Annotated in this window: 43 protein-coding genes, 1 tRNA gene and 1 pseudogene; 3 read left to right on the top strand and 42 right to left on the bottom strand. The window is 45.7% G+C overall.

The window, feature by feature from the left end; translation table 11 throughout:
* Positions 1-126: 126 nt before the first annotated feature.
* Together NCY57_RS11380 and NCY57_RS11375 are read right to left on the bottom strand one after the other, a co-directional pair.
* Positions 127-1,137, bottom strand: coding sequence for a uroporphyrinogen decarboxylase family protein (locus NCY57_RS11380; protein WP_250789681.1), 1,011 nt, complete (start codon positions 1,135-1,137; stop codon positions 127-129).
* 54 nt (positions 1,138-1,191) lie between these two features.
* Positions 1,192-2,592: an MFS transporter gene (locus NCY57_RS11375; RefSeq protein WP_173741061.1), complete on the bottom strand. Its 1,401-nt coding sequence runs from the start codon at positions 2,590-2,592 to the stop codon at positions 1,192-1,194.
* A gap of 261 nt (positions 2,593-2,853) precedes the next feature.
* Here NCY57_RS11375 and NCY57_RS11370 point away from each other — a divergent pair, with 261 nt between their 5' ends.
* Positions 2,854-4,434: a PucR family transcriptional regulator gene (locus NCY57_RS11370; RefSeq protein ID WP_092068990.1), complete on the top strand. Its 1,581-nt coding sequence runs from the start codon at positions 2,854-2,856 to the stop codon at positions 4,432-4,434.
* A 21-nt stretch (positions 4,435-4,455) separates the two neighbouring features.
* Here NCY57_RS11370 and NCY57_RS11365 read toward each other — a convergent pair whose 3' ends face one another.
* The 8 genes and pseudogenes from NCY57_RS11365 to NCY57_RS11330 all read right to left on the bottom strand — a co-directional run.
* Positions 4,456-5,238 (bottom strand): arylamine N-acetyltransferase family protein, encoded by a 783-nt coding sequence (locus tag NCY57_RS11365; RefSeq protein WP_250789680.1) that lies wholly within the window; start codon positions 5,236-5,238, stop codon positions 4,456-4,458.
* Positions 5,239-5,253: 15 nt separating this feature from the next.
* Entirely contained in the window at positions 5,254-5,793 is a 540-nt protein-coding gene (locus tag NCY57_RS11360) for a DUF2284 domain-containing protein (protein WP_110102179.1), read from the bottom strand.
* Between the two features lie 16 nt (positions 5,794-5,809).
* The gene (locus tag NCY57_RS11355; protein WP_250789679.1) at positions 5,810-7,510 is read right to left on the bottom strand and encodes an ASKHA domain-containing protein; all 1,701 of its coding nucleotides are present in this window, start codon (positions 7,508-7,510) and stop codon (positions 5,810-5,812) included.
* A gap of 91 nt (positions 7,511-7,601) precedes the next feature.
* Positions 7,602-8,234 (bottom strand): corrinoid protein, encoded by a 633-nt coding sequence (locus NCY57_RS11350; RefSeq protein WP_015524728.1) that lies wholly within the window; start codon positions 8,232-8,234, stop codon positions 7,602-7,604.
* 54 nt (positions 8,235-8,288) lie between these two features.
* Complete coding sequence (locus NCY57_RS11345) at positions 8,289-9,104, bottom strand: methyltetrahydrofolate cobalamin methyltransferase (protein ID WP_021650848.1); 816 nt, start codon at positions 9,102-9,104, stop codon at positions 8,289-8,291.
* 326 nt (positions 9,105-9,430) lie between these two features.
* Positions 9,431-10,363: a homoserine O-acetyltransferase MetA gene (gene metA / locus NCY57_RS11340; RefSeq protein WP_173739991.1), complete on the bottom strand. Its 933-nt coding sequence runs from the start codon at positions 10,361-10,363 to the stop codon at positions 9,431-9,433.
* 91 nt (positions 10,364-10,454) lie between these two features.
* Positions 10,455-12,416: an NAD-dependent DNA ligase LigA gene (ligA, locus tag NCY57_RS11335; protein ID WP_173739990.1), complete on the bottom strand. Its 1,962-nt coding sequence runs from the start codon at positions 12,414-12,416 to the stop codon at positions 10,455-10,457.
* Positions 12,417-12,501: 85 nt separating this feature from the next.
* Positions 12,502-13,152 (bottom strand): annotated as a pseudogene (locus NCY57_RS11330) (pseudouridine synthase); the annotation flags it as partial.
* A gap of 112 nt (positions 13,153-13,264) precedes the next feature.
* Between NCY57_RS11330 and NCY57_RS11325 the strand changes: the two are divergent.
* Positions 13,265-13,801 (top strand): N-acetylmuramoyl-L-alanine amidase family protein, encoded by a 537-nt coding sequence (locus tag NCY57_RS11325; protein ID WP_173739989.1) that lies wholly within the window; start codon positions 13,265-13,267, stop codon positions 13,799-13,801.
* Between the two features lie 65 nt (positions 13,802-13,866).
* Here NCY57_RS11325 and NCY57_RS11320 read toward each other — a convergent pair whose 3' ends face one another.
* The 11 genes from NCY57_RS11320 to NCY57_RS11270 form a co-directional block, all read right to left on the bottom strand.
* On the bottom strand, positions 13,867-14,787 hold the full coding sequence (locus tag NCY57_RS11320) for an SH3 domain-containing protein (protein WP_243113460.1): 921 nt from the start codon (positions 14,785-14,787) through the stop codon (positions 13,867-13,869).
* A gap of 57 nt (positions 14,788-14,844) precedes the next feature.
* Positions 14,845-14,916: transfer RNA gene (locus NCY57_RS11315), tRNA-Arg, on the bottom strand.
* A gap of 177 nt (positions 14,917-15,093) precedes the next feature.
* Positions 15,094-15,867 (bottom strand): hypothetical protein, encoded by a 774-nt coding sequence (locus tag NCY57_RS11310; RefSeq protein ID WP_118064115.1) that lies wholly within the window; start codon positions 15,865-15,867, stop codon positions 15,094-15,096.
* A gap of 9 nt (positions 15,868-15,876) precedes the next feature.
* A complete protein-coding gene (locus tag NCY57_RS11305) occupies positions 15,877-16,908 on the bottom strand; it encodes a DUF6077 domain-containing protein (RefSeq protein ID WP_021978179.1) in 1,032 nt (343 codons plus the stop codon).
* The gene (locus NCY57_RS11300; protein WP_173739988.1) at positions 16,905-19,199 is read right to left on the bottom strand and encodes a xanthine dehydrogenase family protein molybdopterin-binding subunit; all 2,295 of its coding nucleotides are present in this window, start codon (positions 19,197-19,199) and stop codon (positions 16,905-16,907) included. Before NCY57_RS11300 ends, NCY57_RS11305 begins: the two co-directional genes overlap by 4 nt.
* A complete protein-coding gene (locus tag NCY57_RS11295) occupies positions 19,196-19,666 on the bottom strand; it encodes a (2Fe-2S)-binding protein (RefSeq protein ID WP_015524717.1) in 471 nt (156 codons plus the stop codon). Before NCY57_RS11295 ends, NCY57_RS11300 begins: the two co-directional genes overlap by 4 nt.
* Positions 19,663-20,475, bottom strand: a complete 813-nt coding sequence (locus NCY57_RS11290; RefSeq protein ID WP_022426069.1) for an FAD binding domain-containing protein — start codon at positions 20,473-20,475, stop codon at positions 19,663-19,665. The genes NCY57_RS11295 and NCY57_RS11290 overlap by 4 nt, the downstream gene beginning before the upstream one ends.
* A 122-nt stretch (positions 20,476-20,597) precedes the next feature.
* Positions 20,598-22,274, bottom strand: coding sequence for an alpha-glucosidase (locus NCY57_RS11285; RefSeq protein WP_173739987.1), 1,677 nt, complete (start codon positions 22,272-22,274; stop codon positions 20,598-20,600).
* A gap of 11 nt (positions 22,275-22,285) precedes the next feature.
* On the bottom strand, positions 22,286-22,921 hold the full coding sequence (locus NCY57_RS11280; RefSeq protein WP_173739986.1) for a GNAT family N-acetyltransferase: 636 nt from the start codon (positions 22,919-22,921) through the stop codon (positions 22,286-22,288).
* Between the two features lie 20 nt (positions 22,922-22,941).
* Entirely contained in the window at positions 22,942-24,987 is a 2,046-nt protein-coding gene (locus tag NCY57_RS11275) for a M28 family peptidase (RefSeq protein ID WP_244092823.1), read from the bottom strand.
* Positions 24,988-25,150: 163 nt separating this feature from the next.
* Positions 25,151-25,483: an ABC transporter permease gene (locus NCY57_RS11270; protein ID WP_147603047.1), complete on the bottom strand. Its 333-nt coding sequence runs from the start codon at positions 25,481-25,483 to the stop codon at positions 25,151-25,153.
* Positions 25,484-25,792: 309 nt separating this feature from the next.
* On the opposite strand from NCY57_RS11270, the gene NCY57_RS11265 reads away from it, so the two are divergent.
* The gene (locus NCY57_RS11265; RefSeq protein ID WP_021650917.1) at positions 25,793-26,380 is read left to right on the top strand and encodes a cytidylate kinase-like family protein; all 588 of its coding nucleotides are present in this window, start codon (positions 25,793-25,795) and stop codon (positions 26,378-26,380) included.
* 600 nt (positions 26,381-26,980) lie between these two features.
* Here the strand turns inward: NCY57_RS11265 and NCY57_RS11260 are convergent.
* From NCY57_RS11260 to NCY57_RS11160, 21 genes are all read right to left on the bottom strand, one after another.
* Positions 26,981-28,087: a DUF362 domain-containing protein gene (locus NCY57_RS11260; RefSeq protein WP_173739985.1), complete on the bottom strand. Its 1,107-nt coding sequence runs from the start codon at positions 28,085-28,087 to the stop codon at positions 26,981-26,983.
* 202 nt (positions 28,088-28,289) lie between these two features.
* Positions 28,290-29,138: an alpha/beta hydrolase gene (locus tag NCY57_RS11255; RefSeq protein WP_015524709.1), complete on the bottom strand. Its 849-nt coding sequence runs from the start codon at positions 29,136-29,138 to the stop codon at positions 28,290-28,292.
* Positions 29,139-29,154: 16 nt separating this feature from the next.
* Positions 29,155-29,757 carry a bifunctional phosphoserine phosphatase/homoserine phosphotransferase ThrH gene (gene thrH / locus NCY57_RS11250; RefSeq protein ID WP_015524708.1) on the bottom strand — a complete coding sequence of 201 codons (603 nt, stop codon included), beginning with the start codon at positions 29,755-29,757 and terminating at the stop codon, positions 29,155-29,157.
* A gap of 135 nt (positions 29,758-29,892) precedes the next feature.
* Positions 29,893-31,284, bottom strand: coding sequence for an alanine/glycine:cation symporter family protein (locus NCY57_RS11245; protein WP_022427211.1), 1,392 nt, complete (start codon positions 31,282-31,284; stop codon positions 29,893-29,895).
* A gap of 248 nt (positions 31,285-31,532) precedes the next feature.
* Positions 31,533-32,927 (bottom strand): magnesium transporter, encoded by a 1,395-nt coding sequence (gene mgtE, locus NCY57_RS11240; RefSeq protein ID WP_173739984.1) that lies wholly within the window; start codon positions 32,925-32,927, stop codon positions 31,533-31,535.
* A gap of 713 nt (positions 32,928-33,640) precedes the next feature.
* On the bottom strand, positions 33,641-34,204 hold the full coding sequence (locus tag NCY57_RS11235) for a Fe-S-containing hydro-lyase (protein ID WP_022426051.1): 564 nt from the start codon (positions 34,202-34,204) through the stop codon (positions 33,641-33,643).
* 1 nt (position 34,205) lies between these two features.
* Complete coding sequence (locus NCY57_RS11230) at positions 34,206-35,048, bottom strand: fumarate hydratase (RefSeq protein ID WP_059085578.1); 843 nt, start codon at positions 35,046-35,048, stop codon at positions 34,206-34,208.
* Positions 35,049-35,098: 50 nt separating this feature from the next.
* The gene (locus tag NCY57_RS11225; RefSeq protein WP_022426050.1) at positions 35,099-36,709 is read right to left on the bottom strand and encodes an FAD-dependent oxidoreductase; all 1,611 of its coding nucleotides are present in this window, start codon (positions 36,707-36,709) and stop codon (positions 35,099-35,101) included.
* A gap of 13 nt (positions 36,710-36,722) precedes the next feature.
* The gene (locus NCY57_RS11220) at positions 36,723-37,436 is read right to left on the bottom strand and encodes a 2Fe-2S iron-sulfur cluster-binding protein (RefSeq protein ID WP_330383239.1); all 714 of its coding nucleotides are present in this window, start codon (positions 37,434-37,436) and stop codon (positions 36,723-36,725) included.
* Between the two features lie 233 nt (positions 37,437-37,669).
* Complete coding sequence (locus tag NCY57_RS11215) at positions 37,670-38,524, bottom strand: FAD/NAD(P)-binding protein (RefSeq protein ID WP_015524689.1); 855 nt, start codon at positions 38,522-38,524, stop codon at positions 37,670-37,672.
* Entirely contained in the window at positions 38,517-39,554 is a 1,038-nt protein-coding gene (locus NCY57_RS11210) for a 4Fe-4S dicluster domain-containing protein (protein WP_173739983.1), read from the bottom strand. The genes NCY57_RS11215 and NCY57_RS11210 overlap by 8 nt, the downstream gene beginning before the upstream one ends.
* A 3-nt stretch (positions 39,555-39,557) precedes the next feature.
* A complete protein-coding gene (locus NCY57_RS11205; protein WP_250789678.1) occupies positions 39,558-40,532 on the bottom strand; it encodes a 4Fe-4S dicluster domain-containing protein in 975 nt (324 codons plus the stop codon).
* Complete coding sequence (locus NCY57_RS11200) at positions 40,520-40,963, bottom strand: hydrogenase iron-sulfur subunit (RefSeq protein WP_015524686.1); 444 nt, start codon at positions 40,961-40,963, stop codon at positions 40,520-40,522. Before NCY57_RS11200 ends, NCY57_RS11205 begins: the two co-directional genes overlap by 13 nt.
* Positions 40,954-42,942 (bottom strand): CoB--CoM heterodisulfide reductase iron-sulfur subunit A family protein, encoded by a 1,989-nt coding sequence (locus NCY57_RS11195; RefSeq protein WP_059085575.1) that lies wholly within the window; start codon positions 42,940-42,942, stop codon positions 40,954-40,956. The genes NCY57_RS11200 and NCY57_RS11195 overlap by 10 nt, the downstream gene beginning before the upstream one ends.
* A gap of 4 nt (positions 42,943-42,946) precedes the next feature.
* Positions 42,947-43,336 carry a 4Fe-4S dicluster domain-containing protein gene (locus NCY57_RS11190; RefSeq protein WP_015524685.1) on the bottom strand — a complete coding sequence of 130 codons (390 nt, stop codon included), beginning with the start codon at positions 43,334-43,336 and terminating at the stop codon, positions 42,947-42,949.
* The gene (locus NCY57_RS11185; RefSeq protein WP_015524684.1) at positions 43,333-44,127 is read right to left on the bottom strand and encodes a CoB--CoM heterodisulfide reductase iron-sulfur subunit B family protein; all 795 of its coding nucleotides are present in this window, start codon (positions 44,125-44,127) and stop codon (positions 43,333-43,335) included. Before NCY57_RS11185 ends, NCY57_RS11190 begins: the two co-directional genes overlap by 4 nt.
* 375 nt (positions 44,128-44,502) lie before the next feature.
* Complete coding sequence (locus NCY57_RS11180) at positions 44,503-45,942, bottom strand: L,D-transpeptidase family protein (RefSeq protein WP_015524682.1); 1,440 nt, start codon at positions 45,940-45,942, stop codon at positions 44,503-44,505.
* A gap of 215 nt (positions 45,943-46,157) precedes the next feature.
* Positions 46,158-47,402: a 3-isopropylmalate dehydratase large subunit gene (locus NCY57_RS11175; protein ID WP_015524681.1), complete on the bottom strand. Its 1,245-nt coding sequence runs from the start codon at positions 47,400-47,402 to the stop codon at positions 46,158-46,160.
* A 22-nt stretch (positions 47,403-47,424) separates the two neighbouring features.
* Entirely contained in the window at positions 47,425-47,916 is a 492-nt protein-coding gene (locus NCY57_RS11170; protein ID WP_015524680.1) for a LeuD/DmdB family oxidoreductase small subunit, read from the bottom strand.
* A gap of 135 nt (positions 47,917-48,051) precedes the next feature.
* On the bottom strand, positions 48,052-49,302 hold the full coding sequence (locus tag NCY57_RS11165; RefSeq protein ID WP_015524679.1) for a 3-isopropylmalate dehydratase large subunit: 1,251 nt from the start codon (positions 49,300-49,302) through the stop codon (positions 48,052-48,054).
* A 3-nt stretch (positions 49,303-49,305) separates the two neighbouring features.
* On the bottom strand, positions 49,306-49,788 hold the full coding sequence (locus NCY57_RS11160) for a LeuD/DmdB family oxidoreductase small subunit (protein WP_022426042.1): 483 nt from the start codon (positions 49,786-49,788) through the stop codon (positions 49,306-49,308).
* Positions 49,789-49,915: the final 127 nt, after the last annotated feature.

The following is a 49,915-nucleotide window of genomic DNA, read 5'->3' as shown; positions in this document are numbered from 1 at the left end:
GCTCAATCTTTTCATTCTGTGTATAATTCATTTGGAACCTCCAGTGCTTGATTGTTTTGTTTACATCCGCCAAGATGCAACTCAATCATACCTTGAGGTTCTTTTTTATTCAATTGGCGCTTTTAATTAATTACAGGAATGCTCCTTATTATATTTTTCAATCTCGTCATCAATAATTGAATCTACATGAGGGAACAGACAACCGGGACCTCCATAGGTAATACATGGAATGAAATGTCCGTTTGGTGCATACTCCTCACATGCTCTTCTGACTTCCTTACGGATCTCTTCTTCTGTGGAATCCACACGGTCTACAATAGAAGCATCGATTCCGCCCATAAGTGTCATTCTTCCGTTCAGCTGTTTCTGGAGCTTCGGAATATCATTCTGCGGAAGTGTTCCCTGCCAGATGTCAATCCCAAGATCAACCATATCCTCTATGATCGGTTCCATGAAGGAATCTGCGTGATGCATGATGATCACTCCATGGTCTTTCATATATTTATAGGATCTTTCATACTGTGGTTTGATAAATTCTCTCCATGTGTCCGGACTGATGAACAGGGACTGCTTGGAACCCCAGTCATCGTGGGAAAGGATGATATCCGGGTGGAGATTATCAACGATCAGCTTTGTAAGCTGGAAACGGTACTCCCCAATGGCATTGCAGAGATCCATCATATCCTCCGGCTCAAGAAGGAAGTTCACCAGCATATCCTCAAATCCCATCAGGAAGTGAAGCCTCTCAAAAACACCTGTAGGCATAAATGCCATGAAAAGGCTTCCTGAATCCTTTATCTCCTGTGCCTTCTGTTTAAATGGTTCCCATAAAGCCGGATCCGAGCACTGACCGACAATATCTGGAATCACCAGCTGCTCTTTCCATTCTGTGATATCATCAATGACCTTATTGTCCTCTGTTACATGTGGCATTGCAGCCAGCTGTTCCTGGGGCCAGAGGATCTCAGTTCCGAAAAGATCCTTCATAGGCTCCATACCACGGTGACGGTTTCCACGCACATAATTATTTGCCGGGTTCGGCGGGTAAAAGGTCGCACCCTCATACTGTCTCAGAAGTCGTTCCGGCCTGCCGTCCTTTTTTATCGTTTCAAGTAAAATCTCCGATGCTTTCAACATAATGCTTCCTCCTTTATTATCCTGTGATCTTTCGAAATACCCGATCACTTATCTTTATGATCTTGCGTCAATCTCAGCCTGATACTGAAGAACCTTTTCCTTTGTGATCTTAAATCCAAACACCAGAAGCAGAAGACCTGCCAGACAGAAAATAGCCGGAACAAGTGCAAAGGAAATCGTCATTCCCTGACGGGCCGTTCCCTCAAGAACAACTCCGGATTTCCAGCCTACCGCCACAAGACAGGCGCTGAGGATCGTTCCTCTTAAGAATACGGCAATCTTCAGCGGAAGATTCTGTAATCCCATGATCCATCCGGATGCATCTTTTCCGCTCTTCCATGTTGCATACACTACAGTGTCCGCATAAAGTGCAGGTGAAGCTGCAAAAGCCATGCCATAGAAGAACTGGGCAAGTGTCATAAGAGCGATCACTGTCATTGCATTTCCATAGAAAATATATACAAGGAACAGTGATACTGCCATTCCTGCATAAGCAATGATCATAGTTGTACGGGACGATATTGCTTTTGCAATGTATCTCATGGAAAAAGCTCCGATGATGGCACCGATGGCAACACAGAGAAGATAAGTGGTCATCAGTCCCGGATTTCCCATTGCATCCCTGAAATAGTAAATAGCAGATGCTGCTGTTACAAATTTCACACACCATTTTGCAAGGTCTGCCAGCATCAGGACCATAAGAGGCGGATTCTGAAACAGGGAAGCAAACATCTCTCTGATCGTGATCTTTGTTTTGTCATTTTTCTTTCCTGCTGTTTCTGTTTCAATCTCTTCATAGCCTTCCGTCATCTTGAAATGGGCAAAATAGGTTACGACCATCAGAATACCCAGGCAGAAAGCTGCTGCTGCAAATTTATTTTTCTCACCGACATATCCGGCAAGAAGTGTTGCAAATGGAAGACCCATATAGGAAAACAACAGACCGCCTATGTTATTCCAGGTTGCCCTGGAGGATGCAAGCGTTGCTTTGTCTTCCGGTGTTTTGCCAACAATACTGATCAGGGTTGCGTTGGCAACATAGCTGAAATTCCATGCCACATGAGATGCGATGGATGCGGCAATGATCACCACTGCCGAAACCCATTCATTATCGCTGACACGTATGAACATGAATGCGTACAGAAACGGCACCATCCACGGAACCATGATCAGCCAGGAACGATAACGCCCCCATTTCTTTGCTTTTGTGCCATTGATGATTCCTCCGTAAAGCCAGGACAGACATGCATCAACAATGGTAAATACGGAATTGATCACACCAGCTACACCAGCTGCAAAACCAGCCAGATCCGTCAGAAATGTCATAAAGTAAAATGTCTCGATATTACTCATAAGAACAAATCCGGCATCACCAACACCAAAGAAATATTTCAGGGCATTTGTAAGACCCTTTTTCTGTTTCGGATCTTGTTTCGGTATTTCATTTTTACTCATTTTCTTTCCCCCTTCGCTGTTTTTTGTGGGGCCGGCCATTTCCACAACTTCACGTTACCTTTGATGGTTATAGTATAGTTGTTTTTTTCTTGTTCGTAAATCCGCACACTTCTTCATTCTTTCTCCAATGCTTCATACTTTTTGTACAGTTATTATTGTAAATATGCACAAATAATTTCCCCTCCGTTTTCTTTTTATTTTCCGTCTAATATGTTATAATTTCCTATAAATACAAGGCTTTTATGAATTGGAGGAAATATTTTGAACAAAAGAGAGCATTTCGTGAATAGCCTGCATACAGGCTTCCATCTTAATCTCCAGATCATTGCTGACGATTTTGCGGAGAAAAAAGAGGATGTTTCCATCCTCTGCCGTGAAGACCCCCTGACGCTGGATGGTCTTCGCATATATCAGGCAGGAGCCCTGCTAAAGCCATGCTACCTTTATCTTGTCTTCGGCAATTCTCTTTCCGAAAGCTTCCTGCGATACCAGAACATCGCATTTGTAGTGGTGGGCTCCGGTGATCTTTCCTGCTTTTCCGAAAGCTGCAGGATCCTTCACATTAAGGGAACCCTTTCTTTTTCTGAGGTCTTCAACCAAATACAGCAGACCTTTGACAGATATTCTGACTGGGACAGTAAACTCCAGCTTGCACTTGGAAGTATCGATCCGCTGAATGAGATGCTGGAAGCCAGTCTGGATATATTTCATAATCCGGTTTTTGCCCACGACACCAACTTTTATATCCTTTCTTCTCCCCGGCACGTAACCGGTATGTCCGAATGGGTCCATGACCAGCGTACAGGTAGACTCATCGCACCTTTAAGCCTGATTCAGGATTTCAAGCTTGATGCCGAATACCAGCGCACACTTATCACCCACGGCGCCAATATTTATTCCGAAGAGCTCCGCGGTTACCGTATCCTCTACATGAATCTCTGGGTCAGCGGCAATTATCAGGGCAGGCTTTGTGTAGATGAGCTCCAGACGGAGATACAGCCCGGACATTTTTCTGCTCTTGAGTATCTTGGCTCCTTTATCGAGCTATGCATCCGTCGGCACAATCTGTTCCAAATCTCAATGGGAAATGACTCCCGGCAGTTCTTCACGGAGTATCTTTCCGGAAAGCTCACAGAACTACAGGCAGTTACCGATCAGATCCAGTATCTGAACTGGAATCGCCATGACCGGTATCTTGTACTTCGTCTGGAAACCCAGCAGCAGGATGACCGTATGCACTCTTCCATCGCCACACTGGGACACATTGAAGCCCAGATCCCGGAAGGTCTGGCTTTTACCTATCAGCAGGGAATCGTTGTGATCGTTAATCTGTCCTTTAAGCACTCTGTATCTTCCGATGTTATCAGTTCACTTGCGATCATCCTGCGCGAAGGGCTTTTTAAAATGGGAGTAAGCTCTGAATTTCGTGATTTTCTCCTGATCCCTCAGGGATATATTCAGGCTGTTTCCGCCTTGCGCCTGGGCAAAAAAAGTCAGAGCATGGCCTGGTGCTATCATTTTGATGCTTATCTTCTGGAATATATGCTTTCCCAGATCAGCCATCAGATCAGTCCCGAGCTTCTGGTCTCTTCACGGCTGGATGCACTGCAGAATTATGACCGAAAAAACAATACTGAGCTGTATCACACACTCAAGGTCTATCTGGAGCATGAACGCAATTCTCTTCAGACAGCCCGTGAGCTTTTTATACATAGAAGTTCCCTGACCTACCGTCTGGAGCGCATCCAGAAACTCACAAAGGTTGATCTGGATAATCCGAAAGACCGGCTTCTTCTGCAGCTCTGCTTTCTTCTGCAGGAAAAGGACCAGACTGTCACCTGACAACCTGGTCCTTTTTTCTGCTTATATCTGTAAAAACTCCAATCCGAAATAATGTTCCATCCATAGCCTGATGGTTTCTTCCGAATCGCTTATTTTCGTTTCAATGGATCCATCTTCCTTCTGGATTGTAAGAACATCCCCGGTCAGCGCAACACTTCCTTCCGGTCTGCAGATGCTCACCACTCTTTTTCTGGTAATTAATACATCTGGAGATTTTGCACAATAGAAATTCAGCAGTTCAAAATCTGCTTCTACTGTAGGAGTCTGTGAAAATCTGAGTATTGGCAGATATTTTTCTTCTTTCCTTCGTTCAACAAGTATCTCTCCGTTTGTATTTCCCGGCTTCATGTTAACACGGTACCATCCGTTTTTTTCTCTGTGGATACCATCCTTCATAAGAACCGGCTTCTTGGGACCGGGACCTCCGTATCCTACATCACAGTAATAGCTTTCTTCCTCAAAAATAACAAGGGTTGCCCGGTGCAGGACCGGCGGAAGCTCTTCCCGGTTCCACAATATCCTTACCGCCACAGGGATCACACGGAAATCCAAAGCTTTCAGAAGCTCATAAAACAATTTATTCAGCTCAAAGCAATATCCACCTCGTTTTCTGACAATGATCTTCTCATAAATATCTTCCCACTTCAGAGAAGGAATCCTTCCCTCGTCAAAAACTTCCAGATTTTCAAAGGGAATACTGCAAAGATGAAGGTCCATTATCTTTTCCAGACATTTTTTATCTGTTCTTAATTCACCCTCATATCCGATCCTGTTCAGATATGCCTCCCGTTCTCTGTCATTCATTTTTTCACTCCTGTTCTATTCAAGAAGATAACAGCTGGTATAGGCGATCGTACAGGGACCATAATAGTATTCCAGACCATTTGCCTGGCATACCTGTGTTACCAGCATTCCATAGGCTTCCATCGAAGAAAATGCCTGTTCGGGGAAACGGCATGGAGCATCCGGATATGTACACGTTTTACATTTTGTACAGCACCCGGCCCCTATGGGGAGCATGCCCGGCCATCTTTCTCTGAGCATTTTTTCAAATTCATAAAAATTCTGTTTATGAACCGCTTCGGTCTCCATCATCGTCTCTCCGTCCAAAGGATCCTCCAGTTTCCCCACTGTCTGGACAATAATGCCTTCCCTGTACTTTTCTATCTTTTTTCTGCATACTTCAAGATCTCCGCATCCGGGAGGACAGCTCCAGCGTTTTGCATACATATGGCAGGTATTATTTTTGCACATTTCCCTTACCTCCGGCATAAGCTGGATCGAATCGCTCTTCAGAAGTGCTACATAAGAAAATCCTGCCTTTTTTCCCATCTCTTCCAGTTCTTTTATATTAAGCATATCCATTCTCCTCGCATTACGGAAAGCATAAGCCATCCACAAAACAGTCCTGGAACTCCGGCGAAGCTGCCAGCTCCACAAAATCCATATTTTTGACAGTTCGATCCATTTCTTTTCTTTCCTCTTCATTCAGGAGTGCGATCCTGGCACCTTCGCCTGCCGCATTTCCCACCGGCTGTATCCTGGGCAGCAGTCCGGCCGGGAACATCCCGATCGCTGCCGCACTTTCCGGATTCATGTAATTACCGAATGCACCGGCAAGATAGACCCGTTTAATATCCTTTTCTGTGATCTCCAGTCTTTTCATAAGAAGAAAGATTCCCGCTGCGATAGCCGCTTTTGCCAGCTGTACCTCTCCGATATCCTTCTGTGTCAGATAAACGCCCCTGTCATTTCCCGACTTTTCCGGAGGTACCAGCACAAACACTCCCGCCTTTTCCTGGCCGCTTTCCAGATGACCACTTTCATCAATAAAGCCAGCCAGGTACAGCTGTGCCACAAGATCGATCAGACCTGAACCGCATAAGCCTGCCGGAGCCTTATTTCCTATAGTCGTGTATTCCCATTTTCCATCTTTGTATACTACATGATCCACTGCTCCTGCTCCTCCACGCATCCCGCACTCGATCTTTGCACCTTCAAATGCCGGACCGGCAGCTGTTGAACAACAGGCTAATCTCGTTTTATTTCCAAGGACCATCTCCCCGTTCGTTCCAATATCGATCATAAGGCTGATCTCGTTCTGCTGATCCTGTCTGAGCGTCAAAATGCAGCCACAGGTATCTGCCCCTACATACCCGGCTATATCAGGCAGCATAAGCAGCTGCCCCTTTCTGTGGATATGGAGCCCATATTGCTCTGCATTCAGTGTAAGCCCCTGACTGATCGCCGGATTATATGGTGCATGGACCAGCGATGCCGGAGAAATCCCAAGAAAAAGATGATGCATGCAGGTATTTCCTACCACGGATACCTGACAGATATCTAATGTGCTTCTTCCTGCTTCCTCTGCCAGTTCCTGGAGCATTTCATCAACCGCATTCCGTATGCAGCCGGTCAGCTGCTCTACGCCATGCTCCAGAGCATGATCCGCCCGCATGATCACATCTGCGCCATACTGAGTCTGTGGGTTCATTCTACTCTTGAGAGCCAGCTGCTTCCCGGTCAATGCATCCATAAGATAGCCAACCACCGTCGTTGTACCTATATCAAAAGCCGCAAAACAGATTTTTTTCTCTTCTCTGCTGATATCCAGGATCTCATTTCCTGCACAGATCACATACCATTCTTCTGCTTCTTTTCTGCAGCCATAAAGCTTCGATGCAATTTCAGTATCAGGCAGAACAGGTTTTTCCACATCCAGCTGTTCTGTCAGCCGCTCCCATTCAGAGCGGTTGTCTCCTGTCTCCGGTTTCTTAAGAATCACTTTTTTCTGTTTCAGATCAGGCCTGAACGCAACCGGTCTCTGCATTCCTTCTGTAAGGATCTCCTCTTCCTGGCATCCGGACAATGTATCTACTTCAAGGTCACTGTGGATTTCCGTCTGACATGCAAGCACCATGTGATCTTCTATTTTAACACGACATTTCCCGCACTTTCCCCGGCCTCCGCAGGGTGCATCAGGAACCAGCTTTGCTTTTCTTTCCGCCTCAAGGATCCTGGTACCCGGTTCCACCAGGATCTCCTTTTCCTCCCTGATAAATTTTATTCGGTACATTTTCATCCCTCCGATGGTCACTGTAAAGCAAAAGCCGCTCTGCCGTCTATGCCATGCACAGACAATACAGAGCGGCCCGTTTTATTTTCCCTTATGCTGCCAAAGCTTTTGCAAGAACTGCTGCGCTTGCTGCATCTTCTGAATATCCATCTGCGCCGATCTCATCTGCAAATTCCTTCGTGATCGGTGCTCCTCCAACCATGATCTTAACATTGCTTCTGAAATCTTCCGCATTAAGTGCTGCAACTGTATCCTTCAGAGCCGGCATTGTAGTTGTGAGCAGCGCTGAAAGTGCAATTACCTTAACATCCGGATTTTCTTTGTAACATTCAATAACCTTCGATGCAGGTACATCAACACCGAGATCAATAACTTCAAAGCCGGCACTTTCGATCATCATTGCAACAAGATTCTTTCCGATATCATGAAGATCTCCTGCTACAGTAGCGATGATAAGTTTTCCCATACTTCCTGTAGCACCGGATGCAAGATGTGGTTTCAGAACCTCAACACCCTTTTTCATTGCACGGGCTGCTACCAGCATTTCAGGAACAAAGATTTCTCCGTTCTTAAATCTTTCACCTACAACAGCCATTGCATCGATCATGCTGTTAAGAATCTCTGTTGCCTCACAGCCTTCATCAAGAGCTGACTGTACAGCTGCACCTACAAGTTTTGCTTTTCCTTTTTCTACCAATTCTGCTACTTCTGTGATTTTTGACATAATCAAACACCTCCGCTTTTTATTTTTTATCCGCATTCCGCATATGCGTTTTATTTATTTTTTTACAGGTCCGATCAGACCTTCTCTGTATGCTCCGATGTATTCCATACAGTAATCATCCAGACCAAGCAATGCCTCTGTTGCATATACAAGGCCAAGCATATCTCTGTTTGTAGGATCCATGATCGCGCTGTCAAGGCCGGCATTCATTGCAAGTACCACAAATCCGAAATTGATAAGCTTACGTACCGGCAGATTGAAGGAAATGTTGCTGATCGCCGCTGTAATGTGGATCATCGGATACTGTTTACGGACACTTGAAATTACTTCCACGTTCATCGCAATACCATCTTCAGATGTACAGAGCATCTCAACCAATGGATCAATATGGATACGATCCGGTGAAATTCCGTACTCTTTCGCTTTTGCCATGATCTTGTCAAATACCTTCAGCCTGTCTTCCGCACTTTTGGGGATACCTGTATCATCGCTTAGAAGTGCGATAACCTGCCACCCTTTATTTTCAGGCTGTGCCATAAGAGGAAAAATCTTATCGATCTTATCCCCTTCACCGGATACAGAGTTAAAAATACCCGGTTTTCTGCAGAATTTGTAAGCTTCTGTAAGGACATCTGCGCTGGGACTATCTACGGAAATCGGAAGATCTGTCACTTCCTGAATACAGTCGATCATCCATTTCAAGGTTTCTACTTCTTCTGCTTCCGGAACAGATGCGCAACAATCGATATAGCTTGCTCCTGAGTTTGCCTGAGCAAGTGCTCGCTGCTTGATGAATTCTGCATCTCTGTTTGCGATCGCCTCCGCCACAGAGGGGATGGATCCATTGATTTTTTCACCTATGATTATCATATTATTTATCCTCCCGTTAACATATTCTGGCCTGCATCAAGAATTGTTACTGTTCATTTCATTCTCAGTAACACGCTTCGCAGAATATTACCAATGAACAGTAACCAAGAATTCTTATTTCAGTTCCATGTCTTTCATATAATGATTGTATCAAAATAAATGCAAAAAACCAGCCGCATTTCATACCATAAACATTGCATTTATTCCTACATTTTGTAGGAATGTTTTTCAGGAAAGACCTTCGTAAGCAGCAATCTAAAATAAGCCCATAAATCATAGCTTTGTCTACGATTTATGAGCTTATGCTAACACTTATTTCATATTCCTTAAATTTCCCTGAAATCCGGTGTCCCGTACAGGTCATACGGAGTACTCTGGTATACGTAATAATTCAACCAGTTCGTATACAGGTTGTTGGCATGGGCCCTCCAGGTGAGGAGTGGTTTGTTGTTTGGATCGTCATCTTTGTAATAGTTCTTCGGGATTTCAATAGGCAGACCCTTGGCAAGGTCTCTCTTATATTCGCCATCCAAAGTCACGCGGTCGTATTCCGGATGTCCCATAACAAAGATTTTACGTCCTCCCTCTGCCATTGCAAGGAACAGACCAGCCTCTTCGCTTTCCGCCAGGACCGTAAGGTCTTTGCATGCATGGATATCTGCAATAGGAACTTCTGTGTGTCTGGAATGCGGCGCAAGAAATACATCATCAAAGCCCCGGACCAGCGGAATCTTACGGTTCAGTACCCTGTGCTGGAAAAGTCCGAACATTTTCTTATCCAGAGGTTTTTTCTTCAGGCCATAAAAATGATAAAGACTGGCCTGCGCTGCCCAACAGAGAAAGATCGTGGAAGTCACATGCTTCTCAGTCCAATCCATGATCTCAGTCAGCTCATTCCAGTAATCCACTTCCTCAAAAGGCATCTGCTCCACCGGTGCTCCTGTGATGATCATTCCATCAAATTTACGTTTCTTTATATCGGTGAATGTTTCATAAAACTTGTTCAGATGGCTGAGAGATGTATTCTTGGCTTCATGGCTCTCCACAGCCATAAATGTCACATCCACCTGCAGCGGTGTATTGGAAAGAGAACGCAGAAGCTGCAGCTCTGTTTCTTCTTTCAGCGGCATCAGATTCAGGATCAGAATATGGATCGGACGGATATCCTGGTGCATGGCACGTTTTTCGTCCATTACAAATATATTTTCTCTCTCCAGGATCTCCTTTACCGGAAGATCCCCCTGTGTTTTGATCGGCATTGTTTGCCCTCCTTATATATAAAGCGTCTCTTATAAAGGAGCCGCTCGGCTTTTTTCTTCAGATAAAAAGTATCTCCAGTCTGTACGGCCTTTACTGCACTCCGGCAAGTTTCCGAAAATCTTCTTCTGAAAGGATCGGAATCCCCAGTTCTCTTGCCTTTTTGTTTTTGGATGAATTGGACTGGATGTCGTTATTGATCAGATAATTGGTCTTTTTGGTAACTGAACCGGTAACCTTGCCTCCCAGGGATTCGATCAGCTCTTTGGCCTCACTTCGATTTCCAAAGTGCACCAGACTTCCTGTGATCACAAAATTCATTCCTTCAAAGATCTGTTCCTGTTTGGGACTGTCCTCCTGAATATGAAGAAAGCTCATCAGATGATCCAGGCGGTGATCATTATCCTCATCCCTAAAATAAGCTACCAGATTTCCGGCAATGACCGGCCCGATGGTATCAATATCACTGACCTCTTCCAGACTGGCATGACGTATCCTGTCCAGATCATTGTCAAAATGGCGGCAGATCACTTTTGCATTAGCCAGACCGATATTTGCGATCCCAAGACTGTAGATCACTCTTGGAAGTGTAGTCTCTTTCGCCCGTTCCAGACTTTCCATAAGATTATCATAGGATTTCTGCCCAAAGCCTTCCATTTCCACGATCTCATCTTTATACCGGCTGATCTCAAAAATATCGCCAAAGTCATGGATAAATCCCCTGGCAATAAATTTCTCCAGTGTTGCCTCGGAAAGTCCGTCGATATTCATGGCATCCCTGCTTGTAAAAAGCCCAAAGGATTTGATTTTCTTGGCCGGGCACCCCGGATTGACGCAGAAAAGACATTCCACATCGTTTTCTTTCTTCACTACCGTTTCCTGTCCGCAGGCCGGGCAGGTATGCGGGATCGGTGCATTACCGCTTCCGGTCAGATTTTCCGCGATCTGAGGAATGATCATATTTGCTTTGTATACACGAATGGTATCTCCAATCCCCAGCTTCAGTTCCTTCATGATACTGATGTTATGCACACTGGCCCTGCTCACTGTGGTTCCTTCCAGTTCCACCGGCTCAAAAATTGCTACCGGATTGATCAGTCCGGTCCTGGACGGGCTCCACTCAATCTCCAGAAGTCTCGTATCACGCATCTCATCGGCCCATTTAAATGCCATGGCGTTCCTTGGAAACTTGGCCGTAGTTCCCAGAGATTCTCCGTAAGCAATATCATCATACAATGCCACAAGCCCATCTGACGGAAAATCATTGGTCGTAACTGCTTCCGCAAAGTAATCCATCGCTTCATCCAGAGTTTCCGCTGTGACTTTTCGATATTCCACAACCTCAAAGCCCTGTTCATTCAGCCACCGGAACTGCACCTCCCTGGAATTCCGGAAATCTACGCCTTCCGCACTCACTAAAGAAAAAGCATAAAACCGAACGTTTCTCTTCGCTGTAATTTCGTTATTCAGCTGGCGGACAGAACCACTGCAGAGATTTCTGGGATTTTTGTATTTGGCATCTGCATCTCCGATAGTTTCGTTGATCTTTTCAAAATCCGAATAGGTAATGATGGCTTCTCCGCGAAGTACCAGTCTCCCTTTAAAAGAAATTTTCAGAGGTATGTTCTTAAATACTCTGGCATTATTGGTAATAACCTCTCCCACAATACCATTTCCTCTGGTAACTGCCTTTATAAGCTCTCCGTTTTCATAGGTAAGCACGATCGTTAAGCCATCCAGCTTCCAGGATAAAAGTGTAGGATGTTCCCCGATAAACTCTCTCAAAGCTTCTCTCTCTTTGGTCTTATCCAGAGACAGCATCGGTCTCTCATGTTCCTCCTTGGGGAGCTGCTCCACTGCCTCATATCCTACATTAACGGTTGGACTGTCTGCCAGAACGATCCCTGTTTCTTTCTCCAGTGCGCTCAGAGTGTCGTACAGGGCGTCGTACTCCACGTTGGACATGATCTCCCTGTCTTCCTGATAATAGGCCCTGGACGCTTCCCGGAGCTTTTCTCCCAGCTCCTTCATTTTTTTTATGGATGATTCGTTCATGGCTTCCTCCCGTCCTTTTTTCTGATTTTTCGGAGGAAAGCATCTCCTCCAATTCTTTTCGTTCTTCCGGCCGGATCTCACGATATTTCCCCTCTTCCAGGCCATTAATATACAGATTCATGATCCGAACACGTTTCAGTGTTACGACTTTATATCCGAAATATTCACACATACGACGGATCTGGCGGTTCAGACCCTGGGTAAGGATGATACGAAAACTGTTTTTCCCTGTTTTTGTAACCTTGCAGGGACGTGTGACCGTATCAAGGATCGGCACTCCGCCGCCCATACCACGGATAAATTCTTCTGTCACCGGTTTATTCACGGTCACCTGATATTCCTTTTCATGGTAGTTCCCCGCCTTCATGATACGGTTCACCAGATCTCCTTCATTGGTAAGGAGAAGCAGTCCTTCGGAATCTTTATCCAGCCGTCCTATGGGATAGATCCGCACCGGATAATCCAGATATTCTGTTACTGTCATCTCATTCCGCTGTTGTCTGGTGCTGCAGACAATCCCTTTTGGTTTATGAAAAAGAAGCAGGATCTTTTTTTCCTGTTTTTTTACAGGCTTTCCGTCAATACAGATCTCCGCATCCGGAAGGATCTTCATTCCTGTGGAAACCAGTTCTCCATTAGCAGTAACTCTCCCCGCTTCTGTCAGTCGGTCTGCCTCTCTTCTTGAGCAGACTCCTATATCGCTTAAATATTTATTGATTCTGATTTTTTCGTCCATTGTTCTATTATATATTTTTTCCCACGTGTTCGCAACCGGTTATTTTTCTTGTATTTTCTTTCTCATTATTGTATGATAAACAGAAATATACTTAAATATCAGGAGGAAAAACATGTCAGAGCATACTCCACGTATGAACCGGCTGCTGATCTTTGTCGCTGTTTTCCTGTGTCTGATCTGCGGTATTCTCTTTACCCAGTCATCGGCCGGTCCTTTTGAAAGCAGCAGTACTTCCGTAGTTTCCATAAATACCAGCGATATTTCGACTATTGAACCAAGTTCAGATCGCGATCACCATACAGATGCATCGATATCTTCCGGCGCTCCCTCACCTTCCGCCACACCGTCTCCTGTTCCCACAGAGATTCCCGAAACAGAAAAGGTTTCGCCGGAGGCAGAAAACGGAGTCTGGACACCGGATGGCACCAACTGGAAATTTATGGTTGACGGAACCGCCTATACCGGATGGCTTACCGACACAGATGGTCATCGATATTATTTCAATAAGGACGGAATCATGCAGACCGGCTGGATCACCCTAGGCAAAAAACGTTATTATCTGGACGAAGACGGAATCATGCAGACCGGAACCATCACCGTAAATGGAAAAAAATACTCATTGGCAGCAGACGGTTCACTCAAAAAATGATCTTTCGTTATATCAGGGCAACAAAAATGCAGGTTCTTCCGGAACCTGCATTTTATTAACCCTTATTATTCTAACAGACCACTATAGACATAACCGGTCTGTCCATCATAATCAACCTGTATCCAGTCGCCTTCCTGCCCTTTCTTTTCAACTTCCGTTCCTGCAGAAAAACCACCGATAACCTCACCCTCTGAATCTGCGGAAGCACGAACATTACAATCCTCTGTAACTGTAAGCATTGTTCCTGCATCTGCGGAAGCACTGGCATCTTCACCAAGGCCCTGAAGGAATTCTGCCAGAGAGGGATCACTCTCCTGCGCAACTTCATAGTCCGTCTTTACCTTTGTGATAAGCTCCTGCACATCCTTCTCAGATTCCAGTTTTTTCACATAGGCACTGATATCTGCATCGTCATCAGCACCACCTTTGATCTTCAGATTGCCGTCACTGCCCGTCTCCACATAAAACTGGCTCAGTGCCGGAACCGGAGTCTCAATTCCAGTACAGATATAATTAAAGACTACATAAACGACATACGAATCGTCCGTCAGTCCCTTCTTAGCGTAAACATTCTGTACCTCATACCCATCAATATAATCCCTTGAATTAATCTGCGACTCGTCAGCCGGCGTAAATCCGTCCTCAATCGTCTTAAGTGTTGCAATGTCTTTTTCCCCAAAAGCTTTATAATAGCTCTGAATCAGCTCGGTTACTTCCGTGCTGGCTTTTTCCATGGTTGTCTCCGCATCCGTATCTGCCGCGGAACTGGCGTCTTTCTTCTCGTCTGTCTCCCCATCATTTGCCGGAGAAGAAGGATCATTTTCCTGGTTACTTTGGGCTGTTGTCTGATCTTTATTGGAATTCCCCTTCTTACCTCCAACACAGGCGCGGACGCCAAAGATCAGAACAAGCACGATCACCAGAATGGCTCCGCCTAACATAAAATAGCGAAGGTTATCTGATAACCATTCTCTGAAATCATCCAAGTTCTTGTCCTCCTTATCATAACAACACGCCGGAACAATTCCCACTGTTCCGGGTAACACACCTGAAGGGAATCGAACCCCCGCACATGGTACCGGAAACCACTGCTCTATCCACTGAGCTACAGGTGCATAATGAAAAACATAACTTCTAAATCAGGTATGAAATTATCAAAGTTGGCTTACACTGTCTTTGATTGTAGCACATAAACATAAAATTGTAAAGATTTTTTTAAACAGTGTACATTCATCACACATTTCATATTATTTCCGGTACAGATTCTGAAGTAAACTGTACCAGAAACATATTCATTTATATTTATCACACGAAAATATATAATACGGACTTACCGTATCCAGAACCTGGTAGCCGCCGGCCACCATATCCAGAACAAAATTTTCATCCGGAGGTACCATCACCACATATGTACAGTGAACGGCATCTGCCAGGCTGGAAGTCTTTTTTCCATCGGGGACTTCCGAAGTGATCTGTTTATACAGAACTCTTGCCTTCTTACCTACAGCACCATCCCCTCTGCGTCCGTAGGCCATTTTCAGGGAAGGATCATACACCCGGATATAGGATGCCGTATATTCATCTGCGGCGATCCGCACTTCCTTTCCTTCTCTGTCCTCATTGATCCGGTTACAGATCATTGCGATCTGATCCGGTACCTGCTGGCGGTTATAAACTCTTTCGAAATTTCCTGCTTTTATCATTCCGGTCCCAGAAGCAGCAATAACTCCTGTCAAAACCAGCACCAGGATCACCTGCACGATCCGGTTGCGACTTCTTCGGACAAGCTCTGTAAAACCGCCTGCGATCAGCGGAACCGTAGGTAAAAGCCACAAAACACGCCAGTACACGATTTTTCCTATACATTTCATAATCACCCGTCCGGAAAACGGACAGAAAAACAATACCAGAAGAAAAACGGAATATAAAACCAGACTGAGACTGTTTTTTTTCTTTTTCCCAAAAATCAGTGCACATGCTCCGCCAAGAGCCAGAAGATACGGTATCCAGCCATTTCCCCAGTACATCCTCCACACATTAACTGTCCATGCAATTATTTCTTTCATTATTTTCTCCTATCGGATCATAATATACACAAGTCCAAGAAGCAGCGACGGCAGACAGCACAAAGCCGTACATGCTGCTTTCTGCAGACTGTGAAACCGTACCAGTCCCATGATCAGAAGGATCACCAGCATCATACAGGCCAGAATAATTCCCATGGAAGAAAGGAGGCAGCAAGAAATATCTGCCAGTAAAAGCAGCAGCCATGAATATTCCTGTTCTTTTTCCAGAATGATACCTATGCCAAGATATAGAAGCAGAGGTAGAAAAACCGATGCCAGGCATGCTTTTCCCTGCCAGATACGGATCATCTGAAAATTCTCAGAATTATAAACGGAATATGCCGAAAACCAGATCAGTACCGCACAAAAGATCATAAAGATCCCCCTCGCATGTTCATCCTCCGGAAACCACCGTTTCGCATACTGATACAGAACCAGATATGCCATAAAAATAAAGACTACAGGAAATATCACATGCGCCACAATTGCCGGATGAAGTCCTACAAGAGAACTGATCACTGCAAGAAATATCGGAAACGGCGACAAAACATACCTGCTTGGTAATCGTGTATAGGAATATCCGGTATACGGATTAATGGAAAAAACGGTATCCGTATGGACAGATGTTGTAGCTGTTGCCACATAAAAAGCGTCATCCGCATCCATATGAGCCAAAAATGAAGCAGCCACAAGCTGGAGTAAGATCAGTATTGCAGCTACAACAAAATAAAAAGACATTTTGCCCGTCTTCTCACCATTTCCCGTAAAACCATTCCGTTTTACCAGTGCCAGGACAATCCCCAAAACAGCAGCTGATGCCATTACAGCGGCAAGACTGTATTTCAGGACATGCAATGGCAGTTTAGCCCAGATTGCCGCCAGCGCCAAAATCTCTGCAAAGGAAAACATCATAAGATATCCTGCAAGAAGGTTCATTCCCATCGAACTTTTTTTACTTTTACAGAGAACTACCCCTCCGGCCGCCCACGGAACTGCCAGCAGCCATAAAGCTGCCAGCAGACATTTGATCACCATATTCATTTCTTCTCTCCGGCTTCCTGCTCAAGAATTCCCATCGCAACTTTTTCCGGAGTGATCGGGAGTTCACGGACACGGACACCGGTTGCATTGTAAACGGCATTGGCAATCGCAGGGCAAGGTGTATCGATTACAAGCTCACCGATGGATTTTGCACCGAATGGGCCGGTCTTTTCGTAACTGCTCTCAAACTCGATCCGTACTTTCGGGATATCCATACGGTTGGGGATCTTATACTGCATGAACGAATTGTTCCGGATCTTTCCCTTGTCTGTATACTGCACATCCTCATACAGGACCATTCCGATGCCCTGACCGATACCGCCTTCTGCCTGCACTCTGGCAAGATTTGGATTGATCGGAGTTCCACAGTCGATCACGCCCACATAATCAATGACATCGATCTGTCCGGTCTCTTTATCGACCTCCACTTCAGCGGCACCTACCATAAACGGTGGCGGAGAGATCGGAGAAGAATATTCTTTTACAACCTGAAGCTCACTGCAGACTCCACAGGTCGCTTTTCCTGCGATCTGCTGCAGCGTTACCTCTTTTCCGTCTTCTGTGCGGACTTTTTCTCCGTCAAAATCAGAATCCTCTGCAGATACTCCAAGCATCTGTGCGCCAAAAGCGTGGATTCTCTTTCTGAGTTCTCCGCAGGCCTGGATCACGGCATTTCCGGTTGCATAGGTTGTAGAAGATGCATAAGAACCGGAATCATAGGGAGAAATATCTGTATCCACACTGAATACCACGATATTTTTCATATCTGTATCCAGACAGTCTGCTGCCATCTGAGCAAGAATGGTATCACAGCCGGTTCCCATATCAGAACATCCAAGTGCCAGGGTATAGGAACCATCCTCATTTAATTTAATGTCTGCTCCGCCGACATCGATCCCTGCAATAGATGAGCCCTGCATGGCCATAGCGATACCGACACCCCGTACTTTGCCGTTACCCATATCACGGAACGGATATTTCTCATCCCATCCGATCATTTCCTTTGCACGGGCAAGGCATTTATCCATGGTACAACTGCCGTTGATCGGTACATCCGGATATCCTGGAAGTGCCTCTCCCTCCATAGGCATGTTCAGCTCACGGAATTTTACCGGATCCATCCCCATCTTATGAGCCAGCTCATCTGCTGCAGACTCCACAGCAAAAATACCCTGTGTGGCACCATAGCCACGATAAGCGCCAGCTGCCTGCATATTGGTGTAAACAACATCATAGGCAAAACGGTAGGCTTCCGTATGACGATACAGCGCAATGGATTTATGGCCTGAAAGTCCTACGGTTGTAGGCCCATGCTCTCCATAGGCACCAGTGTTGGAAAGAGTATAAAGATCGATCGCCTTTACAATACCGTTTTCGTCTGCACCCATACGGATATGGACTTCCATCTCATGACGCGGAGAAGACGCGATCATGGATTCCTTTCTGGAAAAAACGATCTTGGACGGACGCCCGGTAACCCATGTTACCAGCGCCGGGAAAACCTCACTGACAGAAGACTGTTTTGCACCAAAGCCCCCGCCGATACGAGGCTTGATCACACGAACTTTGGAAGACGGAATGTTCAGCGCATTTCCTACGATCCTTCGGATATGGAACGGGATCTGGGTGGAAGAAACCACCGTCAGTCTCTGAAAATGGTCCATATAACAGTAGGTACGAAAGGTCTCCATCATGGTCTGCTGGTTTGCCTTTGTGTGGTAAACCTGATCTACTGTATACGCACATTTTTCCAGCATGGCATCCACATCACCCACTTCTTCTACATTGGAGGAACAGAGATTACGCTTATTATCTCCGCCGGCCGGGATCGGCATATACCAGTCATCCTCCGGGTGCACCAGAATGGGATTATCCTTGGCTGTGTGGATATCCAGAACTGCTTCCTCCACACGATATTTTACCTTAATGCGTTTCAAGGCTTTATCTACTGCCTCTTCTGTCTCACCGGCTACGATGGCAACCGGATCCCCTACAAAACGCACATGCTTATCTATGATATAGCGATCCCATGGACTGATCTCCGGCGCTGTCTGCCCGGCCAGGGTAAATCTTTTGTGGGAAACATCCTCATAGGTCAGAACACAGGCAATCCCCTCGATCTTCTTTGCAGCATCTGTCTTGATCTCTTCCACCCAGGCATTGGCATGAGGACTTCTTAAGATCTTGACGATCAGGCAGTCAGAAGGTGCGAGATCATCGGTATAGACCGGTTTTCCGGTTACCAGCGACATTGCATCTGTTTTTGGCACCGGCTTGTTTACGTATTTCATTTTCCTTCCTCCTGTCCTTTTTTATAGTCGAGAAATTTCAGGATACTTCTGGTCTGTCCCACAAATCCCGAGCAACGGCACAGATTTCCGGAAAGATACTCCAGGATATCCTCTTCTGTGGGATCTTCCAGTTCCTTTAACATGGCAAATACATTCATGATAAATCCCGGATTGCAGAAGCCACACTGCTCTGCTCCCTCATTTGCCATAAAAGCGCCGAATTCCTTTGCTTCCTCCTGCATTCCCTCCAGAGTCACGATCCGTTTCCCGTCTGCGCGGGCAGCCAGCATGGAGCAGGACAGTACCGGACGTTCATCCATCAGCACAGTACAGAGACCACAGTTTGCAGTCTCACAGCCACGTTTTACGCTGTAACAGCTGTTTTTCCGCAGGAAATCCAGAAGCAGTTCATCCGGACGTACCTCTGCCTGCCGTTTTACACCATTCAGCCAGAAAGTGATATTCATTCTGCTCTCCCTCCGATCTCTTCCCAGGCTCTTCTTGTAAGGACTTTCACAAGAAGACTTCTGTATTCTTTTGAAGCACGCATGTTCTTGTCTGTAGAAACATGTTCCGCTGCATATGCGGCAAAAGATGCTGCTGCATCCTTTTTCTGCTGTGCATTCATCTGTACAAAATCTTTTAAGATTTCCTCTTCATCTTCCACGATCATTGCTTTTCCGGGTCTGGCCCCAATGACAGTTCTTGCTTTTCCGTCAATAAGAGCGGCCGCACAGGTGAGCACAGGAAAATCTGTGGAATTGTTCCGCTGACTTAAGTACACACTGTTCAGCGGCTGTTTTTTTACAATGATATTTACCAGGATATCGTTATCCTTTTCCATGGATGCAAACTGTGCCAGCGGAATGGTTCCTCCATTGTACAGCTCCACCCAGGTATCCAGTGCCAGAAACATGGTCAGTACATCGGAAAATCCGAATCTTCCGAAAATACTTCCGCCCACTGTGGCACAGTTTCGAAACTGCACACCCACAATGTGCCGTACACTTTCACGGATAGCACTGTTTGTATAGGCATTCAGCTCTTTGTGGGTTTCCAGCGCATGAAGTGGTGTCATACAGCCGATCACAAATGCTTCTTCTGTTTCTGTAATAGTATCCAGCCCAAGACCTGACAGATCAATGGCTGTCATGATGTTCCGGTTTCCCATTTTCAGCCAGACCATACCGCCCAGCACACAGGCTGTTCTTTTCTGGTTCAGTTCATATGCCTGTTCAAGGCTTTCTGCCTTTACGTAATTCTTTATCTTCAGCATACTTTATTCCCTTCTGAATTCTCATTCTCTTTCTTTACGGCTGTTTTTTCAGCCGAACATTTATTTTAACAGACTGTCAGCTAAATAGCTATTGTTTTTTTCTCTGCTGTTCTGACGCCGCATTAGACAGCGGTCTCCAGAACGATAAACTGATACGGTTTCAAAATGATCTCTTTTTCTGTGATCTCCACAGCTTTCTGATTATTCAGAAGCACCTCTTTTACTTCTCCCGGCAAAGATACCTTCTGTGACTGTGCCTGCATATTTCCCAGGATCAGAAGATTTTTCTCACCGTTTCTTGTATATGCGATCAGATTCTTCTGTTCTTCCTGATATGGAGCGAATGTTCCGTATACAAGCGTTTCTTTATATTCCGGAGCTTTTCTCAGTGCAGTCAGCTTTTTGTAGAAAGAAAGGAGGGAGTTACTATCCGTTAACTGAGACTCTATATTGATCTCCTTATAATTGGGATTGACCCCAAGCCACGGCTCTCCTTCTGAAAATCCCGCATTTTTCTCTGCGCTCCACTGTACCGGAGTTCTGGCATTGTCTCTGGAAAATGCGGAAGCAGCATCAAGCGCTTCTTTTTCACTGCATCCGGCACGGAGCGCTACCTGGTATTCATCGATGGTACTGATGTCATCGATCTGATCCATAGAAGTAAACTCCATATTTTCCATACCGATCTCCTGACCCTGATAAATAAACGGAATTCCCTTCAGCAGAAAATAAACACCTGCCAGGAGCTTCCTTGAATCCGGACAGCGGTCTTCCGGAGAAATATAGTGACAGACACCTCTTGGCTCATCATGATTCTCAATAATGTTGGAGATCATGCCGGTATCCCCAATCTTTTTCTGCGTATGGAAAATACACTTCTTGTACTCTTCCGGAGTCAGGTACGGTTTGGATGCATACCAGCCATCCTCGCTCTTTCCGTAACAGGTTTCTTCAAAATCAAACATGGATGAAAAATATCCGTTTTCTCCGATAAAATCTTTGATCTCATCTTCCTTTTCATTGAAGACCTCTCCTACAGTAAAAGCATCATAGGGATGAAAACACTTCTCAGCCATCTCTCCCAGAAATTCTCCAATCCCTTCTGCCTCCTCCAGCATCCTCCCGACGCTGCAGAGCCCATCTGCACGATCGGCAGGATAATCGGAAAACGGAAGCTTCTTCTTGATATTGATAATGGCATCAATACGGAATCCGCCAAGCCCTTTTTCCATCCACCAGCGGATGTTTTTGTAGACTTCCTCTCTTACTTCAGGATTCTCCCAGTTGAGATCCGGCTGCTTCTTGTGGAATACATGGAGATACTGTTTATCCGGATGTCCCGGAAGCTCTTCCCATGCCGGACCACCGAAATAGCTTCTCCAGTTGCAGGGAGCTTTGCCATCCTTTTTGTCCCGGATATAAAAGAAATTTCCATACTTTCCGTCCGGATCCTTAATGGCCTGCTGAAACCACTCATGCTCATCGGAGCAGTGATTTACCACCAGATCCATAAGGATGTACATTTCTCTTTTTTTTGCTTCTGCGATCAGACGATCCATATCCTCCATGGTCCCAAACCTCGGATCAATCGCATAATAATCTGCAATGTCATATCCCTGGTCTGCAAGGGGAGATTTATAGATTGGGGAAAGCCAGAGGATATCTGCTCCCAGTTCCTTAAGATAATCAAGCTTGCTGATGATTCCTGGGATGTCTCCGATTCCGTCTCCGTTGGAATCATAAAAGCTCTTGGGGTATATCTGATATACCACTTTGTCATGCCACCATTTTCGTTTCATCGTAATTCCTCCTATGCCTGTTTGATCATGCAGTACTGCTTCAGATCAAATCCTTTTTTCTGTACAATGCCGTATAATTTAAATCCGAATTTCTCATACATAGAAACATTTGCCGGATTATGGGTTTCCAGAGAGATCATCAACTTATGCCTGTCCGCATAATTGATCACCTCATCCATCAGCTTTTCAGCAAGACCGTGATGCTGCATCTTCGGCGCCACTGCCAGATAGATCACATGAAGTCTTTCTGCTGTATGAAGCTGGGAAGTCCAGCTGGAATTCAGATAGTCTTTTCCCTGGATGAATTTCCGCAAGGTCGCAAGACTTGGATCCTCTTTGATCAGATAGCCATCTGTTTTCAGAAGGGCAAAAAAATCCACCATCAGATTATGTAAGGCTGCTTCATGCTCCGTTCCGTCGGATACTACCAGGATACTGTTCAACTCACTGCTGTCTGCATAAATCTCGCAGGTCTCAAAAAACTCCGTAAGATCACAGGTAAAAAGCTCCGGCATCAGCCGTTCTCTGGTATCCCTGTCCGGGATCAGTGCATGATACAGAGGATCCTCCGAAAAACATACGGTCAATATCCGGATCAGCTTATCCAGATCTTCTTCTTTCACTCGGTATAAATTATGGCTTTCCATTCTTTCCTCCAGGTATGGTTTTATTCTGTTCCTTTTTCAAACATATCACTGACCTCGCAGATCAGATTCCTGAGCTTTTCCGCTGCACGGATCAGATATTCAATATCATCCGCATAATAACGCTTCTGTCTTTCCCAGGCTTCCTTGAGGCTCTGCTTTTCTGCCTCCAGGCTGTCACCCGGCTTCTTTTCCTTCAGCCTTTCCACAAGATCATAAAGGTTCTCATGGTGGATGATCCTGCCCTTTCCCCACATCAGGCGATCCGGGGACTGCTTCAAGATATATTCCGTAAAATGATAAAAGACTTCCCGCTCAAACTGAAAGGCATAGCAGTTGTTGTCAATACTGTAAAAAGCCTCCAGCGCAGGTGCGATCTCTCCTTTTTCCAGATATCCCATCGCTTTCTTCAGTGCATAAAGATTGTTCTGTACGGCCTGCTGGGGAAAGATCACATTGTCATCCCAGTCCAGACGCACCAGATAATCCTGGGATTTCCGAAATACACCGAGAAGCTTTTCGGTGATGGCATCGGCTTTTTTCCAGTCACGTTTTTCTTCCGGAATGCTGTTGAAGCGGCGCACCTGCTCTGAAAGAATGGCAGCTGCTTTTTTCGCTTCTTCTGTTTTTTCCAGAAGGAGAACACCGTTGGCGCCGGTCTGCATACACAGATCCAGATCCAAGCTCTCAATACTACCGGCCAGTGCCCGTCCGAAATCCATCGGCGGCAGTGCAAGACTGTCAATAGCAAGAAGGAGCCTCAGATAAAATTCGTGGTGGAATTTATATACTTCTTCCTCATAAACATCCTGGTTATCATACTGGGAATGATAATAATTTTCCATAAACGGACCACCGCTGAAATCATTGACCATGGACGGGATCCCGGAAATCGCCATGGTAAAATCATCCGACCAGGTCTCAATGGGATACAGTGTAGTCATACCCTCCGGATAAATCCCCTTCGGCATCTGCACTGCGTCCACAAATCCACGTACAAAATCCGCATACTCATAGGTACAGCGCACTGCATCCCTGGTGCTGTGTGCATGGGCCGGAAGTTCGAAATTCAGATCTGCGATCACATGTCCCGACCACTCTGGTCTTGCCTCAAACACCTGACGATAAGCGCCTGTGGACCAGTCATATTTCGTGTCGGAAATCCCCCATTCTTCTGCTGCAAGCGCACATACCACAATAGTATGGCGAGGTTTATAGCCACCACGGAGCAGCGCCCTGGCAATTCCAATGATCATGGCCACTGCCGCATTATCGTCCTGAAATCCCTCAAAATAGGAATCATAGTGAGCACTTAACAGGATCATGGAATCCGAATCGGTTCCCGGGATTTTGCCAACGATATTGTAGGTATACTGGTCTTTGATCACCTCTGTGTCCGCATCAAATTCCACGGAAAGCTCCGGAACACGATTCCCATTCTCATTTTTCTCCTCCATCAGCTGACGGATCATAAGAAAATCTGCCCGTGACATGGAAAATGCAGGTGCACAGGAAGGTCCTGCGATATCCTGTGCATTCAAAGCCGTATCATCGATCTGTGCGTATCCTCTGCTCTGTACGGCGATCAGAGCTGCTGCACCCTTCAGGTGTGCCTGATACACCGGGTAGTTGATCCACCATTCTTCTCTCTGATTGATCTCGATAAGAACCAGCTTTCCTTTCACATCAATATCCTTATATTCGTCAGCTGTACCTTTTCCAAGATATACAAGATCAAACCTCTGAAAGCCATTGGTCTTAAAATCCGTCTGATATGCGCCAAGCTGGATCTCCCGGCAGGTTCCCTCTCTGTCATGGCAGCGCATCACCGCTTTTTTAAATTCCCATGCATCCACACGGATCTTATCTTTTTCTACCTGTGTGAGACCGGCTTTTTTCATTTCTTCCAAAAGCATATCTCCGGTTTTTCGCTCTGCCAGGGAGCCTGCTGTACGGTATCCCAGAACCGGATTTGTTTTTTCCTGTTCCATGCGCCTGGCCAGATCATAAGATTCTTTTATATTCAGGCATGAAACACATTTCTCCACGATGTTCAAATTTACTGTCATCCCTTTCTCGGCAGTTCCCTGCCGGCAGTTCCGTCCTCCTGGCAGAGATATTCCTCTAACTGTTATAGATTATACCTTATCAATGTGCGGATTTCCAGATAAAAAAACGCGATTTGTTCTGACAAAAAATCCATCTCACAAATCACGTTATTAAAATTTCTTTTTAGCCAGAATACCGAAGCGCATCAATAGGCTTCCTGGATGCTGCCTTGTTAGCCGGATACAGGCCAAAAAGCACACCGATCATCAGAGACATGGTGTTGGTGACACCAGACATGGCTTCCATGATCTCTGACTGATTCACAATGGAAAAAGCGTCTTCGTCCTGCTCAAAGCGTTCCATCAGAAGCTCTGTAAACGCATTTTCTGCCGGCTCCAGGCTATCCTCATCTGCTCCGGATGCGTAAAACATGGTCACATCCAGTACATTATCCGCAAGCCTGGTCATAGTAGAAAACGGGATGATCACCATAAGCCTTTTACGCCGTCGTTTCATTTTCCTTAACCTCCAAATATACTGTGTATGTTCTCTCTGTTTTAAAAATATTTTTAAAAAAATGTGTAAAGTCTTTGTGTGATCTGTGAAAACCCGGTGAAAAGGGCATCCTATTTTTCATATACAAATACAAATAATTAATTATATTTTCTGTCTGCTACCATTATTTTTTGTATATATTAAATATTATTTTAAAAATTATATATTATTTTCTGGTATTTTTTACCGAAATATGTTATAAAAGAAGTAAGAAAAACTACCGAAAATCAGATATTCCTGCTTCCGGTCCGAGATAAAGGAGGTATCTTTATGGCAAAACGTATTATCACCATCAATCGTATGTTTGGAAGCAACGGACGCCTTATCGGCAAGACTCTGGCTGAAAACCTGGACATCGGTTTTTATGATAAAGAACTGATTGACATGGCTGCCAAGAAAAACAATATCCCCTTCGACACCCTGGCAAAGGTAGACGAGAAAAAAGCCAGTCAGTGGGTATTTCCCGTTGACAGTGAGCTGCAGTTTACAGATAATTTCTCTTTTGTACCAATGAACGATGTGCTCTATGATCTCCAGAGAAAGATCATCCTGTCTCTTCCGCAGAGAGAGGACTGCGTAATTGTCGGCCGCTGTGCGACCAATATCCTGAAGGATAAATCACTTAAACTTTTTATCCATGCACCTTTTGAGGAAAGAGTTCAGAATGTGATACGCCGTACCGGCAGAGAAGAAGCCAGCGCACGGAAGCTGGTCAAAAAAATGGATAAAGAGAGAAAGGCTTACTATGAATACTTTACAGACAGCAAATGGCTGGATATGACACAGTATGATCTCTGTATTGACAGCAGCCGGTTTTCTATGGAGCAGATTATTGAGATTGTAAAGAGATGTCTTTAGGATTCTTTTTTTCTGAAAATTTTTTTCTGAAAAATGTTTTTACGCTTTGGAAGCGTAAGTGAAACCGCAAGGGAGGGGAAGCACTCGTAGTTGCGAAAGGCCGTTTCCCCTCCCCTGCACCCCTTCCCTCAGGCCCCGCTATGAACCGTACGTTTTAGTTATGTTACGTTGTTGACAGGGTGATGGATTCTGCGTTTGTTTAAAACGCCAGGCTGTGCCGATCTCATCGGCATAACACCTTTCAACAAGAAGACGTATCCTTCCCACCATTCCAACACATTGAGCAACACCAAAATATTTATTGACCAGACGCTATTCTTCCCACACCTCCAACTGCGGACGCTCAACTCATCAAAACGTAAGGACAGGACACCACGCGTCCGCTTCTACCTCTCCGGCTGAAACGTCAGCCGGGGAAGTGACAGTCCTCCGGGCTGCTACGGAGAAGGGGTGATGATGGTTAGGTTGCGGGAGACGGCGTTATTGCGGAAGGGCCCAGCTGTTTGAGCCGAAGGCGAGTTCTGGGCCCTTCCGCAATGGTTTTAGCCGGCTCACGGAACCTTAGCAGCATCCCCCGACGGAGTCCGGCCCGGAGGACTGTCACTTCCCCGGCGTCCGTTCGCCAATATACCCCTTCAAAAACTCATATATATCCCCCTCCAACGGCGGACACCCCTCCACATAATTCTGAAACTTACAGGTACAGTGTCCCACACCAAGCACTCCCGTCTTACCACGATACCCCTGTCCGATGCAGATCTTCTCATCCAGCTTCTCAAAAAGCCCCTCTTCCTTCAGCATCTCCAATGCCGGGATCAGATACCCGTAGCAGGCACTGCAGGATTCCACTTCCTCCACGGCATCCGCAAGCTCCACAACCTTTCTGGATACCGGCATCCTCTGATCCGCACCATCCTCCAGAAATCTGACATCTGCTTTTGAAATATCTGAACAGCCCACTCCAAGCTCACCTGCCAGCTTCACATAAGGAACCTCAGCTACCTCATAATGCATCATCTGACACACATATGCATCCACAAGAACCGGATCACAGGCAGCAATCACCCGGTTCATCACAACAGGATTTCCGCCATCTTCAAAATCCAGATCCCCGCAGATATTATCCACAACAATAAAGTCCTGCTGTATCCCCATATTCAGATGAGCAATGGGTTTATGAAGCCCCAGAGAATGAAACCGTCTCTTTTCCTTATTTGGGATCAACCCCTTCATATTCTTAAGGGCACAGGTGATCTTTGTCTGACAATGGCCTTTCAGAACTGGCACATTGATCAGAAAATCAAGCTCCTTTACCCGCTCGCAGACATTCAGCTCCATTCCGCCGCAGTCCACAGAAATACCCTTATCCTTCTGCATATCCCAGAACGGCACCTGATACTCTTCCTCAAGCCTGTCAAAGCCACAGGTCTCAAAGGCCTCCCTTGTCTTATCTCCTACCCAGGATCCCTCCAGCATCACCATATCCCGGAAGCCATGCTCCTTCAGATACTCGATAATTCCTGCAACCACTTCCGGATGAGTCGTTGCACCCCAGGAAGCCTCTGAAGGAGAAACCAGATTCGGCTTGATCCCGATCTTTTTCTTTCTGTCCCCGATATGAGATTGAAGATCCGCTTTTTCCAGAAGCTCCTTTGTCATTCTTTTATATTCCGTACCACTGGTAATAAAAATCTGATTTTTATCCATAATTATCAAAATTCCTTTCTTTCTGCAATGTGAATGTTGATCCAGATCCACACCAAAGCCCTGCAAAGCTTTTATCATCAGATGAGCCAGACAAAACAGCCGACAAATACAGCAGTCATCACATGCATCACAATCATAAAAAATACCCTCTCTACCGGTTTCCCGGTAAAAAGGATATTTTATCCGACACAGCAGTCTCGTATTATCTTTCGATCTTTGCCCCGTTCCACCATGGGAATTCTCGGTTCAGCCATTTTCCTGCAAGCTCACTCCATGGTTCACAGGCTCTTGCGATTCCTCTGCCGTTTTCGTTGGCAGTCAGCTCATTTGCCAGGCCGATCCCATGGGGTCCCTGCGGAAAAACATGATACTCCACTGGAATGCCCTTTTTATAGAGTGCCTGAACAAAGAGAAGTGTATTATCCAGCAGCACCGTCTGATCCTCAAAGGTATGCCAAATAAAGGTTCTGGGTGTATCTTCCGTAACCTGAAATTCCAGAGACATCCGATCTTTCAGCTCCTCATAACGATCTCCCAGAAGATTTCGAAAGCTTTCTTCATGACCAACTTCCCCTGAAGTGATCACCGGATAATTCAGGATCATGCCATTGGGACGGATCCTCTCGTTTTCCATTCCCGTGATCCCTGCAAGCTCCTCCGTATTCCAGAATACTCCCAGAGAAGCTGCCAGATGGCCTCCTGCCGAAAAACCGGACACAATGATCTTATTCTTTTCAATATGCCACTTATCGCTGTTCTCTCTGAGAAGAGCTACTGTTTTTGCCAGCTGACGGAGAGCCACCGGATATCTGGCAGGTGCCACACTATAACGAAGTACCACTGTGTGATAGCCCATTCCCATAAACCGGACAGCAATGGCTTCTGCCTCTCTGTCAGAAGTCATGCCATAAGCTCCGCCCGGACAGATCACTATGACCGGACGCTTCTGTCCCGGATAGAGTTCTTCCGACTCCTGCCAGAAATAGGTCTCTATCCATGCCTCATTATAGTCCTTTGTTTTTTCTTCGATCACAATTCTTTCGTTGATCATTCCGACTTTCCCTTCTTCATTTCATTGCTTCTCTGATCGCTGCAAGAAGTTCATCGTACTCTTCGTAAGCCGGAATTTCCGGATGATCTGCACGGATCTGCTCTGTGCTGCGGAAAAGGAATCCTGCTTTGCTTGCCTGGATCATTCCGAGATCATTGTAGGAATCTCCGCTTGCGATAGTCTCAAATCCCATGGACTGCAGTGCCTTCACAGTTGTCAGCTTAGATTTCTCACAGCGCATCTTAAAGCCTGTGATCTCTCCGTTCTCTGCTACTTCCAGGGAATTACAGAAAAGTGTCGGCCGTCCAAGCTTCTCCATCAGCGGAGTTGCAAACTGTGTAAAGGTATCACTGATCAGTATCACCTGGGAAAAAGATCTCAGCTCATCCAGAAATTCCTTTGCTCCCGGAAGGGGATCGATCTTTGCAATAGTCTCCTGGATCTCTTTCAGTCCCAGACCATGTTCTTTCAAAATTCCAAGTCTCCAGTTCATCAGCTTATCATAATCCGGCTCATCACGGGTTGTTCTCTTGAGCTCCGGGATTCCGCTTGCCTCTGCAAATGCGATCCAGATCTCCGGTACCAGTACACCTTCTACGTCCAGACATGTAATATACATCTTTCATATCCTCCTCTTGATCCAACTTACCGTTGATATTTCACAGAGTCTGACTCCTTCCGGCTGTCAGAACTCTTTAATCTTTTAGCGCTTTACCCTGATATTACCATATGCTCTCAAGGTCTGTAAACAGTTTTATTTTTTCTTCTTTTCCGATTCATAGATCTTCAGCTCTTTCAGTGCTTTTTCCCCAAGAGGATACAGCATGAAAATATTAAAGATCGTCATCAGGCCGATTCCTACATCTCCCAGATCCCATACAAATGTGTAAGCCGCGATCCCACCGATAAACAGCATCACCAGTGCCAGCACCTTATATCCTGTCTGTGAACCCCAGTTATCACCGAAAAGATAAGCCACATTGCCTCTTGCATAAAACAGGATTCCCAGGAATGTGGAAAAGCTGAACATAAACAGTGTTGCAGCAATAAAGATCACTCCAAACTGCCCCATATGATAATGCATGGCAGTCTGAAGAAGTTCCATTCCGGAAAGCCCCTGTACCAGATCTTCCGGGGCCAGAAGCATGATCATAGCTGTACAGCTGCAGATTACGATCGTATCCACAAATACACCCAGGGCCTGGACAAATCCGGCTTTTACCGGACTGTCACATTCTGCTGCCGCTGCTGCACAGGGAGCGGAGCCGCTTCCCGCCTCATTGGAAAACAGACCTCTTTTTACTCCATTCATCAGCACGACGCCAAATCCGCCGGCAACAGCCTGACGAAATCCGAAAGCTTCTTCAAAAATCCGTTTAAATACTCCCGGCATACTTCCAAGATTTGTAAATATAATAAACAGCGTGATCACAAAATAAAGCACTGCCATCACCGGCACCAGAAGATCCAGAACTTTAACCGTTGCATTCTTCCGAAGCACGATCACAGCTGCGATCACTACCAGCACGATGGTAGTATACATCGGCGGAATATCAAAAGCATTTTTGAAAGACGCCGTGACGGAATTGCTGATAACCTGACTGATCCCACACCAGCAGATCAGGCCGGAAATGGCAAACAGAACGGAAAGCAGAACCTTTTTTCGTTTTCTGCCCTGTTTTTCTTCCCAGTAACGGTGGATATAGTAGGCAGGACCGCCCCTGTAGCCACCATAAAGAGGATCCTTTTCTTTATAGAGCTGTGCCAGGGTTGCTTCGATAAAAGCAGTAGAGGAACCAATCAGCGCCGTGATCCACATCCAGAATACCGCTCCTGCACCTCCTGCTGAGATCGCAGCTACCACACCGACCAGGTTTCCCATTCCCACACGGGTAGCTGTAGATACGATCAGCGTCTGAAATGCTGAAAGATTATTTTTGTCACTTTTCTTTTCTGACAGGGCTCGTACCATATCCGGAAAAAGACGGATCGGCAGAAGCTTTGTCCTAATGGTAAAATAGATACCGGTCGGAATCAGAAGCAGGATCAGAAGTGAGATTCCCAGCGTACTTCCTCCCGGAAGCGGGATCCTTATCAGATCTCCCCACAGAAATGTATAGACCTTTTCGATCATTGTTACTATCATGTTACTGTTTCCTTTCCCCAATCACCCCATGTGATCGTTTTGTTCTCTTTTTCTGCCCGTTGTTTGTATTTATTTCTGCAACGTTTTAAACGGGCAAAGCGTGTCTTTCATTATAATAGCTTTCTGTTTGTATGTAAAGAAAAATCCCGAATCTTTCGATCCGGAATTTTTTTGTATTGGTAACTTTTCTGTTATTCGACAGATTTCTGATATCTGTCTATTTTTATGAGCATAGCTGCATTTTACTCTCAGCCAGCCAGGTGGAACATCTCGATCAGGAATATCCAGCTCATTCCATAGTATGTTATCACGGCTACAAGGTCATTCATCGTAGTGATCAGAGGACCTGAGGCTACTGCCGGGTCCACACCAACCTTTTTGAAAAACAGCGGTATGCAGGTTCCCACTGCACTGGATACCAGCATGGCCACCAGCAGGGATAATCCGATACAGCCGGATACCGCATAGGCAAATACGAGTGTTTTTCCTTTGAATAAGAAAATATACAATCCGATCAGTACAAAAGACAGAATACCGAGCAGACCACCGTTGCAAAGACCGATCCGCATTTCCTTCAGCACAAGCTCTGCTTTCTGTCTGCCCGTCAGCGTTTCATCCATCAGTACACGGATAGTTACAGCCAGGGACTGGGTTCCAACATTTCCTGCCATATCCAGGATCAGAGACTGAAAGCACATGATGATCGGCAGACAGGTAACTACTTTTTCAAACATTCCCACAACAGAAGATACCACCATACCAAGGCCCAGAAGAACGATCAGCCAGGGCATTCTTTTTTTCATGCTTTCAAAAAGAGGTTCTTTCAGATCTTCCTCTGCAGTCAGACCGGCCAGCTTTGCATAATCCTCTCCCATCTCATCGTCTACCAGATCGATGATCCCTGCGGATGTGATCACTCCAAGGAAACGATTGTCATCGTCCAGTACAGGAATGAAATCTTCAGAATAATCCTTCAGCCGTTCCATACAGTCGTCGATCTGCTCAGTACCATACACATATGGATAGGAAGTTACGATCAGCTCTTCCATAGGGTGGTCCTGTCTTGCTGTGATCAGGTCCTTCAGATCCAGCGCTCCATAAAACTCCCCTCTGTCCGTCACTGCAAAGATCGTAGAAATATTATCATTATCTGCCGCCTGGGAAACCAGCTCACTCATGGCCTGCTTTACGGTCAGGTTTTCACGGATCACAATGCAGTTCGTTGTCATTCTGCTTCCGATCTCATCCTCATCAAAGGAACGGATCATTTCAATATCTTTCCGCACCTGTTCATCCAGAAGCTGGATCAGAAGCTTGCGTTTTTCTTTATCGATCTGCTTTAAAACATCTGCCAGGGCATCGGTTTCCATTTTGGAAAGAATGGCTGCCGCTTTTTTTACATCCATCTCTTCCAGATATTGTACAGTTTCTTCTTCCTCCAGATATTCAAAAACATCTGCCAGCATACTGCTTTCCAGGATACGGTATAGTCTGCTTCGCTCCGCAGTGCTTAATTCTCTTAATACTTCCGCCAGATCGTTTTCGTGGAAATCCTGCAGCCTTTCACTTAAAACTGCCGGAGAAACACTGCTTCGGATCAGACTCAGAATATCTTTTGAAAAATCCTGATTTCTTTTTGTCATTTTCTCATCCTCCTCACATAGTTTCGCACAAAACACGCACACCAAAAACAGACATGTTAAAGCATGTCTATGTGCTGTTTGATTTTCGATTGTGTTTCCTTGGGATTTGAGTATAAAGCGAAATGAATTTATACATGATCGCCTTACTGTAAGATTCTCAGAATGAGAAGAATGAAAAAGATATCTATTATAATCCTGCTACAATTATAATGTAATAATATCGTACAGATTCTGATGGCACCGATACATCCTGTCAAATATATCCTTCTGATATACAGACATAATATTCTCACAGATATTCTGTACACTTAAAACAGAATGGAACAGTCTCATCTCGCTCTGTTCTTTCCATCTTTCACTCTGAGAGCTACAACTTCGCCCATGAGAATCACAACTGTCCATTCTGTTCACCTGCCTTTTTTCTTAAATTTTTTTATCAACCCGGCCATTATAACGTTCCCGGCCGGGTTTTGTCAACCGGATTTATGGTTAAATTTATTGTAAATCCGGGTAAAATTTTATGCTTCACAGAGGTGGATGTTTATGCAGCAGCATTTGCGTTAATCGTATCAATGATGTTTTTTCAAAAAGGATCAAATTAAAAAGTCCAACAACAAATGCTTCTGCACGGATCTTCAGCATTTACTGTCGGACTTTTATCCTTTTTATTCCTTTTTGAAATATATCACAATATCATATTGTAGAGCAAAAGATTATTCTGCGTGGTCTTTCAGGTACTCTGCACGCCCCTCTTCGTAGAGGTTATTTCCCTCGCTGTCAATGATGACTACAAGCGGCATGTCTTCCACATAAAGCTTGCGGAGTGCTTCTGCGCCCAGGTCTTCGTAAGCGATAAGCTCTGCTTTTTTGATGCATTTTGCAAGAAGTGCACCTGCACCGCCGATGGCTCCGAAATATACGCCGTCATATTTTTTCATTGCATCTACGACTTCCGGAAGGCGGGCACCTTTTCCGATCATTCCTCTGGCGCCTACGGACATCATAGTCGGTGCATAGGCATCCATACGGCCGCTGGTTGTAGGGCCTGCGGAGCCGATGACTTCGCCTGGTTTTGCCGGGGTCGGACCTACATAGTAAATGGTAGCATCTGTAGGGTCAAAAGGAATCTTTTCTCCTTTTGCAAGGGCCTCGCACATTCTCTTGTGACCTGCATCACGGGATGTATAGATAGTTCCTGTCAGTAAAACCTGGTCGCCTGCATGGAGAGTTCTTGCCAGCTCTCTTGTCAGAGGCAGTGTGATCTTTCTTCTTTCCATATTAAAGCACCTCCGTTTTATGACGTGTTACATGGCAGTTGATGTTAACTGCACATGGCATACCTGCGATATGAGTAGGCATAGTCTCAATGTTCAGACCGATAGCTGTGGTCTTTCCGCCAAAGCCCTGAGGTCCGATACCAAGCTTGTTGATCTTCTCCAGCATCTCTTTCTCAAGATCTGCATAGTAAGGATCCGGGTTCTCTGTATTCAGAGGACGCATCAGCGCTTTCTTTGCAAGAAGTGCACATTTGTCAAAAGTTCCTCCGATACCAACACCAACTACCATAGGCGGACATGGGTTCGGACCTGCAGTTTCTACAGCCTCAAGAATGAAATCCTTGATTCCCTGAAGGCCTGCAGATGGCTTGAACATACGGATCTGGCTCATATTCTCGCTTCCGAAGCCTTTTGGTCCTACAGTTACTTTCACCTGATCTCCAGGAACGATCTCTGTATAGATCATAGCCGGTGTATTATCACCTGTGTTTCCACGGCGTACCGGATCCTTGACAACGGATTTTCTCAGGTAACCTTTATCGTATCCGCGGCGTACACCTTCATTGATGGCATCATTTAAATCTCCGCCTGTAAAGTGGACATCCTGACCAATTTCAAGGAATACGCATGCCATTCCGGTATCCTGACAGATCGGAACATTCTCACTGTCTGCGATATCAAAATTCTCGATAATGTTATCAAGGACACCTTTTGCGATCTCACCGTCCTCGCAGGCACGGCAGGTTTTGATAGCATCCTTCACATCTTCCGGGAGATGTTCATTGGCTTCGATACAGAGTTTTTCGATAACCTCTGTAAGTCTGGTTACTTCGATTTCTCTCATAATAGACTCCTTTCGCTTATCTCATATGTTTTTATTATCATAACATATTGTTAACGTTCGTGGCGGGCATATTTCGGCAGAAGCATAGGAGATACGTCTCCTGTATCAACTCCTGCATTTTTCAGTTCCTCTTCATATTTTCTGATATGATCTAGATTCATGGTGCCAAGCTCTACCTCTTTGCATTTGGCAGCTGCTTTTTTACCTGCATTTCGTCCGAATACAATTACATCAAGAAGAGAGTTGCCCATCAGTCGGTTTCTTCCGTGGATTCCGCCTGCTGCCTCTCCTGCAACCAGAAGGTTCGGGATTTCTTTTGTAAAGCCGTCTCCGTTGATCTCAAGACCACCGTTCTGATAATGAAGGGTCGGGTAGATCACGATCGGGACTTTTCTCATATCAATGCCGTAGTTCATATACATACGGAACATGGCAGGGATCCTCTTTTCGATAGTTCCCTCACCGCCCAGGATCTCGATCATCGGAGTATCCAGCCATACACCTTTTCGTCCACCTGGAACTTCAACGCCACGGCCTTCCTCACACTCGCGGATAACACCGGAAGCATTTACGTCACGGGTTTCCAGCGGATGAATATAAGCTTCTCCGTTTGCATTTACAAGCTGTGCACCAACGGAACGAACCTTCTCTGTTACCAGGGCACCAAGGATCTGTGACGGATAGATCGCACCTGTTGGATGATACTGGATAGAATCCTGGTAAAGAAGGGAAGCGCCTGCTCTGTATCCAAGTACGAGTCCGTCAGCAGTTGCTCCGTAGTGATTGGAGGTCGGGAATCCCTGATAATGCATTCTTCCTGCACCACCGGTTGCAATTACAACTGTTTTTGCTCTTGCAACGGAATAGTCTCCGGTTTCCATGTTGAGAAGGACTGCACCGGCAGTCTGACCTTTTTCATCCTTCAGAAGTTCTACAGCGGAGGTAAATTCCACTACCGGGATCTTAAGATTTAAGACCTCATCACGGATAGTACGCATGATCTCTGATCCGGAATAATCCTTTGCAGCATGCATTCTCTTTCTGGAGGTACCGCCGCCATGTGTAGTGACCATGGTTCCGTCTTCTGCTTTATCAAACTCAACACCAAGGTCGTTGAGCCATTTGATCGCATCCGGGGCTTCCATTACCAGTCTTTTTACCAGCTCCGGTTTTGCTGCAAAATGTCCGCCTCCAAAGCAGTCCAGATAATGCTGTACCGGGGAATCATTTTCTTTATCTGCTGCCTGGATCCCGCCTTCTGCCATCATGGTGTTGGCATCACCGATACGGAGCTTTGTAACGATCATAACGTTGGCACCTGCGTTGTGGGCCTCGATGGCACAGGAAGAGCCTGCTCCGCCACCGCCGATGATCAGTACATCTACATCATAATCGATTTTTGTAAGATCGATTTTTTCGTTGAGCAGACGGCTTTCTGAATGGAGCATTTTTGTCAGTTCCAGTGGTGCTTTCTGTCCCTTGTTCGGTCCTACCTTGATCTCTGCAAATGCATCCGGGTTATAGTCCGGATGGAATTTTTTGAGAAGAGCATCTTTCTCATCTGCACTCAGACGTCTTGGCTCTGTTGCCATACGCTCCGCTCTTGTAGCCTCTACCTTTTTGATGGATTCCATCATATTTTCTGGATATGGTGCATACATGTTTTACGCCCTCCTACTTCTCGATTTCTCTGCTGTTGTAAAGTTCCTGCATCTCTGTGATCGGCTTCTGCATGATCTTCTCGATCATATCGTCAAATTTGCCCTCGTGGATCTCTTCCACACGTTTCTCCAGATGCTCGCTTTTCGGCGCAATATATTTTCCGGTGAGACGTCTTGCCAGAAGGCCTACCATCGGATGGGAAATTCCTGCCGGACATCTTACGGAACAGCAGCCGCAGCTTACGCAGTCAAAGGATTCCTCTGCACATTTTTCAAGCTCGCCTCTCTGAGCATATGCAATATACTGCATGACATTTAAGTCCTGTGTACAGGCCTTTGTGCAGGCATTGCATCCGATGCAGCTGTAGATCTCCGGATAAAGCTCCATCATTACCTGCTGGTTCGGCTTAAGATCTTCTATATTATAAAGTCTCTTGTCTGTAGGGAAGAACGGGATACTTGCCACATACATTCCCTCCTGCACCTGTGTCTGACAGGCGAGACAGGTTTTCAGCTCATTCTGTCCCTTGATCCTGTAGATGGTCGCACAGGCACCGCAGAATCCGTGTCTGCAGCCGCATCCTCTTTTTAATGTATAACCGGCATATTCCATAGCTGTCATAATGGTCAGATCACCGGGAACGCTGTATTTTTTACCGAAAAAATATACGTTTACCATATTATTTTCCATGTTGGTGTCCTTTCTTTTATCCAAATCGTACGCCATGTGGAACAGCCATCTCACACGTGCCCGTCGCAACGCTCTGCTGAACTAAGTACTAACTGCGACTAAGGAGTTCAGGAGAGCCTTCACTCCTAAGTCTTCGTAAGTACTGGATTTCAGCGCCGCTAAAACCGCTCCTAAAATGGGCATCTTAGCGAGATGGCTGTTCCACATGGCTGTGTACTGGCTATAACCAGCGCATATATTTGAAAGTTTCTTAAGGTGCAATCTATAACTTAGTACTCATTAGGTAATTCATCCACCTCATCACATCGGAATACCGGGCCGTCTTTGCAGACGTATTTGTCTCCGATGTTGCAGCGGCCGCATTTTCCGACACCGCATTTCATACGAAGCTCCAGTGTGGTATATACCTGATCTCTGGAGAAGCCCAGCTCTTCCAGTCCTGCCAGAACGAATTTGATCATGATCGGCGGGCCGCAGACCAGAGCGGTCTTATTGGTATCAAAACCAATCTCCTTCAGATAATTCGGAACAAATCCTACATGACCGTCCCAGCCTTCCTGCTCGCGGTCAATGGTAAGATATACATTTACACCTTCTGTTTTCATCCATACTTCCTGGATTTCCTTAAGCTGCACCAGATCATCTGCGGAACGGGAACCATAGAGAATATCTACTGTTCCGTAATCCTCACGGTTATCCAGCACATAATTGATCACGGAACGGAGAGGTGCCAGACCGATTCCACCTGCGATGAACAGGAGATTTTTTCCCTTTAACTTATCTTCCACCGGAAAATGATTTCCGTATGGTCCGCGGACTGCGATCTCATCTCCAACCTGAAGGCTGTGGAGATAATCGGTAAGGGATCCGCATTTTTTGATGCTGAATTCCTGATAATCCTTTACAGTCGGAGAAGAAGTAATGGAAAACATACCTTCACTGACGCCTGGTGCACAGACCATGGCACACTGTCCTGGCATATGCTCGAAAAGCTTTCCACCCTCCGGAGCTTCCACACGGAAGGTTTTTACATCCGGTGTCTCCTGACGGATATCGGTGATCACGCCAACCTTTGGGATCAGCGTATCCAGTGTATAATTTTTATGACAGGTACATTCACTCATTCTTTTCACCTCCCTGTTTTTCAAAGGCCTTGATGACTTTTACGATATTTAAAGATTCCGGACATTTCTCCACGCAGCGGCCGCAGCCAACACAGGAGAACATGCCGTCATTATTTAACGGATAATAAACAAGCTTATGCATAAATCTCTGACGGAATCTCTGCATCTGGCTGGTACGGTTGTTTCCGTGAGCCATCATGGTAAAATCAGAGTACATGCAGGAATCCCAGCAGCGGTAACGGTGAACACCGTGCCCTGTGTCGTAATCCTTAATGTCATAGCACTGACAGGTCGGACATACGAAGGTACAGGTTCCGCAGGCAAGACAAGGCTTGTACAGTTTCTCCCATACAGGAGAATTGAAACGGTCCATGTATTCTTCCTGCGCCCATCCTTCCAGTGAAAGATGTGTATATGGAAGAAGCTCGATAATACCACGGATCGCCTTCTTCTCCTCTTCTACCTTTGTCTCATCAGCATCTGTCAAAAGCTCCTTCACAGCTTCTGTCAGAGCATTTCCCTTTTCTGTGAGAGGCTTCCAGAAAAGCTCTCCCTCGATGATCCAGGCTGCAACATCTGCTTCCGGATCTGCAGCATCAATGCCAAATACTTTACAGAAGCAGCTTTCCTCCGGTTCATGACAGGCAAGAGATACGATAGTTCCATGTTCTCTTCTTGCCTGGTAAAAAGTATCCACCGGATCCCCAAGGAATACCTTGTCGAGAACCTTCACCCCCTGTACATCACAGGCTCTCATTCCGAATACGACAAAATTCTGGTCTTTCAGCGCCTGAGGCTCAATGCTGATATTTTTTCCGTCCTTTTTACAGGTATAGAGATTTTCACTCTGCGGAAAGAAAGCATCCTTCGGTGATTTCACGGTTTTCAGTGTTTCAAGGGAAACTTCTGCATCCTCGCTCCATGCCTTGAAGTTCACCTGTTCACTTACCTTTACCGGTAAATATAATTCCTGGTCTGCGGCAATTTTCCGGAATAATGCCGGCAGATTTTCTACTGCGATCTTATACATACATTATCCCCTTTCTGCCACGATCCCTGGCTCTACATCCTCAAAGGTAAAGCTGGTAAGCGGACCCTTTGACTCCGCATCCTCGCCTGCCTGATACTCACCGTAAAACGCATCAATATCCTTGATAAACTTACGGTTAAACAGATGAAGGGGAATTCCCTGCGGGCAGACTCTGCTGCACTCGCCACAGTCCGTACATCTTCCGGCTACATGGAAGGCACGGATCACATGGAACATCTTTTCCTCAAAGGAATCCACATTTGCCTTCTGGGCGCTGTCGAACTTGTTGCTGTCAAAAACGCATTTGCGGCAGCTGCAGGCCGGACATACATTACGGCAGGCATTACAGCGGATACATTTACTCAGCTCGCTCTGCCAGAATGCAAATTTTTCTTCCGGACTCATTGCCTCGATCCGCTCAACTTCTGCGAAACGGTCAGTGTCCTTTGTCTCCTTTGACTCACCGATCAGTTCATCGTAAATTTTATGCTCTTTTCCTTTACATACATGGCAGCGTTCCAGCATGGCATCTTTGTATGCACAGGTTTTTTCTCCGTAAACAGTATCCACAGTCAATGTCTCTGCATCTCCGGTAATCTCTGCTCCGGAAATTCCCCGGATACCCTTGATCCCCATTTTGCGGATCTTTTCAATATCCAGCTTTCCTTTACAGCCAACACCTACGATATAGGCTTTTTCTCTGTCTACACGATGCTCTTTCAAAAGCTGGTTAAAGCTATATGTATCGCAGGGCTTCAGACAGACCATGGTTTTTCCTTCCAGCTTGGAAGCTTCGATCATATATTTGCTTAAATTGGCACCGCAGAATCCATCATAAACAAAATCCTCCAGAGATTCCGGTGTTTCAAAATAGGCTGGTTCCGGATTAAAGGCAAGATCTCCGGCTTTCCACCCAAGAACCCGGACTACCGTGCCATCTGCAAGCAGTTCTTTTGCACGTTTTATCAGCTCCTGCATCTTATATCCTCCAATCTCACGTTTTTACCAAGTGAATGGATCTTCTCAACAAACTCATTCATAGTCTGTGAAAATTTCACGCCCTCTGCGGCAGATACCCATTCCACACGTGTTCTTCCGTTTTCCACACCAATATAATCCAGCATTGAAAACAGAAGTGTCATACGTCTTCTTGCATAATAGTTTCCGGTACTGTAATGACAGTCTCCCGGATGGCATCCGCACATGATCACACCATCGGCTCCTTTTTCAAAGGCACGGAGGATGAACATGGGATTGACACGGCAGGAACATGGAACACGGATGATCTTTACATCCGCCGGATAGCTCAAACGACTGCTTCCGGCAAGGTCTGCTCCGGCGTAACTGCACCAGTTACAGCAGAATGCCACGATCTTTGGTCTGAATTCTTCCTTTGTTTCTATCGACATATTGCATCCACCTCCGCGATAATCTGTCTGTTGGAGAAGCCCTGAAGGTCCATGGCTCCTGACGGGCAGGCTACTGTGCAGGCACCGCAGCCCTGGCAAAGTGCTGTATTGACAACCGCAACTCTTCTTGTCTCACGGATACCGTGATCGTTGACCTGTTTCTCCTCATAGGAAATCGCTCCGTAAGGACATACATTTGCACAGGTAGAGCATCCGTTACAGAGAAGCTCGTCGGATTTTGCCGTACATGGATTGGTTGTCAGCTTGTCCTTTGCAAGAAGCCCTATGGCCTTTACAGCCGCAGCTCCTGCCTGGGCAACTGTCTCCGGGATATCCTTTGGCCCCTGGCATACACCGGAAAGGAAAATTCCTGCTGTCGGTGATTCTACAGGACGAAGCTTTGCATGGGCTTCTGTAAGGAAATTGTTGGTGTCAATACTTGCAGTAAGCATGGTAGCGATCTTACGTACATCCGGATTTGGCTCAATGGCTGTTGCAAGAACTACCATATCTGCTTTCTTGAAGATCTGCTTATTATCAAGAAGATCCGAGCCCTGAACAAGAAGTGTTCCATCCGGCTGCGGAATTACTTTTCCTACCTGACCTTTGATGTAGTTTACGTTATACTGCTCAACTGCTCTTCTGTAAAACTCATCGAAGTTTTTACCAGGTGTACGGACATCAATATAAAATACCGTCACATTGGTATCCGGATATTTATCACGGATCAGCATGGCATGCTTAGCTGTGTACATACAGCAGATCTTGGAACAGTATGGCTTTCCACGGTCATCGGAGCAACGGCTTCCAACACACTGGATAAATACGATCTCCTTCGGTGCTTTTCCATCGGAAAGGCGCTCAAGATGTCCTTTTGTAGGTCCTGCAGCATTCATGATACGCTCCAGCTCCAGAGATGTGATCACATCCTTGCTCTGGCTGTATGCGTATTCATCGTATTTGTCAAGCTTGATGGTATCAAATCCGGTTGCCACCACGATCGCTCCGTATTTCTGTGTTACGATCTCATCCTGCTGATCGTAATCAATGGCTCCTGCCTGACATACTTTGGAGCAGACACCACATTTGCCTGTCTTAAATTTCAGGCAATGCTCTCTGTCGATCACAGGAACATTTGGAATCGCCTGTGCAAACGGAGTATAAATAGCTGACCGGTTGTTCAGCCCTCTGTTGAACTCATTTGGAATCTTTTTGGAAGGACATTTTTCCTGGCAGACTCCACAGCCTGTACATTTGTCCATGTTGACACTTCGCGCTTTTTTGCGGATATCAACAGTAAAATCTCCTACAAAACCTGCAACTTTTTCTACTTCACTGTATGTATAGATATTGATCTTTTCGTGAGCTGCAGCCTCCACCATTTTTGGAGTAAGGATACATGCGGAGCAATCCAGAGTAGGGAAGGTTTTGTCAAGCTGTGACATTCTTCCGCCGATACTTGGTGTTTTTTCCACAATATCAACTTCATAGCCTGCATCGGCAATATCAAGAGCCGTCTGGATTCCGGCGATACCGCCTCCGATGATCAGGGCTCTCTTTGTAACCTGGCTTTCTCCCGGCTGAAGAGGAGCATTTAAATTGACTTTTGCTACTGCTGCTCTTGCAAGGATCACGGCCTTCTCCGTAGCCTCCTGCATATCCTTGTGGATCCAGGAACAGTGCTCACGGATATTTGCGATCTCCACCATATATGGATTCAGGCCGGCCTTTTCCGCTGCTTTACGGAAAGTTGCCTCATGCATACGCGGAGAACAGGAACAGACAACCACTCCTGTGAGATTTTTTTCACGGATGGCTTCCTGGATCCTGGACTGTCCTGCTTCAGAACACATATACTGATAATCTTCTGCATGGACAACTCCTGGCTCTTTTGCAATGATCTCCACAACTTTTTTCACGTCTACCGTAGCGGCAATATTACTTCCGCAATGACAGACAAATACACCGATTCTCTGCACTTTCTCACCTCCTGTATCTTCTGAACGCACTTACAAGCAGCTGCTGAGGAAGCTCCGGATCAAGAAGCTCCGGAATTTCATTTGGTGAAAGATAGTCTCCGCCTTTTTCCCGAACAACCAGCTGTCTTGCCCCGTCAATGATCTTTCCGGGTTTTACGTCTCGCGGACAGCGCTCCACACAGGCAAAACAGGAAAGACATTTCCACAGAGATGCTGAATTTACAAGTGCTTCGATATTTTCATTGATCACGTAGGACACAAACTGATGAGGCTTGATATCCATCTCGTCAAAGGATGGGCAGGTAGCAGAGCATTTGCCACACTTCATACATTTCAGAGGATTGGTCCCGCTGATCTCCTTTATTTTTTCCGCAGCAGAATGGTTATCTCTCATTTTGCCACCTCCTCTTTGACGCCAAGGGCTTCTGCCAGAAGCTCTGTAAAATAGTAAACCGGCATTTTATTTCCGGAATTTTTATTCAGATTGTATTTGCAGAGCGGACAGGCAGTGATCAGCATATCTGCGCCAAAGCCTGCTGCGCTTTCTTCAATCTTTTCACACATATTCTGTGACATTTCTTTTTCTTTCAGGGATATATATCCTCCACAGCATTCATTTCTGTAAGGATAGATCACAGGCTCAGCGCCAAGGGCACGGATAAAATCCTCCATGATCCTTGGATTTTCCGGATCATCAAATGCCATGATCTTTCCAGGTCTCAGAAGCAGACATCCGTAATAGGCTCCGATCTTCTTTCCGGTAAAAGGATTTACTACTTTTTCTTTCAGTTTATCAAAACCGACTCTGTCCCGGAGAACCTCCAGATAATGGAGAACGGTTGTCTCTCCTTCATAGGGAGCTTCCAACTGCATATAATTGTTGGCTCTGATCCGGATATCTTCCACATTTTTCATATCATCATTGACACGCTTGATCACATGATGACAGGCTGAACAGATTGTCACCAGATCCTGGCCTTTTTCTTTTGCCTGGTTTAACGCACGGACGGAAGAAAGCTTTGTGGCGATCTCGTCTGTGCCAAGCGGATAAACACCACCACAACACTGCCAGTCCTCGATCTCCTCAAGCTCAAACCCAAGGGCTGTGGCACTGGCTCTGGCATACTCATCCAGATCTTTGGCCTTTGTTCTCAGGGTGCAACCCGGATAATAACTGTACTTCATACCTTTCATTATCCTTTCTTAGTCTAAAATCTGACGTTTCTAGTAGATATTCTTGTTCATATATTGTCTTTTTTTTAACGATACATGAATAAAAAAATGAAATCTCAACTAACACTTATTTGAGTTTTTTTATCAATTTGCACCCAAATAAAAGAGAAAAACACTCTTCCTCCGCAATTAAGAAGTGTATTAGCTCGATTTCCGAAATCATCATATCACGTTATTTCTGTTTCGACAAGGCTTTTTCGATATTTTTTTGTGTTTTTTTTAACGTACTTTTGAAAAACCTTATCATTTACGATCCTGCTTCCATGATAATTTTCATTTTCGGGCATAAAAAAAGCTCCGGATCTCTCCGAAGCTTTTTTGCTCCTATCAGTAAATAATGATCGGATAACCTGCATCAATGGTGTTATAGATCAGTGCTGCCTGATCCTTAGGCAGATTGATGCAGCCGTGGCTTCCGTTGGTTTTATAACGGTTCCCGCCAAAGGATGATTGCCAAGACGCATCATGAAGTCCCTGTCCGTAGACAAAAGGCATCCAGTAATTAACCTTTACATCGTAACCATATTCATTGCTGGTAAGGTTAAAGGGACTCGCCTTGTAGGCGATCGGCCATGCACCACGATATGTTTCACGCCCCTTCACCGGCTTACCGCTGACAATATCTGTTTCCGTCACAAGGCTTCCGTCCTTATACAGCCACAAATGCTGTGCATCCAGACTGACCTCTATGTAACTGCCTGCCAGATCGTCTGTTCCGTTTCTCTGGTATCCTTTTTTGCTGTAAACAGGCTCTCTTGTTACAGCAGTACCGCTTTTCAGGTCTTCCAGAAGCTGAGCATATTCTCCGTCCTGATCGATCCGGTATCCGTACTCATTTCCCTCAATGGTCACATCCGTTCCCGTAGATGTATGAAAGGTGCGGGGAACATAAATGGTATTGTATTTGTTGGCAAGCTCACTGATGTAGGCTTTAATGGCTTCTTCATCTAAAGTCAGCGTCTCCCCTTCAGCCTTCAGCCAGGATGTGATCGTATCGGAATCCAGAACAGCCGTTTCACTTCCGAATGTATAAGTTACTGTACTGCTGCGGTATTTCTTCAGCTGGCTGTTCAGGTCTGTAACCTTATTTTTCATATCCTCTGTTGCAGTGACAGTCGGACTTACATACACATGCTTGTTGATCGGTACTGTAATGATATCCCCAAGCAGAGCCGTATCAAATGCTGCGTTCAGATTTGTGTCCACGGTAGTCTCCAGCTTATCCGGATCGATCTCCGTCCCCTGTACCTGCTTCACAAGGGTGAATTCTTTTTTCTCCTTATCGTACTGAATGGCTGCATCAACAGAAGCTTTTCTTTCTTCCGTACCGAAATTTGAAAGATCGAGAGCCTGCTTTTCCTGCTCCTCATCTTCCTCGATCTGACATTCCGGTTCTATATTTTCTTCCTTTGGAAAAAGCTTCCGGCTCTCTTCCCGCTGTTTCTGAATTTCTGTAAGCTTACTCAGAAGGGCTTCTTCATTGAGACTGTAGCCCAGCTCTTTCAAAGTAGTACTGTAAACTTCCTGATCATTTTCCTGAAAGGATACCGGACGATCTGCAAATTCCGCAGTGATCTTTTCTTCTGCCTGCTTTGCATCCAGTCCGGAAACATCCACTCCCCATATGGAAATCTTCCGTCCCAGCGTATTGTGATCTGCCAAGTATGTATAGACAAATAACCCTGCCACTGCCAGGATTGTTACGCCAATGCAGATCCCAAGTATGATCTTCAGTGTCTTTTTACTGATGGTTGATCTTTTCTCCATACCCTTATCCCTCGAGTCTTATGTAATATATGTTATGTTGTCACACTGGCTGTTATTATAATACAATAAATCCCATTTTCTGTAAAAATGACTTATCCCGGATCCTTCTGATCCGGTAAAAAAAGACAGACTGACGCCTCTGCGAAAATCTGTCTTTCTCATACGTTTCTTTATCTGTTTCTGGCAACAGTATTTCTCTCAGAATCTTCTGCTTCTTATTCCGGCATTACGATCTTGCCTGCAACGGCACAGGCTGCTGCTGTTTTCGGAGATGCCAGATAGATCTGAACCTTGGAAGTTCCCATACGTCCCAGGAAATTACGATTGTTGGTTGCCACGACCTTTTCACCGTCTGTCAGGATTCCGCCGGTCCTTCCGCAGCAAAGTCCGCAGCCCGGATGTGTAATGATAGCCCCTGCTTCCGCAAGAGTATCCAGAATGCCAAGCTCAATAGCCTGACAGTAAATTTTGCGGCTGGCAGGAGTCACGATCAGCTTTACAAAGTCTGCAACCTTTTTGCCCTTCAGCACCTCTGCTGCCGCCATAAGATCCTCCAGACGTCCGTTGGTACAGGAACCGATGAATACCTGGTCGATGGTCTCACCCTGAAGCTCACTGACATCACGGATCTTGTCCACCTGAGACGGACATGCCATTACCGGCACAAAATCCTCTGCTTTATAAGTTATGGTCTTCATGTAGACAGCATCCTCATCTCCCACAAGACTCTTCTGATAATCATCAAGCTCTACGTTGCAGTAAGCAGCTGTCTTCTCATCCGGTGTGAAAAGTGCACATTTCGCACCGGCCTCAATTGCCATATTCGCCATAGTCATACGGCTTGCCACAGACATATTTTCAATGGTGCTTCCGGAAAATTCCAAAGCACGGTAAGTAGCTCCATCTGCACGAAGGTCACCGATCAGGCGGAGGATGATATCCTTGGACATGACATTCTCCGGAAGTTCTCCGTCGATCACAACCTTTATGGTTTCCGGAACCTTGATCCACATGGTTCCTGTTCCCAGGATGCTGGCCATCTCTGTGTAACCGATGCCGGAAGAAAACGCACCGACACATCCATAAGTCGTGGTATGGCTGTCTGTGCCAAATACAATATTACCGGGTTTAACATAACCTGCCTCAGTCATAAGCTGATGACAGATACCGTCACTTCTGTGTACGTTTTTCATGCCATATTTAGCTGCAAAAGCATCTCCCACATGGAAATGTCTGGTATCATCCTGCTGACTTGCCGGTACAAGATGGTCATAGATCAGAACAACCTTGTCCGGATCCCACAGCTTCTGAAAGCCCATCTCCTCAAATTTTTCCGCTACAAACGGAATAAAGATATCATGGATCATCACTCTGTCCACATTGACCGTCACGATATCACCAGGCTTTACTGCCTTGCCTGTATTATGTCTGATAATTTTTTCAATGATCGTCTCGCCCATTATTTCTCTCCTCTCCGTTTTTTTAGTCCAGGCCGTTCAGCTTACGCATGGCTTTTACCAGTCCGCCAGCCTGGATGATATCCATCAGATTCTCTGGAAGAGAAGCGATCGGGTACTGTTTTCCATTGTGCTCTACATGCTCATTCATTACTACCGTAACCTGATCTCCCTCTTTTACATTGTCATGAAGATCCGGCTGCTCAATAAGAAGAAGGCCGTTGTTAATGGAGTTGCGGAAAAAGATCCGGGCAAAAGATTTCGCAATGACACACTGCACACCCAGTGCCTTGATGATCTCCGGTGCCTGCTCTCTGGAGGATCCGCATCCGAAGTTCTTTCCTGCTACAATAATGTCGCCCTTTTGGATCTGTCCGGCCAGCTCCGGACGAAGGGGACTGAATCCGTACTGTTTCATATCGTCAATGGTTTTCAGTGCAAGGTACTCTGTCGGGATAATGATATCCGTATCGATATCATCACCAAGTACCCATACTTTTCCTGTAAATGCTTCCATATGTATATCTCCTGTTTATTCCGTTCCGTATCATCAGGCAAATGTTTTCTGTCTGCCCTGTTATAAGAACCCACGCCGAAACGGATCATCCTCTGATAATTTCTGAATATATTATTTAAATCTTTTCTGAAACTCTTATACTCTGTCAGCAATTGCGATCTCACCTGCAACGGCAGATGCAGTAACTGTTGCCGCAGATCCCAGGTAAACCTTGGAGCTCGGATGACCTGCACGTCCCTTGAAATTACGGGTTCCTGTGCTGATCAGGACCTCATTCTCGCCGATAACACCCTGGCAGCTTCCCCAGCATACACTGCAGTTCGGGTTCATAACAATAGCCCCTGCTTCCATGAAGATATCGATAAGCCCCTCCTTTAATGCCTGACGATAGATGGTCTGGCTTGCAGGAACAACCAGGAAACGAACTCCCTCTGCAACTTTTTTGCCTTTGATCACCTCTGCGCCTACACGGAGGTCTTCAATACGGCCGTTATTGCAGGAGCCAAGGAACGCTTCGTTGATCTTGATGCCGCAGGTTTCCTCAGCCGGAACCACATTGTCAACAAAGTCTGGCTTCGCTACAACCGGACGAACTTTTGAAAGATCAAAGGTATACTCTCTTGCGTAAACAGCATCCGGATCGCTGTGATATACCGCTTTTGGCTCACGTCCATGCTCTTTCAGATATTCCAGAGCTTTATCATCAGCCTCAAAGATCCCTGTCTTCGCACCGGCCTCAACAGCCATGTTGCAAAGTGCCATACGGTCGCTGATGCTTAATGTTCTGGCGCCCTCACCGGCAAACTCCATTGCCTGATAGTTGCAGCCGTTTGCCCCGATCTCGCCGATAATGGTAAGGATCAGATCTCTTGCGTAAACGCCCTCAGGAAGCTTCCCTGTCAGGTTAAATTTTACGGTTTCCGGAACCATGACCCAGGATGTTCCGGTTACCATTCCGTAAAGGAAATCTGTGCATCCTACACCGGTACCGAAAGCACCAAGTGCTCCGTAGGAACAGGTATGGCTGTCAGCACCGAAGATCAACTGTCCCGGACGGACATAATTCTCGATCATGATCTGGTGGCAGACACCCTTTCCTTCCCAGAAATCAATATTATTTTCTCTTGCAAAATCTCTCATCTTTTTCTGGGATGCCGCTGTTTTCGGGCTGTCAGACGGTACGTTATGGTCTACGATAAATACCAGCTTCTTTGTATCTGCAATATGAGGATTTTTTAATTTATTGTTGTACATATCAACAGTCAGATGTGTGGTTCCGTCATTACTCATCAGATGATCCAGTGAAACTGTATAGATATCTCCGGGTTTTACACTGTCCACTCCAGCCGCTGCCGCGATGATTTTTTCTGCGATCGTCATTCCCATCTCTTATTCCTCCTCACGGTTCAGAGAAGCGATAAGGCCGCCCTGATTCAGTATATTCTGCATGTATTCCGGCAGTTTTGTGCAGGAATAAGTCTTACCATTGGCAACAGCAGTTCCCTCGGACATATGAAGCTCCAGGGTATCTCCTGTCTTCACAGCATCCGGAAGATCCTTACAGACAATTGCCGGAAGTCCGATATTAATGGCATTGCGGAAAAAAATACGGGCAAAAGATTTCGCAATAACTGCCTTTACTCCAAGTGCCTTAAGAACACCCGGTGCCTGCTCTCTGGAGGATCCGCATCCGAAGTTCTCTCCTCCAACTACAAAATCTCCCGGTTTAACCTTTTTGGAAAAATCCGGATCCAGTGATTCAAATGTGTGGCCCTTCATTTCATCCAGATTCGGCAGAAGCAGATACTGGGATGCAATGATCTGATCGGTATCAAGGTCATTATGAAATTTAAAAATTGTTCCCTTATCCATAAAACAAGTTCCTTTCTGATCGTTATCCATTTCCGGGTTAACATTCCTCTGTTACCCTTTTCGTCCTATATTCTAACACAAAACGTCATATAATTAAAATGTATATTTTTAATACTTAATATAACTT

Origin of the sequence: Blautia sp. MB18-30, from assembly GCF_023669475.1 — a bacterium.
GTDB lineage: Bacteria > Bacillota > Clostridia > Lachnospirales > Lachnospiraceae > Blautia_A > Blautia_A fusiformis.
The sequence above is the reverse complement of the archived record's forward strand: the minus strand, read 5'-3'. Positions and strand labels throughout refer to the sequence as shown.

Excerpts from the sequence above, each read along its gene's own strand:
- NCY57_RS11355 (WP_250789679.1), bottom strand. The coding sequence starts at position 7,510 with ATGTACCGAATAAAATTTATCAGGGAGGAAAAGGAGATCCTGGTGGAA.
- NCY57_RS11170 (WP_015524680.1), bottom strand. The coding sequence starts at position 47,916 with ATGGAAGCATTTACAGGAAAAGTATGGGTACTTGGTGATGATATCGAT.
- NCY57_RS11310 (WP_118064115.1), bottom strand. The coding sequence starts at position 15,867 with ATGAAAGAAATAATTGCATGGACAGTTAATGTGTGGAGGATGTACTGG.
- NCY57_RS11375 (WP_173741061.1), bottom strand. The coding sequence starts at position 2,592 with ATGAGTAAAAATGAAATACCGAAACAAGATCCGAAACAGAAAAAGGGT.
- NCY57_RS11270 (WP_147603047.1), bottom strand. The coding sequence starts at position 25,483 with ATGAAACGACGGCGTAAAAGGCTTATGGTGATCATCCCGTTTTCTACT.
- NCY57_RS11365 (WP_250789680.1), bottom strand. The coding sequence starts at position 5,238 with ATGAATGACAGAGAACGGGAGGCATATCTGAACAGGATCGGATATGAG.
- metA (WP_173739991.1), bottom strand. The coding sequence starts at position 10,363 with ATGCCGATCAAAACACAGGGGGATCTTCCGGTAAAGGAGATCCTGGAG.
- NCY57_RS11190 (WP_015524685.1), bottom strand. The coding sequence starts at position 43,336 with ATGAGAGATAACCATTCTGCTGCGGAAAAAATAAAGGAGATCAGCGGG.
- NCY57_RS11350 (WP_015524728.1), bottom strand. The coding sequence starts at position 8,234 with ATGTCAAAAATCACAGAAGTAGCAGAATTGGTAGAAAAAGGAAAAGCA.
- NCY57_RS11210 (WP_173739983.1), bottom strand. The coding sequence starts at position 39,554 with ATGTATAAGATCGCAGTAGAAAATCTGCCGGCATTATTCCGGAAAATT.
- NCY57_RS11175 (WP_015524681.1), bottom strand. The coding sequence starts at position 47,402 with ATGGGCGAGACGATCATTGAAAAAATTATCAGACATAATACAGGCAAG.
- NCY57_RS11235 (WP_022426051.1), bottom strand. The coding sequence starts at position 34,204 with ATGGAAAGAAGAAAGATCACACTGCCTCTGACAAGAGAGCTGGCAAGA.
- NCY57_RS11280 (WP_173739986.1), bottom strand. The coding sequence starts at position 22,921 with ATGGAAAGCCATAATTTATACCGAGTGAAAGAAGAAGATCTGGATAAG.
- NCY57_RS11380 (WP_250789681.1), bottom strand. The coding sequence starts at position 1,137 with ATGTTGAAAGCATCGGAGATTTTACTTGAAACGATAAAAAAGGACGGC.
- NCY57_RS11185 (WP_015524684.1), bottom strand. The coding sequence starts at position 44,127 with ATGAAGTACAGTTATTATCCGGGTTGCACCCTGAGAACAAAGGCCAAA.
- NCY57_RS11205 (WP_250789678.1), bottom strand. The coding sequence starts at position 40,532 with ATGCAGGAGCTGATAAAACGTGCAAAAGAACTGCTTGCAGATGGCACG.
- NCY57_RS11225 (WP_022426050.1), bottom strand. The coding sequence starts at position 36,709 with ATGTATGCACCATATCCAGAAAATATGATGGAATCCATCAAAAAGGTA.
- NCY57_RS11215 (WP_015524689.1), bottom strand. The coding sequence starts at position 38,524 with ATGAGTGAATGTACCTGTCATAAAAATTATACACTGGATACGCTGATC.
- NCY57_RS11230 (WP_059085578.1), bottom strand. The coding sequence starts at position 35,048 with ATGAGAGAAATCGAAGTAACCAGACTTACAGAGGTTATCGAAAAACTC.
- thrH (WP_015524708.1), bottom strand. The coding sequence starts at position 29,757 with ATGTATATTACATGTCTGGACGTAGAAGGTGTACTGGTACCGGAGATC.
- NCY57_RS11345 (WP_021650848.1), bottom strand. The coding sequence starts at position 9,104 with ATGATAATCATAGGTGAAAAAATCAATGGATCCATCCCCTCTGTGGCG.
- NCY57_RS11325 (WP_173739989.1), top strand. The coding sequence starts at position 13,265 with ATGTCAGAGCATACTCCACGTATGAACCGGCTGCTGATCTTTGTCGCT.
- NCY57_RS11295 (WP_015524717.1), bottom strand. The coding sequence starts at position 19,666 with ATGAATATCACTTTCTGGCTGAATGGTGTAAAACGGCAGGCAGAGGTA.
- NCY57_RS11165 (WP_015524679.1), bottom strand. The coding sequence starts at position 49,302 with ATGGGAATGACGATCGCAGAAAAAATCATCGCGGCAGCGGCTGGAGTG.
- NCY57_RS11285 (WP_173739987.1), bottom strand. The coding sequence starts at position 22,274 with ATGAAACGAAAATGGTGGCATGACAAAGTGGTATATCAGATATACCCC.
- NCY57_RS11160 (WP_022426042.1), bottom strand. The coding sequence starts at position 49,788 with ATGGATAAGGGAACAATTTTTAAATTTCATAATGACCTTGATACCGAT.
- NCY57_RS11245 (WP_022427211.1), bottom strand. The coding sequence starts at position 31,284 with ATGATAGTAACAATGATCGAAAAGGTCTATACATTTCTGTGGGGAGAT.
- NCY57_RS11260 (WP_173739985.1), bottom strand. The coding sequence starts at position 28,087 with ATGGATAAAAATCAGATTTTTATTACCAGTGGTACGGAATATAAAAGA.
- NCY57_RS11255 (WP_015524709.1), bottom strand. The coding sequence starts at position 29,138 with ATGATCAACGAAAGAATTGTGATCGAAGAAAAAACAAAGGACTATAAT.
- NCY57_RS11305 (WP_021978179.1), bottom strand. The coding sequence starts at position 16,908 with ATGAATATGGTGATCAAATGTCTGCTGGCAGCTTTATGGCTGCTGGCA.
- NCY57_RS11275 (WP_244092823.1), bottom strand. The coding sequence starts at position 24,987 with ATGACAGTAAATTTGAACATCGTGGAGAAATGTGTTTCATGCCTGAAT.
- NCY57_RS11220 (WP_330383239.1), bottom strand. The coding sequence starts at position 37,436 with ATGGCGTACGATTTGGATAAAAGAAAGGACACCAACATGGAAAATAAT.
- NCY57_RS11180 (WP_015524682.1), bottom strand. The coding sequence starts at position 45,942 with ATGGAGAAAAGATCAACCATCAGTAAAAAGACACTGAAGATCATACTT.
- NCY57_RS11200 (WP_015524686.1), bottom strand. The coding sequence starts at position 40,963 with ATGTCGATAGAAACAAAGGAAGAATTCAGACCAAAGATCGTGGCATTC.
- NCY57_RS11300 (WP_173739988.1), bottom strand. The coding sequence starts at position 19,199 with ATGAAATACGTAAACAAGCCGGTGCCAAAAACAGATGCAATGTCGCTG.
- ligA (WP_173739990.1), bottom strand. The coding sequence starts at position 12,416 with ATGAACGAATCATCCATAAAAAAAATGAAGGAGCTGGGAGAAAAGCTC.
- NCY57_RS11265 (WP_021650917.1), top strand. The coding sequence starts at position 25,793 with ATGGCAAAACGTATTATCACCATCAATCGTATGTTTGGAAGCAACGGA.
- NCY57_RS11360 (WP_110102179.1), bottom strand. The coding sequence starts at position 5,793 with ATGCTTAATATAAAAGAACTGGAAGAGATGGGAAAAAAGGCAGGATTT.
- NCY57_RS11290 (WP_022426069.1), bottom strand. The coding sequence starts at position 20,475 with ATGCTGAAGATAAAGAATTACGTAAAGGCAGAAAGCCTTGAACAGGCA.
- mgtE (WP_173739984.1), bottom strand. The coding sequence starts at position 32,927 with ATGACAAAAAGAAATCAGGATTTTTCAAAAGATATTCTGAGTCTGATC.